We start from the raw sequence: 57671 nt of genomic DNA, 5'->3' as shown, positions 1-57671 counted from the left end.
GGTTATAGCACAACTCTTGTCTAACGGACAAGCAGGACTCTTCGACCTCGACCTCAGCCAGAAGCTGAAGGTACAGGAGGTTAGCGCAGGTATCGCAGATATGGACGAATATTCGGTATTCTATGTCTATGGACAGCCAAAGAGTGGACAGACTTTGCAGGAGGTACGCAGCCTTGCTTTGTCTGAAATTGAGAAACTCAAGAAGGGTAACTTCTCTGATGATCTCTTGCCATCTATCGTTAACAACTACAAGCGTTACTATTATACGCAGTTAGATAACAACCAGTTCCGTGCAAAGCAGTATGTGGATGCCTTCATCAACCACAAAGACTGGAAGCAGGAGGTGGATAAACTCAATCGTATTTCAAAGTTAACAAAGGCTGAGATAGTAAAGTTTGCTAATCAATTCTTCCGTAACGACTTCGCTTGTGTCTACAAGGAGCAAGGTAACGACACTACTATTAAGAAGGTTGAGAAGCCTACTATCACTCCAATCCCAACCAACAACGACAAGCAGAGTGACTTCCTCAAGGAGATTGTAAACACCAAGACAACTCCTATCCAGCCACAGTTTGTTGACTACAAGCGCGACCTTACCAAGGCAACAACACAGAAGGGTCTTCCTGTTCTCTATAAGCAGGACAAAACAAACGACCTCTTTACACTTTGCTTCGTAGTTCCTTACGGTGACGAACATAACCCAATGCTCAGCTATGCAGCTGGTTATCTTGATTACTTAGGTACTAATAAGCTCAGCAACGAGCAGATTAAGCAGCAGTTCTACAAGTTAGCTTGTGACTACAACTTCTCAGAAAGAAACGAAGTTTCATACATTACGTTAAGTGGTCTCAACTCTAACCTGCCTCAGGCACTTGCTCTGTTGAACAATTTACTCAGCAATGCAAAGGTTGACAAGGAGGCTTACGACCTCTATGTAGAGCAGATTCTAAAGTCACGCAGCGACAACAAGGCTAACCAGAACGCTAACTTCGCTGCCCTCAGAGACTATGCTACCTACGGAGAGTACAACCCTACTCGCAACGTTCCAAGCGAACAGGTGTTGAAGTCAATGAACCCACAGGAACTGCTTAACCTTTTGAAGAACTTGAAGAACTATAAGTTGACAGTGCTTTACTACGGTCCTTCAAGCCTGAAAGAGGTTGACCAGCTTGTCAGCAAGACTATCCAGACACCAAAGAAGTTCGCTGCAGTACCTGCTATCAAGCGTTATACAGAGCAGACAACACCTAAGAACGAGGTTCTCATTGCACCTTACGATGCAAAGAATATCTACATGGTTCAGCTCCACAATCAGAACCAGAAGTGGTCTGCCGACCGTGCCCCTATCATCGCCCTCTTCAATGAATACTTCGGAGGTGGTATGAATGCCATCGTCTTCCAAGAGTTACGTGAGGCACGTGGTTTGGCTTATTCAGCTTCAGCTGTCTATGCATCTCCTTATCGTTTAGGAGGTAATGAGAACTTCTACACCTACATCATCACACAGAACGATAAGATGATGGACTGTGTAACAGAGTTCAATAAGCTTCTCAACAATGTACCTGTACGCCAGAGTGGCTTTGATCTTGCAAAGCAAAGTCTCATGAAGAGCCTTGCTTCTGCTCGTACAACTAAGTACTCTATCCTCACCTCTTATCTTGCAGCACAGCGTTTAGGTCTCGACACTTCATTGAGTGAGAAGATTTACAATGCCCTTCCAAGTCTGCAACTACAGGATGTTATCAACTTCGAGAAAGAGTATATTGCCAACAAGACCTTCAAGTATATCATCCTCGGCAACGAGAAAGAGCTTGATATCAAGGCTTTGGAGAAGATTGCACCTATAAAGAGAGTGACAACAGAAGAAATCTTCGGCTATTAATAAACAGTAAGAAAAGAATACAAAAACATATTATAAACAAATAGAAAAAGCCCTGTCTGCCCTACCGATAAAGGGCAGACAGGTAAACAAAACATTATGGCAGAATTCAAGTATGCACCAATGTTCCAATTGGGCAAAGATGACACCGAGTATCGTCTGGTATCAAAGGAAGGTATCAGCGTTGGTGAGTTTGAAGGTAAAGAGATTCTGAAGGTAAGCAAAGAAGCACTTACTTTATTAGCACAGGAGGCTTTCCACGATTGTGAGTTCATGCTCCGTCGTGCACACAATGAGCAAGTTGCAAAGATTCTGACCGACCCAGAGGCATCAGAAAACGACAAGTACGTGGCACTCCAGTTCCTCCGCAATGCTGAGACAGCTGTGAAGGGTGTACTGCCTTTCTGCCAGGACACGGGTACTGCTATCATTCACGGTGAGAAGGGTCAGCAAGTATGGACTGGTTTTGAGGACGAGGAGGCACTCTCTCGTGGTGTCTTCAACACCTTTACAGAGGAGAATCTCCGCTACTCACAGAACGCTCCGCTCAATATGTACGATGAGGTGAATACCAAGTGTAACCTCCCTGCACAGATTGACATCGAGGCTGTTGAGGGCGCTGAATATCGTTTCGTAATGGTAGCAAAGGGTGGTGGCTCTGCTAATAAGACCTACTTCTACCCAATGACCAAAGCTACTATACAGAATGAGGGTACGCTCATTCCTTTCCTCGTTGAGAAAATGAAGAGCCTCGGTACTGCTGCTTGTCCTCCTTATCACATCTGTTTCGTGATTGGTGGTACTTCTGCAGAAAAGAACCTCCTCACCGTTAAGCTCGGAAGTATCAAGTATTACGACAATCTCCCTACTACTGGCGACGAGACAGGACGTGCTTTCCGCGACATCGACCTCGAGAAGAAGATTCTCAAAGAGGCTTACAAGATTGGTCTTGGTGCACAGTTTGGTGGTAAGTATCTTGCTCACGACATCCGTATCATCCGTCTGCCACGTCACGGTGCAAGCTGCCCTATCGGTATGGGAGTTAGCTGTTCTGCTGACCGTAACATCAAAGCGAAGATTAATAAGGACGGTATTTGGTTGGAGAAGATGGACACCAACCCAAGCGAGTTGATTCCAGAGGAATATCGCAAGCCGGGAGAAGGTGCGAAGGGCATAGAAATCGACCTCGACAAGGGTATGGATGCCGTTCGTGCTGAGCTGACAAAGTATCCTGTTTCAACACGTGTCAACCTCAAGGGTACCATAATCGTTGCTCGTGACATTGCTCACGCTAAGCTCAAGGCACGTTTGGATGCTGGCGAGGAATTGCCTGATTACATCAAGAATTACCCTGTTCTCTATGCAGGACCAGCCAAGACACCAGAGGGCTATCCATGTGGTTCAATGGGACCTACCACTGCCAACCGTATGGACCCATACGTTGACGAGTTCCAGGAGCATGGTGGTTCACTCGTGATGATTGCTAAGGGTAACCGTACACAGGCTGTGACAGATGCCTGCCAGAAGCATGGTGGTTTCTACCTCGGTACTATCGGTGGTGTGGCTGCCGTTCTCTCACAGAGCAGCATCAAGAGTATTGAGTGCGTAGAATATCCAGAACTCGGTATGGAAGCTGTTTGGAAGATTACCGTTGAGGACTTCCCAGCCTTCATCCTTGTTGACGATAAGGGTCATGACTTCTTCAAAGAGCTAAAGCCTTGGACGGGCTGCAGCTGCGAGAAGTAATCTCCACAGCACATAAATCAGCTATACCAACGATGTTATCAAGTGTAAATCGCAGGAAAGAATATCCCTTTTCCTAATGAAACTATAGGTATAGCCTCATCTTACAAAGCGGTATAAGACGAACTTTTATGACGTCTTTATACCGCTTTTTCTTTTGCTTTTTTCTTAAAAGGTGGCTCTTCAGGATTTTGGAGTGATAAGGTTTGCCACTTATGCTTAGAGTTTGAAGTAATGTCACACGGAGGCACGGAGAGGACGGAGGATTATTAAACCCAAGCAATGAAAGTCACGGAGGCACCGTCGGTGCATAGAGCGACGGAGCTTGTTTGCCATTTCTATTAGTAATTTATATACAAAGCGTTTAACCCAAAATCGTTATCAAGAATCTGTACGCTACACCTCCGTCGCTCTTTGTGCCGTCGGCACCTCCGTGACATTGCGTTTACCTCCGTCCCCTCCGTGACTCCGTGTGCCTATTATATAAGACTTTTAGTTGAGCACTCCAGATTTCGGAAGAACTAAAAAAGTATCGTTAACTGCGAAAAATATTGACACAAAAACCTTAGAAAACTCCCTAAAAAAGACCCAAAAAGCCTCTTTTCGACAACTTTGTAACCCTCATAGAATCAAATACTTACAAAACACAAAAGTAAAAGGTGCTTAATTGGACTCCAAAAGGGCGTTAGTAAGGGTCTTAAAGGGCGCCTTTTGAAAGCCAAAAGGGCATCTTTTAGAAGCCAAAAGAGCATCAATAAAAAAGCACGTTGTGAATTTATTTTACATTAACCACAAAAGCTATAAACACAACTACTATCCTCCTCACATAATACGCAGCAAATTATTGAGCCAAATAGTTGCGCCGTATTGAATATTTCTATATATTTGCGATATCTTATTGAATTTGTGAAGAACATCTTAGTAGGCATAATGGTAATTACAGGAATCCATCAAGTGGGAAGAAAATCAATAGAGATTAAATCAACTATTGTCAAATTCTTCATTTTTAATGATGAGCCTTTACCATAAATAGTATAACGTATATAGAAAAATCGAATATGAATAAAACATATAGGGATTTAATTTATAGATTTCAGAACCAGGGTATTGAAGAATCCCAATCCACTGGTGCAATCCTTATAGGAAAAGCGCCCCATATAGCCCCCGAGGCTTGGCTAAACACCCTGTATCCTCCGCTAAGTAAGAACGATGTCCAAGCATTGGAGAAAGAATTGGGCATGGAAATTCCCATCGATTATAAAAAATTCTTGTTAGATGTAAGCAATGGGTTAGACATATTGGTTGGAACCTTTTGTTTAGACGGGTTAAGAAGAAACTATAAAAGAAGCACTGATGAAAGCCGCCAACCGTTTTCGATTATTACGGCAAACATTCGGGAAAGACCTCGAAATGCCGCAGACAACCATTTCTTTATAGGCGGTTATGACTGGGACGGTTCTTATCTTTATATAGATAAAAGAACAAGCACCGTGCACTATTGTGATAGAGACGATGCAACCTCCCTATTCCAATGGGAAACGTTCGAGCAAATGCTTATATCAGAGTTAAAGAGGATATACTCACTGTTTGATGAGAGGGGAAGAAAAATAGATGAAGACCTTTATACCACCCCAATTAAAAGGTAATATAAAGCCTCGTGATATTAGTCATATAAGGGTATCAGTGAACACCCATACAAGGGTATTGACGAACACCCATATAAGGGTATTAACAACGGGTATACGATAAATCCGAATCGGAAATGTTATTAGAGTATATAACATAAAAAACAATAAATAATAATTTTTTAAGTACATATAAGTAAAATATTTGATTATGAAAAGATATATAACGATAATCCTCTTATCACACATGTGGTTCTTTTCTATGTATGCGCAGCACTCAGCTAAGGATTGTTTATATGATCTTTATAAAGTTCTTAGTACATGTCATAATAAAGATTACATTGAGATAGGAGACTGTAATTATTCTATTAGCTCCCTTTACCAAGGAAAGAATGAGCGAATAATTTTTGATGCGATAACAAATGCGTGTATATTTAGCTATGGCAACCCCCTTGACTCTGTTGTAGAAGTTAATTTAGGGAATAAAGTACTATATTTTATGGTGAATACAGAATCACCTCGTAGCTTTAAATATTCTGATATTAATTCTATATATGATGGAAATGGGCTCAGTCTTGTAGATAGAGATGATTATATGAAATTTCCAGCGATTATTAATGACTCTGACGGCTTTACTTACGTTAGAGAGGGGCCTTCTAAAAAGTATAGGGTTAAAGGTAAAATATTGAAAAATGATATTTTTTTGTATACGCCTGTTTTAGACGGAGATTGGTATAGGGCCTACTCTAAAAATGGTAGTGCATACCTTGGATATGTATATCGCAAACGGATTCTACCTTATGATAAATGTCCTATTAATATAAAAAAGAAAATGGAGAAAATTATGTTTGACTAAGTATCCCATATTTTTGATGTTTGTAATTAATTAACGAAACCTATAAAGGGAAAAGACTAATGCATAGAGGGCTTTCCGTATACAAGTCAATCAAAAATTAATGATTATGAAATTATACTCTTTCTGTATCACATTCATGTTGTCACTGCTTAGTTGCTTTGGACAAGAGACACATATCATTGAACCGAGCATTCTCGAAATCAGTTATCACACAAAGTATCTTAACAGTTATGATGACTATGCACTTAGGATAGGGAAAAATGTAAGTGAATACTTTAGCTATCATACTTTGCGCTTCGATTCCTTAGGAAGCAACCCTGAGACAGCTTTGGCGATAATTAATGAAAAGATAAAAGCTGCTCGCAATAATAATAAGACTATTCCGACAGTAGAAAGTCCTAATTGGCGTGATTATCTTTACAGAAATCTTGAAGACGGAAAAATGACAACTTACACACAGGTCTGGGACTCTTATTATAAGATAACAGAAGACATACCCACACCGGAATGGGTTATTCACGAAGACAGTACACGAAATGTCATAGGCTTTAATTGCACGATGGCGACCACACATTTCCGTGGACGAGACTGGAAGGTGTGGTTCAGTGAGGAGATTCCTTTACCGCTCGGTCCGTGGAAATTAGGTGGACTACCCGGTTTAATCTTAGCCGCACATTGCGATGGCTTTATAGACATAACTGCAAGTAACATTAAAAGAGAACAGTTGTCACCTGTCAAGTTTTATAATTTCTGGGAGAAAAAGTATAAGGATATAGACCGGCTCTCTTATTTAAAAAAGGCTTCAGACCCTACGATCTACCCAAAGAATACAACCATGATTCCCAAAATGGAGTTAGAATAAAGATATTACGGATGAAGAAATATATTATCTTATGTTTACTTATCCTACTTGTACAGTCAATAAGTGCACAGAGGATAGTGGAAGGTGTCGTTACTGACGTTGGAGGACACCCTGTGTCTGCAGCTATTATCAAGACTGTAGATGCAACCACAAAAAAGACATTACATTTCTGTCAGACAGATACTAAGGGGAAGTTTACCATTACAGCACAAGAAGGTAATATTCTATCTATTTCAGCAATAAGCTATAAAAAGCAGGAACTAAAGGTTACAATGGATATGCCAACACAGCATATTACATTAGAGGAAGATACGAAAACGTTATCAGAGATAACGGTGAAAGCAAAACCAATTAAGATAAAAGGCGATACGATTCAATATCTACTCACTACCTATAAAAAAGAAGGAGACCGAACATTGGCTGACGTTCTTGCACGTGTCCCTGGCTTTGATGTGAATAAAGAGAATGGCGAGATACAATACGAAGGTAAGTCTATCAGCAACTTCTATATAGAAGGTATGAATTTGATGGGAGGGAAATACGGCTTGGCAACAAAGTCACTGCCCCAAGAGGATGTAGCAACAGTAGAAGTAATGAAGCATCATCAACCTATCCGTGTGTTAGATGATTTTACTTATTCTGACGATAACGCTATCAATATCAGGATGAAACAAGGAGCTAAGGCACGCTGGATGACATCTTATAGCGGTGGCATAGGACTAAAGAGTCATGGAGGATTATGGAATTTTGAAACCTTTGCCATGCGCCTGAAGCCTTCTTTTCAGACAATTCTTACTTATAAGACAAATAATATAGGGAAGAATATAAGGAGAGAGACGGACAAACTTTTAAGTTTTGATGAGCTACAAAGTCCTTTATCAGCTATGCTCTCACTTCCTTCTCCGTCGCCTTTATTACTCAAGGGGCGTTCGCTTTTCAACCGCTCACATGCTGTTAGTTTGAATGCACTACAGCGTATAGATGAAAACTCTCAGGTAAGCGTACAGGTTACATTTGCCAATGACCGCAATGAGGCTACCTCTTTGCGCCATTCAGACTTTTATACGAATAGCGGTATAAAGACAATAGAAAACAGAAAACAGTATTTGGAGAAAAGCAATGACCTCTTTGCAAAGATAAAATACGAGAATAACGCTAAAAATCATTATCTTAAAAATGAGCTTTCTGGTGACTTTTCTTGGAACAAACAATGGCTGAATGAACAGGGGACTCATCCTCATAAGATGATGGGTAATCTTCCAATTTATACATTAAAAGATAATTTCAGTATAATGAAGAAATATGGGAAACGCCTTGTTACTCTGCAATCAAAGAATATAATGGATGTACGTCCGCAACAACTATATGTCGATTCGCTGGTGCAGTCTATTAATCAACATTACTATGAAACGAATACGGACGTAAGAGGAAGTTTTAGAATAGGTAAATTTATTCTATCAGGACAAATAGGAGTAAATGCAGGAGAACACCGCTTCACTTCTGATTTAGTGGGAGTTCCAGATAGCGTAGGGCTGCTTATGGGTAAAAGTAGTTTTACCTTTGCGAGTTTCTATGCCAATCCGAGCATTGAATATATGGTGAAGGACTTTGATTTCACATTATCTGGCGATATGTCGTACAACCATTATAAGTATAGTTTAGATAATGGTCAGTCTAAAGTTTTATTCTCCCCTAACTTCCATATCAGATGGAACGCTACAGCAACATGGACTTTCTCGGCTGATGCATCCATTAATACAATGCAGATTAATGCTGCCCAATTTTATCCAACTTTGGTACTGCAAGATTATCAATATATGAATAAAGGTCTGGCAGGCTATAATCTAAACAAAGAGAAAAGCTTAGGAATAGGAGTTGTTTATAGCGATGCTCTGAAAGGCACTTCTATACGATTACGCATAACAAAGTCGTTTGGAAACTCTCCTTATACATCAACTCAAGATTTTGTGGGCAACTATATCGTAGAATCATTGACTCCAGAAGAAACAAAATACAATAGCTGGAGTATGTTCCTAATGGGTTCACAAGGCATAGGCTTCTTAAAAGGAAAGCTAAATGTAAAGGCGTTATATAATGCCATGAATAGTTATTTGGTTCAGAATAGCCAACGAATGCCTTACGACACAAAGAACTTAAATATAACCTCTAACCTTGATATTGGTTTAATAAAGGGTGTCGATTTAAATTATAAACTTACTTATGGCTTTCATCAGATGAAGATGCCTGCTTTCGGAAAAACGTCTAATCTAAATAGTTGGAAGCATGAGGGAAGCCTTAGACTACCTCTTTGTAAGGTTTTAAGTTTGGAAACTTTGACGGAATACTATCATAACGAGGTACCACAAAAGAAGTTTAAGGATATGTTCTTTCAAGACTTCACTTTGATATTTAAAGCCAAACACTTCGACCTGAGTTTTGCTTGGAACAATGTCTTTAATAATAAAAGCTATAGCTATGGAATTAATAATACGCTTTCAAGTAGCTTTAGTAATCAAGACATTAGAGGAAGAGAACTGATGCTTAGTTTCTATTATAAACCTTGATAACTAAGTTGATTGATATTGCATAAATAAAATTAAGATAAGTTGAGATATGATAGACACCATTATAATACTACTGATGAGCTTACCGCTGATTGTTCTCGGAAGTACTATTGGACCAGATTCTGCTATCAATTTTGGGTCAAGAATACCGAAAGCAAAACTTAAAAGTGAGGAAGGACTTAAACGATTGAGAAGAATAAAGATAGCACTAATATTAGCAGGTAGCTTCACCCTTGTAAGCGTTTAAACGCTGCAAAGCCTCTAAACGACGAAAGCCCTTGAATGTGGCTCTACCCGTCTTGACAGAGAGATAGAGTCCTTTAAATGGATAAACTACATGGTTACTTGATACATACCTATACGGAATAGAATTAGATTCCCTCCATCTTGCAAGTGATGCCTTAGATATTCCAAGCAGGTGCAGAACATCTGCCGAACTCAACTCAATCTTTTCCTCCAAAACGGAATAATCACGCTTTAGCTCCCTGATAAAGCATGCTATCTGTCTGAATTCTTCACGAAGTGCTTGAAGTTCATTTATTAAGGAGAGTGTTTCGTGGTGTTCCATCTTCTTTAAGTAGGATTTGGCAAAGATTAATGATAGCAGACAAAAATGGTTTCATTAGATGTTCTTTATCGTGACTTGTTAGGTGTTTCTTGAAATCCTCCATGAAGTTTAAAATTTTTATTCCGTCACTCGGCATAACCGCCATCAGCACCTTAATCAATTTATCTTGCTCTATCGTTTCATAAAAACGAAGTCGTCTTGACTTTTGTATCTTTCTTAGTCCTCTTGAGCAGAATTAGAATGCGATATTGCTCCCAGCCTTCCAACTAGACTATGTTGAATGGATGTATCGGATGCGCTCTTGATACAGCCGTTTCTGCTATCTGTTCGTTCGTCTAGAACTTAATCATAATCCCTACCGTGGGGAGAATTGTTCCACTGTAGTACACCAGTGTACGAAGCAACTGTTTGGTATCGGGGGAAGTGGGGTCATCCATTACACGTCCCTCGGTATCACGATTGGTATATATCGGTTTGGAAGGCATATTGCTGATGTAGGCATTCTGCACATCGAGATATAGATTGAGCATCCAATGCTTGAAATAGAACTCCTTATCCAAGCGCACATCCAGCTGATGAGCATCAGCAAGACGTAGTGTATTGAATCGCTCGTAGTCGGTATAGGCCTGATTGGTAATAGACCAAGCGGCCTTGTTTGTAGAACGCTCCACATCAATAGGTGAATAAGGAGCACCGCCTATGTAACGCCAGCGAGCCGAGATGTACCAGCCTTTGGGTAACTTGTAGCTTGTTGTAAGATTTAGGATATGCCTCGTGTCCCACGAAGAGGGTCGATAGATACCATTTTTGTCTGTAAACTCACTCCTAAAAAGTGTGTATGTAGCAGTCAGGTCTATATCGTGCCACCCCATAAGCTTAGCCACAACTTCCACACCATAGGCCCTACCATCACCCGTAGACATAACGGCCTCATCGCCAACTTGCCCATAGTCTACTCCCTTACTGGCCAAACTAATTCCGTCGGTAAGGGAAATAGGATAGTTGCTATACTGCTTATAGAAGCCCTCAAGAGAGAAACGCAGGAAGTTGCCCGGATGATATTCCATGCCCAGAATAGCTTGATTTGAGGTAATATACTTGAGCCCATTGCTGCGATTGACATAGTTTCCCTCGCTATTGCGATAACCCATCGTTGTGTAAGAAGGGGGCATCGCATAACGACCAATATTGGCATTAAGGTCAAAGTCCTTCGAAAATGAATACGATAGCGATAGTCTAGGTGACAACTGTTTGAGCGGATTACTCATGCTAGCAGTATAAGTATTGCCCACTAAATTTACCCCAAGTGAAATCTTGAACCGATTATTTAGATACTGATTCGAAGCTTGCAGGAAGACTTGATAAGAAAGCAGGTCAATACTACTGCGGTATTGAAAGGGGACAACATTTCCCGAGATAAACTGCAAACGATAGACATCATTGACATAGTTACTGTACTTGATGCCAGCTCCAAAGTTGAGTTTGATAGGCAGAGTCGTATATTTGCGTTCGTAGCGTAATTTTATCTCGGCTTCATCCGATTGGTAGTCTGATATTTTGGATGCAGACTTATCGTTATCTCTATACTTTACACCTCCGTTACGCATCATGTTTCGGCTTAGAATCCAACTATCGACAAAGCGTTTGCCATAGTGTTTGTAGCTCAAACCAAAGGTATAATTCCACTGAGAGTATTCGGGCAGGTAACTTAGTAAGTATTTCTGCGCCTCGGTACCAGTCTGTTCAAGGTTTCTATTAAGGCGCATATTGTCAATAGCACCTATACCAATCATAGTAATCTCATGATAAGGATTAATGCGCCATTTATATTTTAGTTGAAAGTCATTGTAGGTAGGTAAAAAAGGTAAGTCAATCACTTTAAATAACCATTGTAAATAAGATTGACGAGTAGAGATGATAAACGAAGCATCCTTGCCCAAAGGACCATCTAAAGTTATCCCAGCATCCGATGCTCCTACCGCAACCTTTGTGTGCAGTCTGTCTCTGCTACCATCTTTTTGCTTGATCTCCATAACTGAACTAAGGGTATTAGGTCTGTTAGCAGGAAAAGCTCCTGTATAAAAACTGATCTCGCGCACAAAGTCAGGATTGATGATACCAACAACACCGCCCGATGCCCCTTGTGTGGCAAAATGATTGATCACAGGGATCTCTACACCATCTAGGTAAAAGACATTCTCTGTGGGTCCTCCGCCACGTATGATGAGGTCATTCCGGTTAGGAGCTGTGGCACCAACTCCTGGGAGAATCTGCACCAATTTGGAAACATCACGATTGGCCCCAGCACTCTTCTCAATCTGATGCACTCCCAAAGTGAGTACTGAGACAGGACTCTCGGTAGGGCGAAGCAATAAATTGGGACTAACAAAAACTTCTCGTAGTGTTGTAGAGGCTTCGCTTACCATAATATCGATAAAAGTCGTTTGATTACCCAGTACTTGTAGTTCTTCGGAGATTTTAGTCTCGAAGCCTACCATACTAACTACGATTTTGTGGAAACCAGGCTGTATGCCTTTGATTGTAAATGCTCCTTCTATAGAGGTTTTCGCGCCAAGCGAAGTCCCTTGTATTTGTACAGTTGCAAACTCTAGTGGTTCGTTGTTCTTGTCATTAATGACACGCCCTTGGATGATTCCTGTTTGCGCAAAACTGTTATAAACAAACAGGAAAACCAAACATAATATACTGTATATACGCATTATTATTAAAAAAAATGAAATTGTCTTAACTTTTAATCATTCTATAAATTGAGAGGAGTTTATCTCGCTGTGCTGTAAAACCAAGATAAACACCCCTCTCATGTACGAAGTACTGGACAAAGATACAATAAAATTTGAGATCATGCCACATTTATCGGTGACAAAACGCGGTTATGTTACAAAAGAGAGAGCTGCCAGGGGGTCATTCAGTGCATTCTCTACAAGTTGAAAACGGGCAGTCAGTGGCACATGCTTCCCGTTTCAGCCATCTTCACGGGGAGGGTTTTGAGCTACAAGAGCGTGTATGCCCATTTCCGCAAGTGGTCGAGGAACGGCGAATGGAAAAAGGTTTGGGGCATGATATTAAGCCGTCACAGGTCTTTCTTGGACATGTCCGGTGTGGATTTGGACGGCAGCCACACCACCACGCTTCGCGGTGGGGAGTGCTGTGGATACCAAGGACGCAAGAAAAGAACGACCACCAATGCCATCTATGTCACAGACCGGCAAGGCATACCGCTTGCCATGTCCACGCCTGTTTCGGGTTCCCACAACGACCTTCACTGCATCTCCGAGGTACTTCAGGGCTTGTTCGAAGGTATTGAGGACTCAGGCTTGTCCATATCGGGGCTCTTTCTCAATGCAGACGCCGGTTTTGACTCTGCACAATTCAGGCGGGATTACCTTCGGCAGGAGGTGTTCCCAAATGTCGCCTTCAATAAGCGGAGAGGAATGCGCAGAGATGACGAGTTACTTGATGAACTGCTTTATAAGGAGAGATACAGCATTGAAAGGACCAATGCGTGGATGGACTCGTACAGGAGCGTGCTCAACAGGTTCGATACCACACAAACCAGTTGGGAGGGATGGAACTATATCGCATTTATACTGATTTTTCTGAAAAAGATAAGAAAGAGGGAAAAGTCTAGATGACTTCAACCATTCAGATGAGTCTTGGGCTCAATCTTGACTCTATGTTTCCCAAAGGAAGATGGATAACCAGAACTTTCTTCCCCAAGCCTGCAGCACACTTTCGATATGTGCTAAATCTTATATCCTTTTCCATCTTGCAAGCCTTAAGGAAATTTGAATACTCGATACCACTTATATGAGCTGCTTCTTTTGCATTATCACATAAAAGAGCTAAACCCTCAAGTGTAGGACTACTAATATAAAAAAGATGCCCTTTGGGTTTTAATTTGTTTTTATTAGCCATAATATATATAATTGTAATTATTATGGCTGCAAAGTTCCTAATGAAACAGGCTTTAGATAGAATATTAAAATACCATTTTCTGGTAGTATAATACCATTTTGCACTTGCTGGTTGACTCTACGCTCTGCGAAAATTCTATCAACAAAAGAATTTTTGATAATAAAACAATGAAATATCAGAGTAAATAACTATATTTGCAATTGTGCACTTTTGTTTGACAACGTACAGAGCAAATAAATACGACATATAGCAGGAGGATAAATCAATTCAAAAGCTGGAAAGAAAAGAATAAAAAAGCAGTGGAAGAGCAAAGAAAAGAAAGAAAAATTACACACTTTTAAGAACGCTACCAAAGGAGTGATACCAACAATCCCCAAAATAGACTATATTACTTGTAGGTAGACTATTTTTGAACCAAACTAAAAACTTTTTGTAAGTTGTTGTTTTCCAAATCAAACGCATAAATCCACCTTTTAATTAATAGTTTTTAATGTTTTTTTTATTCCAAACTCACGTAGTTCTAATAAAATTTCATATCTTTGCTTATGTAAAAGTAATATTCAGGTGAGTCCACAAACGAGCCTAGAAATTGAACGGTATACAACAAACAATAAATAAATATAGTAGAGTATGTCCAATACTAGCGAGAGATACAAGCTATACCGATACTGCTCGTTCAAAACAAGCAAGACAATCACCAAGAGTACAGCACCTCGTTCTATGCGGCTACAGATATGTTCCCCGCGGATATGCGTGATGCGATTCACAGCATCTATGGCTTCGTCCGTATTGCCGATGAGATCGTTGACTCGTTTCATGAACACGATCGGGAGAAGCTCCTAAGAGACTTTGAGCGAGACTATGACGAGGCCTACCGAATGGGCATCAGCACCAATCCGATCCTATACTCCTTCCAGTGGACGGTCAAACAGTACAACATCCCAGACGAATACATACGCTCCTTCTTGGCGAGTATGAGGTGTGACCTCGAGAAAAAGTCCTACGAGACAGAGGAGGAGATCGCCAGCTATATCTACGGCTCTGCCGATGTCGTGGGTCTGATGTGTCTGAAGGTGTTCTGTCGAGCAGACGAGTCCCTATTCGAGCGACTCAAACAGCCTGCCATGCGGCTTGGATCGGCATTCCAAAAGGTTAATTTCTTGAGGGACCTCCGAGAGGACTATGTGCTACTCGGCAGGCTATACTTCCCTGGGATTGCCCTGGAGGGCTTCGATGAAGAGGCCAAGAATAGCCTTATCCGAGAGATCCACCAAGACTTCTGCGAGGCCTACGAGGGGATCCAACAGCTTCCTCGAGAATCTCGCCTTCCGGTCTACGTAGCCTATCGCTACTATCGGCAGTTGCTACACATTATCCAAGAGACACCCGCCCCCAGTTTGATTTCGAAACGGGTACGAGTAGGAGATGTCCAAAAGATGCTCATCTTGCTGACGGCAGTACTCAAAAACAAATTTAATCGACTATAGCCTATGCACCCCAAAGATAACATCGTCCTGCTGGTCGATGCAGACAATAACCCCATTGGAGAGATGGAGAAGCTTGAGGCGCACCGCAGAGGGATTATGCACCGAGCTGTATCGGTACTCGTCTTCGACCCCAAGAGGCGGTGGCTTCTGCACCGAAGGGCTCTAGGCAAATATCACGCAGGGGGGCTCTGGACCAATGCCTGTTGCACCCACCCTTTCGTAAACGAAGAGCCTCGAGAGGCTGCACGCCGACGGCTGTTTGAAGAGATGGGTATGGACATTACCCACGATGGACTAAGACATCTCTTCGATTTCACCTACAGAGCCGAGTTAGACAACGGGCTTATCGAGCACGAGTACGATAGCGTATTCGTCTACACTACTCCCATAAAACCGGTTCCCAACCCAGAGGAGGTCATGGACTGGAGGTATATCGATATGAGGGTACTAGAGGAAGACCTTGCAGCACAGCCCGAGAGCTACACCCCATGGTTTAGAATAATTTTCGAACAAGCAAAACAGCATCTTTGCAAATATGAAGGAGTATCGGTTTAAATGGATAGACTGGGTAGTTGTTGTCCTAGTGATGGCCTTCTACACCTATGGGGCATTCGGCCTTACCCGAGGGGAGACCAGAGAACTCTACACCTCTCTAACGCCTCTGGTACTTTTATCTTCTCTATTCATCCTCTGCATCTACGACCGTAGCCCCAAGCACATCAAGGCTCTGATATACATTCTCTCGGTGGTCATTGTAAGCTTTAGTGTCGAGTTCCTCGGGGTCGCCACTGGGGTCATCTTCGGAGAATACGGCTATGGTACAAGTTTAGGACCGAAAATCGCTGGAACACCCCTGCTCATCGGCATCAACTGGATATTCCTAGTCTATGCAACAGCAGCGATACAGGCTCCCCTAGGTCGAGGTGTAATCACGACGATTGTCATACCTACATTGCTAATGCTGGGATATGATGCCATCATGGAGCAGGTTGCCCCGATGATGCAAATGTGGTCGTGGGAGGGGGGAAGTGTTCCCTTGCAAAACTATCTTGTTTGGGGGGCTCTCGCAGGCCTATTCCATACAGTGAAGTATTGGTTACGAATCGATTTCCGCAATAGGATAGCCCCTTTCATCTTCTTTATACAGATTTTATTTTTCTCAATCATACTTGCTCTATAGCCCCATGCTCACTGCCAATCACCATAGATTCATCTATCCATTTTTCCAATACTATACGGAGTACCAGCTCAAAAGGCGGTTTCACTCAGTACAGATCATTGGTGACTTTGAGAATCGAGGTCTGCCTGTCCTTCTGATAGCCAACCATATCGGCTGGTGGGATGGCTTTTGGGCAATGCATCTTATGCTGAAGGTATTGCATCGGAAGTTCTACTTCATGATGCAGGAGGACCAACTCCTCAAGTACCGCTTCTTCAACCAAACAGGGGCTTTTTCTGTGCGGAAGAGTAGTCGAGAAGCCCTGCAAAGCCTCTCCTATGCCTCGAGCCTGCTGGAGGAGTCATCAAATATGGTCTTGATATACCCCCAAGGGAAACTCCATTCGCTCTACAACTCAGACTTTCACTTCCAGAGAGGTCTTGGGCGACTCATTGAGGGCAGAGAGGGAAAGCTACACCTCATACTCTCTGCAAATATGATTGACTACGGTGAGTTTCCTCGCCCTAGTCTAAGTACCTACATCGAGGAATATCAAGGCGCTATGAAGCTAGAGGTTTTAGAGGAGGGCTACAACGTCTTCTATCGGTCCTGCCTTTCCAAACAGATAAATAGGATGCAGATATGATGATGACTACTCTGGCATACATTGTGGTAGGCTTCGGGGTCTTGAGACTTGTGATAGCCACTCTAAATCTCCTTTTACAGGAAAAACTACCTCACCCCAAGAGCGGAGAATCCTTGCCTAGCCTCTCTGTCCTAATCCCAGCTCGCAATGAGGCGCACAATATCGAGTCTCTACTCTCTGACCTGACTCACGTTGAGAGCGAATCGCTCCTAGAGATTATCGTTTGTGACGATGCCTCTGAAGACTCCACCGTCGAGCGAGTCGATACTTGGATGCAACGTGATAGCCGTATCCGTCTCATCTACTCCTCTGGACCACCCTCGGGTTGGTTGGGCAAGAACCACGCCTGCCACCTACTCTCTAGAGAAGCACGGGGAGAGTACCTGCTTTTCCTTGATGCCGATGTTAGACTTAGTCCTGCATTCATAGAGCGCGCACTCAGCTATGCTACGACCCATCGGTTGGGCCTCCTCTCTCTCTTCCCGAGACAGAGGATGCAAACTTGGGCAGAGCGGGTCTCTGTACCCAATATGCACCTGATCCTACTCTCGCTCCTCCTACTCCCCTTGGTCAGGCGGGTTGGTTTCTCCTCTCTCTCGGCAGCCAATGGTCAATGTATGCTCTTCGATGGAGCTATCTATCGACTCCTCCAGCCTCACGAACGGTTTAGGCACAGCAGGGCAGAGGATATAGCAATCGCCAGAGAACTCAAGGGGCAGGGGTATAGTATCTCTTGCATGAGCTCGACCAAGCTGATCGAATGCAGGATGTACGACAGCCTAAGCGCAGCCATCGAAGGTTTCGCCAAAAACATAACCTTGATGCTTGGAGGGTCCTATATCCTAGCCTTACTCTACTGGAACCTGACCTCTATGGGGTGGTTAGTTGTTTGGCTCGGCAGAGCAGAGTTACTGCTACTCTACCTCCTGACGGAGCTTGCGATCAGGGTCTTCGTCTCGTTCTGCTCTAACCAGAGCATCGTCTACAACATTGTACTCGCCCCAGCACAGCAACTCCTCCTCGGGCTATTCATCATCAAGTCTTGGGTAAATAGCCAGCGCAGGCAGGGCTTAACTTGGAAGGGGCGATCAATTTAAAAACAATGATATGATTAAAATCAAACAAAAAATCCTTTTAGTAAGCCTCACCTTGCTCCTAACGAGCTTGTCGTCTTGGGGCATGACTTCCAAGCAAATTATTTATAAGGCCTATATCAGTGCAGACATGCAACTTTGGCGTACAGTCATAGACAGGCTACATGCCAAGGCGAATAAGACTCTAGAACAAGAGCTTGAGCTCCTCAACTACGAGTATGGCTACATCGGCTGGTGTCTTAGCCAGAAGAAGAAACAGGTCGTAGGAACGTATCTCAAGCGATACGATGCTCGACTCTCGAGGCTCACAAGCGACCAAGTCCGAGGCCTACGCTCAGCATACCAATCTGCCTACTATGGCTTTGAAATCGGACTCAACAAGGTTAAAGCTCCATTTCTTGGTCCCAAGAGCATTAGAGAGGCAAAACAATCTGTCAAACTGGATCCAAAAGGTTGGTTGGGCTATGTACAACTGGGCAATATTGACTTCTACAAGCCCTCTCTATTTGGAGGCTCAAAAGAAGATGCCCTCAAGTACTACCTCAAAGCTGAGCAAATCTTGCTCAAAGAAGGGATAGACCAAGATTGGAATCTCTTATCTCTCTGGGCGCAGATAGGACTAACTTATGAAGCACTCAATAACCCACAAAAGGCAGAGTCCTATTATCGAAAGGCCTTGAATGCCGAACCACAGTTCAAATGGGTAAGAGACGAACTATATATGAACCTCAAGAAAAAGAAGCTACGATGAAAAAGAAAGTTACGATCATCGGTACAGGCCTCGGAGGCCTAGCCAGTGGACTACTCCTCATCAAGAAGGGGTATGAAGTCGAGTTTATCGAAAAAAATGCTCGACCAGGAGGAAGGCTCAATCAGATCAAAAAAGATGGCTTTACCTTCGATACTGGGCCCAGCTTTTTCAGTATGTCCTATGTCTTCGAGGAATTTATGCAACGCTGTGGCATCGAGCTACCATTCGAATTCGTTCCCCTCGATCCCCTCTACTCCGTAAACTTCAAAGGTAGCACCAAGACTTACCACCTGTATAAGGATCTCGGGCTTCTCGCCGAGCAATTTCAGGACTTAGAGCCTGACTTTGAACACAAGATGAGGGTGTATCTGACAAAGTCCAAAAGACTCTTCGAGGATACCTTCGACATTGTGATTAGAAACAATTTCGACAATATCTTCGACTATCTATCTGCGCTTATTCGGGTCAATCCTAGGCATCTACCCGTCCTCTTCAAAAGCTTTTGGGAGCATGTGCATGGTTACTTCTCTTCCTCCGAAGTGCGACAGATTATCTCTCTGGTGGCCTTCTTCCTCGGCCGCACACCCTTCGATACGATGGCTGTGTATAGCCTGCTCTCGTACACAGAGTTCCAACACGATGGTTACTACAATGTAGCAGGAGGTATGTACACCATCGTCGAGAGTATAGTGGAGGAGCTTGTGCGATGCGGAGCAAAATTTCACTACAATGCCGAGATCGTAGATGTAGTACGAGAGGGACAAAAAGTCTCGGCAGTAATTGACCAGCAAGGACGGAAATATGCAGGGGAGACCTTCCTCTCAAATACCGATGCAGCACTATTTAGAGGACGCGTCCTACGAAGGAAGAAGTACGATGAGGAGCATCTCGACCGCATGGAGTGGACTATGGGTTACCTCACCTGCTACATCGGGGTCGGCGAGAAGCTCCCTCAGCTGAACCTGCACAACTACTACCTAGGCACAAACTACGAGGAGTATGCCCTCAATGTGCTCAAGAGTCCCGACATGCTACAGAAGCCATACTACTACGTCAATGCCCTCTCTAAATGTAACCCCAATTGTGCCCCCGAGGGATGCGAGAGTCTATTCTTCGTATGCCCCGTCCCAAACCGACAGTACAAAACCGACTGGAGTGATAGGGACGAGATTGTCGATAGTATCCTAGCCGACTTCTCTGAGCGTATTGGGGTAGATATACGCTCCAAGATACTCTCCCGAACCATATATACACCACAGGAGTGGGAGGCACAGTTTAACCTCTACAAGGGTAGTGGACTGGGGCTATCACATAAGATGATGCAGATTGGAGGATTCAGACCAGCAAACTTCGACGAAGAATTCGAAAATCTCTTCTACGTTGGAGCTTCTACTATCCCAGGCGCAGGGCTTCCTATGGCGATTATCAGTGCAGAGCTAGCCGTAGAGCGCATTCTGAAGTCGTTCAAGGCCTAAACCGATACTCATCATAGCTCGAAGGCAAACCTAACCCCAGAGGTAGTTCCCGATTATCTTGTGCCGATGCGGGTCAATGATTTCTTATCAGGGAAGGACCCCAACTATCTTATGCACTGGAACTGACAGAGAAATATTCACAGCACTTTGCTCGATGACGAACTAAATCGGGCTTTTGATATTTATTCCGATAAAAGGATAGATAGAATAACGAAAGTGCAGAAATTAGCATACAGAATAATAGCAAAAGCCAGGCAAACCGACAATTTGCGTGGCTTCTTTTTTTCGCTTTGCTCAACAACTTGTATTTCTCTTTGAGCGAGCAGGCAACCAAAGTAAAGAAACGTGAGTTCGATATAAGCCCTATGTTGGTGCGTTCTTGTCATTTTTGTGAGGGGGGCGAAGATGAAGAATATCGAAAGGAGTGTAGAAGTTTAATAAGAAATTACACATCGTATATTTGCGATAACTTAGGTAAAATCGTAAGATAGAATGCTGTAAGTAATGCAGAATATCATATAAAGATAACTTTAAACCAGAATAAAATATGATAGACACCATTATAACACTACTGATGAGCTTACCGCTGATTGTTCTCGGAAGCACTATCGGACCAGATTCTGCTATCAATTTTGGGTCAAGAATACCGAAAGCGAAACTTAAAAGTGAGGAAGGACTTAAACGATTGAGGAGAATAAAGATAGCACTAATATTGGCAGGTAGCTTCATCCTTGTCGGTGGTTTCGCTTGCCTTGCCTTTCATTGGGAAGATTATCAACTTGTCGTTATACTCGTCCCCGAAATAGTAGCTATCGTTTATATGCTGTTACAGCTGTACAAGATAGAGAAGAAGGGGAAGGGCATACTCGTACTCATGCTCTCTATCATTGTGATATTAGGTGTGCTTCTTCTCATAGGGACCCTCCCAATCACAGCCACCGATAACAATACGACGATTCGAAATGACACGTTGTTTATTGAAGGGTCATACGCTAAGGAAATACCGATAGCAAGTATTACACAAGTAGACGACAACGCAACGGTGCCAGACATAGAGATGAGAACAAACGGAACGTCAGTTGGCGAGAATAATGTGGGGCATTTCCAGACAAAAGAAGGGAAGGATGTGCTGTTATACTTACATTCAGACGATACGAATGTGACGCATATCAAGACAAAAAACGACGAAGACATCTACATTAACTTCAAAGATTCAGCCCTGTCGGTTGACTTCCCTAATCAGCTGAAAGCCGCATTTCGTCGACCAGCCAAAGGCAAGTAATGCCGTTACCTAAAATTCTCTGATGAGAAAGTATTCAGCGATTTAGAGCCTCTAACAGTAGGGGTTCTATCAGCTTTCACAGCCATATTGGTTTGTGAAAGTTGTCCTTGTACAATCATAATAAAGTGTAAATGCGTTAAACCTCTTATTTCCTGCATCTATTACAGTGTTTTTTAGTATCTTTGCAGAATAAATCCTTGCCAAGAGGCAATGGACAGAAGTATCAATTGACAATAATAAATCATACAGAGACAATCATGTTAATAGACTACAAGAAGGTAAACATATATCAAGATGAACGCTTAATTCTGAAAGATGTTGACTTTCAGGCAGAAACAGGAGAGTTTATCTATCTCATCGGCCGTGTTGGTTCGGGCAAGAGTTCGCTATTGAAAACCATCTATGGCGAATTAGATATTGACAGTGAAGATACTGAGAAAGCTGTTGTTCTCGACGAGAGTATGCCTAACATTAAGCGTAGTCGTATCCCTGCACTCCGCAAGCAGATGGGTATTATCTTCCAAGATTTCCAACTCTTGCATGACCGCTCTGTAGCAAAGAACCTCAAATTTGTCTTGCAGGCAACAGGTTGGACCAGCAAACAGAAGATTGAACGACGTATTGAAGAAGTGTTGGCACAGGTAGGTATGACCGACAAGAAGAATAAGATGCCAAGTGAACTCTCTGGTGGTGAACAGCAGCGTATTGCCATTGCACGCGCCTTGCTGAACACTCCTAAGATTATTATTGCCGATGAGCCTACGGGTAATCTTGACCCAGAGACGGCTGCGAACATCGTTAGCATTCTCAAAGACTCATGCCAAGCAGGCACAACGGTTATCATGTCTACCCATAACATCAACCTCATTGACCAGTTCCCTGGTAAGGTTTATCGCTGTCATGAGGGCGAACTTCACCAACTCACCGACAAGAAAGAAGTTTGCGAATTAGCAGAAGAGACGGCTCCAGTAGAGACGATTGACGAGCCAGAACAAAACGATTAAGCGCATAGAACTCAGCATAAATCCACATTTAGAAAGATTGAAGATGATGAAAGTAATGAAATTTGGAGGTACATCCGTTGGTTCACCAGAACGTATGAAGGGTGTAGCGTCCTTGATAACAAAGTCAGGAGAACCTACATTTATCGTGCTCTCCGCAATGAGTGGAACGACAAACACACTGATAGAAATATCTGATTACCTCTATCGCAAGAATCCAGAGGGAGCAAACGAACTTATCAACAACCTCGAACAGAAATATCTTGGGCACGTTGAGGAACTTTACTCTACAGAGGAATACAAGCAGAAGACACGCCAGTTCTTGACAGAAGAGTTCAACTACCTGCGCACCTTCACAAAGGATTTGTTCACTTCGTTTGAGGAAAAGAGTATCGTTGCACAGGGTGAGGTACTCTCAACCAACATGGTTGTAAACTATCTGCAGGAGCAGGGAATCAAAGCAACATTACTTTCTGCACTCGACTTCATGCGCACCGACAAGAATGCAGAGCCTGACGGACAGTATATCAAAGAGCATCTGACAGCGATTATGGATGAGAATCAGGGCTATCAAATCTATATCACACAGGGCTTCATCTGCCGTAATGCCTATGGTGAGGTAGACAACTTGCAGCGTGGTGGTTCTGACTATACCGCTTCACTTGTGGGTGCAGCTATCAACGCAGAGGAGATTCAGATATGGACTGATATCGACGGAATGCACAACAATGACCCACGTGTCGTTGAGAAGACAGAGGCTGTACGCCAGCTGAACTTCGAAGAAGCATCGGAGTTGGCTTACTTCGGTGCTAAGATTCTCCACCCTACTTGCGTTCAACCAGCTAAGTATGCCGGTATTCCTGTTCGTCTAAAGAACACGATGGACCCAGATGCAGAGGGTACTATCATCGATAACACATTGGTAAGAAGAAAGATTAAGGCTGTTGCAGCTAAAGACAATATCACTGCTATCAAGATTAAGTCAAGTCGTATGTTAGGTGCATCCGGCTTCTTACGTAAGGTATTTGAAATCTTCGAGAGCTATCAGACTTCTATCGACATGATTACTACCAGTGAGGTGGGTGTGTCAATGACCATCGAGAACAATAGCCATTTGGCTGAGATTGTTGATGAGTTGAAGAAGTATGGCACCGTAACCGTTGACACAGAGATGTGTATTGTCTGCGTTGTTGGCGACCTTGATTGGAGTAATGTTGGCTTTGAGACATTGGCAACTGACGCTATGAAGGACATCCCTGTACGTATGATTAGCTATGGCGGAAGCAACTTTAACATTTCTTTCTTGATTCGCGAGGGGGATAAGAAGCGTGCCTTACAGTCATTGTCAACCGTTCTCTTTAACTAAAGAAAGAACTGATAAATTAACAATAAGTATTTATCGTATGCACAAACGCCCTCGCCTGGTCATCACTGGGAGCAGACAATTGGACATGCGAGGACGTAGATTTCCTCTACAACTCAGATAAACACCACTTCAGGAGACAAAACACATGGTACAGAAATTCCCTATAGATAAGTTCAAGAAGATTGAAACTCCGTTTTATTATTATGACTGTGACCTCTTGAGAGAGACACTACAGGCGATTAATAAAGAGTTGAAAAAGTATGAAAACTTCATCGTCCACTATGCTATTAAAGCCAATGCGAACGCTAAGGTGCTGAAGGTTATACAGCAGACAGGTATGGGAGCTGACTGTGTGAGTGGTGGTGAGATACAGCGTTGCTTAGACTGTGGCTTCCCAGCAGACAAGATTGTCTATGCAGGTGTGGGTAAGTCAGACTGGGAAATCAACCTCGGATTAGACCATGACATCTTCTGCTTCAACGTAGAGAGTGTGGCTGAGTTAGAGGTTATCAATGAGTTGGCAGCGAAAAAGGGTAAGACGGCAAACGTATGTTTCCGTATCAACCCAGACGTGGGAGCACAGACACACGAGAAGATTACCACCGGATTAGCTGAGAATAAGTTTGGTATTGCCATGCAAGACATGCTACCTACCATCCTTGAAGCAAGCAGGATGCCGAACATTCACTTTATCGGTTTGCACTTCCACATCGGTTCACAGCTGCTCGAAATGACTGATTTCCGTCATCTCTGCAGCCGTATCAACGAAATACAAGACGGTTTAGAGCAGGAGAATATAAAGATTAAGAATATCAATGTTGGTGGTGGATTGGGTATCGATTACGACAATCCTGACAACCATCCAATCCCTGATTTCAAGTCTTATTTCTATACCTTCGCACGCTATCTGAAACTAAGAGAAGGACAGAAACTCCACTTTGAATTGGGTCGTGCAGTAGTAGGACAGATGGGAAGTCTCATCACTCGTACCCTTTATGTGAAGCAAGGAACAGCAAAACAGTTTGCGATTGTCGATGCAGGAATGACCGACTTGATTCGTCCTGCTCTCTATCAGGCAAGCCATAAGATAGAAAATCTATCAAGCGATGGCGCTTTACACGCTTATGATGTGGTAGGACCGATTTGCGAATCGAGTGATGTCTTTGCAAAAGGAATCGAACTTAACACCGTTCATCGAGGCGACTTGATTGCGATGCGTTCTGCTGGAGCATACGGAGAAATCATGGCTTCGCAATATAACTGTAGGAAACTGCCTGTAGGCTATACCTCAGACGAACTATAATCCATAACGAAACGAATAAATGTTCACTTTTGATAATACGACCATCATCATCTCAGTAGTGTTGCTTTTAGTAGCATTGCTGACTTCTTTTCTCAATCCTTTCTTCCGAAAAGTAAGCATTGCAGAGTATGGTCTGCCAACTTCCACAGCCGAAAGTGAAGAAATAAGTAAGGAAGAAGAGAGTGTAGAGGAGGAGAAGGAAGCAATAACGGAGCCAGCTATCACTGAAGAGCAACTCCCAACTTTACCTCCTATCTCGATTATCTTCACGCCCCATGACAATGCACAGGAGCTTGCAAAGAATCTCCCACTCTATCTGAATCAGGACTATCCAGCAGACTTTCAGGTGATTGTTGTGGCACCACAGAATGATCATGAGACGAGTGATGTATTGAAACGCTTTGCATCTAACTCACATCTATACACCACCTTCATCCCTGAATCATCACGTTATATGAGCAAGAAGAAGCTTGCCATTACGCTTGGAGTGAAGGCAGCAAAGTATGATTGGGTGATAATGGCAGACATCTGTTGCTATCCAAGGGGTGATAACTGGCTGCAAGCTATTGCCAGAAACTGCCAAGAAGACAAGGAACTCGTGGTAGGCTACACTCGTTATGAGGACGAAACGCCTGCTTATCGACACTTCGAAAGACATTATTTGGCACGCTATTTTATGCGTGAATATCAGCATAATAAGTCCTATGCGTGTCCGTTTAATGCTTTAGCTTTCCGCAAAAGTCGTTTCTTAAGTGAGGAAGGATTCCGCGGAAACCTCAAATATATACGTGGAGAATACGACTTCATGGTAAACAAATATGCAAGTGGTAACAACCTTGTGTTTGAAAATTCGTTTGAGGGAACACTCATAGAAGAGGCACCAACAGAGAAGGTTTGGCTCGGCACACACCTTTTCTATATGGAGAATCGCCAACACTTGAAACGTACATCACAGCATCGTTTCCTCCCGTATGTCGACCAAACGGCACTACATGGTAATTACTTCTTGCAGTGTATTGCACTTGCAGTCTCTCTCCTATTGGGTATGTGGACCATTTCTGTTGCTGCAGGATTATCCCTAATCATCTCTATCATTCTACGCTTAGTTATTGGAAAGAAAGCACTGAGACGTTTCGATATAGAGATTCCAGCATGGAAGATTATCCCATACGAGATTGCTATCGCATGGAAGCACCTTGGTTATAAGTTGAAATACCATCGTGCAGACAAGTATGACTTCATATCTCACAAACTATAAATGCGCATCATCCATTACATAGACAGTATAAAGGCAGGCAATCTGCTTTCTGATTACCTTCTACGACTCACCACAGCACAGAAAGAATATGCTGATGTCAAGACGGTTACACAACAAGGAGATTTCAAAAAGCTCCTTGCTGACTTCCAACCTGACATCGTTCATATTCATGCCTGTTGGGAATATCAAGCTGCCACACATGCTAATTGGGCTGCTAAGAAGCAGTGTGCAGTAGTGTTCTCACCGCATTGGGAACTCAATGAGAGAGCAAGAACGACAGAGCAGAAGTCTACTAAGAAGGTGAAGACACTGCTCTATCAAGCGAAGATGGTGAGAGGAGTGGATGCGCTCCTTGTGAGTAATGAGCAAGAAAGGCAAGACATTCTAAAGTTAGGATGGACCAAACGCATTGATATCGTACAAGACAGCGTTCTTAATAGTTCGCTGAGCGATGACGACATGGCGCAGCAAACGATTTCTTTCTATCGTAAAGTACTTGACACACGCTATCAATTCGCCATGACAGCAATGGAGAAAGACGCTGTTCCAAGTCTGCTTCACGTTGGTTTGGCACAAGAGACAACCCACAACCTCTTGCCCAGCGACCAACTTCTTAACCTACGAAGTCTGAATCCAGAACAATGGCGAAGAATCTTCCTCTATACTGATGACGAGGGAATAAGAGAGATTGTAGACAACAGTATCAGCCGTCTACAACTCAATGCACCCACGATTGACACTGCTGCCATACAGCGATTCCCACTCTTGTCACCAAAGGAAACAACCTCGGTTGACACAGATAAGCTGATAGGAAACCAGCCTATGACGCGACAGCGACTCAGTGACTACTCCAATGAGGAAGATGCTATCATCAAGAAGATAGCAACCATCATTGCAAACACTCGACAGATAGAGCGAAAGAAGAAACTTTCCTTACGCCTGTTGGCTGATTTATACACCGTTATAAAGTATAATGATTACGACGAAGATCGACTTGCAGACGTGCTCCGCCACCTCCGCCTCTACCGTTATTCACGTCGTATGATACAGCTCCTTGCTGAGAAAGTGCTACTTAAAGAGGGATTCATGCCTATCCCACCACGAGATGATAGGAAAACAAAGGGCATCAAAAAAAATAATTTCGTACAAAGACATTAACACATGACACAGAAGAAATACGATTTAAAAAAAGATGAACGCTATTTACAACTATTAGCAACATCGTTCCCAAATATTGCTGACGCTGCAACTGAGATTATAAACCTTGAGGCTATCGCACACCTCCCAAAGGGTACAGAACACTTCCTTGCCGACATTCATGGCGAGTATCAAGCGTTCCAACACGTGCTTAAAAATGCCTCTGGTAACATTAAGAGAAAGGTTAATGAGCTCTTTGGTGAAAGACTAAGAAACATAGAAAAGCAAGAACTTTGTACTCTGATTTATTATCCAGAACAGAAACTTGAACTCGTTAAGAAAGAGGAAAAGGATATCAAAGACTGGTATCATATCACCATACACCGCTTGATAGAGGTTTGTCGTGATGTATCCAGCAAATATACACGCTCAAAGGTTCGGAAGTCTTTGCCTGATGATTTCTCTTATATCATCCAAGAGTTACTGCACGAACATGCAGACGACAAAGACAAGACCGACTATGTGAGTGCTATCATCAAGACGATTATCTCTACTGGACGAGCTGATGACTTCATCATTGCTATCTGTGAGGTTATCCAACGATTAGTCATCGACCAGCTGCATATCTTAGGTGATGTGTACGATCGTGGACCGGGTGCTCACATCGTTATGGACACCTTAAAGAACTATCACAACTGGGATATCACATGGGGAAACCATGATATTTTGTGGATGGGTGCGTGTGCTGGTAACGATGCTTGTATCTGTAATGTTATTCGCATAGCCCTGCGTTATGCGAACATGGCTACCATTGAGGATGGATATGGTATCAACCTTATTCAGTTGGCTACCTTTGCAATGGACGTATATGGTGATGATCCATGCGAGGAGTTCATGCCAAAGATATCGAAAGACAATCCACTCGACGAACGTAGCAAGACGCTGACAGCACAGATGCACAAGGCTATCAGTATCCTTCAGTTTAAGATTGAATCACAGATGATCAGTCGTCATCCGCTTTGGAAGATGGCCGACCGTCGTTTGCTCAAAGCTATCGACTATAAGAAGGGTACGATTATCCTTGATGGTAAGGAATATAAGATGTGTTCATGCAACTTCCCAACTATCGACCCAAAGAATCCAGAACAGCTTACTGAGGCAGAACAGGCACTCATCGATCGTCTTCATCAGTCGTTTACAGGCAGTGAGAAGTTGCGCAGTCATATTCGTTCTCTGCTCCGCCATGGCTGTATGTATAACGTCTTCAACCACAATCTCCTTTATCATGCCTCTATCCCACTCACGAAAGAGGGCAAACTAAAAGAGGTTGAGATTGGTCCAGGTGTGAAGTTGAAGGGTAAGGAATTGCTTTATCAGACTGGTATGAAGATTCGCTCTGCCTTCCAGACAAACAATGAAATGCAGACAGAAGAAGAACGTCAAGATGCTATCGACTTTTTCCTCTTCCTATGGTGTGGACCTGATAGTCCGCTCTTCGACAAGGCAAAGATGGCTACTTTCGAACGCTACTTCATTGAAGAAAAGGAAACTCATCATGAGGAGAAGGGCTACTACTTTGGTATGCGCGACAATGAGGAGATTGCCGATATGATTTTAGATGAGTTTGATGTGCCACAGCCTAACCGTCACATCATCAATGGTCACGTCCCTGTTCATGTTGTCAAGGGTGAGAATCCTATCAAGGCAAACGGCAAACTGATGGTGATTGATGGTGGTTTCTCACAAGCCTACCACAAGGAAACAGGTATTGCTGGTTACACCCTCGTCTATCACTCACGTGGTTTCCAGCTCGTACAACACGAGCCTTTCACATCAACAGAAGATGCCATCAAGCGAGGAACAGACATTGTTTCAACCATTCAGATTGTTGAAATGAACCAACAGCGCCTACGCGTTGAGGACACCGACAAGGGTACAGAACTCCGTCTGCAGATTGAAGCCCTCAAAGAACTCCTCTATGCTTACCGCTGTGGCTTCCTCACCGAGCATGAACGTAAGACTCCACCAAAGGTATAAACACTGACCTTTGAACATTGAGGTTTGAACTTTGAATATTATGATTTGAACTTCGAACAACTACGAATAGCACTAATGACACGAATGCTTATTGCCTACTTATTCGTGCAATTTGCGTAATTCGTAGTCCCTTTGAATTTGAGGTTTGGACATTGAACTTGATAATTAGAACTACGAACATTGAACGACTACGAATGGCACTAATGACACAAATGCTTATTGCTAAGTGATTCGTGCAATTCGCGTAATTCGTAGTCCCTTTGGAGTTGAGGTTTGGACATTGAACTTGATAATTAGAACTACGAACATTGAACGACTACGAATGGCACTAATGACACGAATGCTTATTGCTAAGTGATTCGTGCAATTTGCGTAATTCGTAGTCCCTTTGGATTTGAGGTTTGGACATTGAATTTGATGATTAGAGTTTATAGCTTTGAACTTTCCCACATCGGTTATCAGAATTATCAATTAAGAATTATGAATTGAATTAAACCTCACACAGAGTACACTCCTCTGTGTGAGGTTTTTTATGTTAACCATTGATGTCTGAACTTTAAATCTTAATGTTTGCTATCTTGAAATATAATTCTGTGTTTTGATAAAAGTACTAAGGTATGTTAATCTCAATATAGCTCCATTGTAAAAATCTGAAAATCAATTATATTTGTCACAAATATGAGACCTATGTTATTGAAAGACTTCTTCCAGATGTTCCCCGATGAGGATAGCTGCGAGAACTACCTTAGAGCTGTTCGAGAGGAGATAGGTGTTGTGTGTCCTAAGTGTGGAGCTACAAAGTATAAATGGCTGCCTAGAAGGAAATCCTTTCAATGTGAGAACTGTGGCAACAGAATCCCGTTGACAAAGGGTACCGTTATGGAACATAGCAAACTACCGCTGTATGATTGGTTCTTTACTGCGCACATGATGACGTCCATCAAGCAGGTACTGTCGGCTAAGGAGATCCAGCATCAGCTTGAACTCGAATATTACTCTCCCGCATGGTTGATGATGATGAAATTGCGAGATATTATGGGGCAGAGGGACAGTATCTATACACTCTCTGACCAGATAGAGCTCGACTTGTCATATTTCTCAACTTCCTTCATTTCAGAGGAGGGCGGAGAAAAGGTCCTTAAGAGTAAGAAAACTCCTGTGTTGGTAATTGCACAGAGTAAAGATGCAGGTTCAATCCTAAACGAATACCTATCAGACAATACTGACACAGAACGATTTAACAAAGCCTCTAAACTTATGAAGCAAGCTAACAGAAGCAAAGTGAAGAAAGCTGTCCGTTATATCAAAATGTATGCATTGCCTGATAGTAAATACAAGACATTGGCGCCTTATGCTGAGAAGTCTGTGAATCAGGATTCAAAGATACATTCTGACGGAGGACATAATCTCATGGGGTTGAAGAAGACTCTGACAGGTCTTGTTCAGCATATTGAGACTGAGAGCACCCCTCACGAGGTTGTTACCAAAGTCTTGCCATGGGTTCACATCGTTACAGGAGAATGCCGTAGTAGTATTGATGCGATTCACAAAGAAATCGATGAGCGTTTTCTCCAATTATACTTGAATGAGTATTGTTGGAAATTTAATTGTCGTTGGTTTAGGGATAGTAAAAAGCCAGAATATGACTTGTTCAGACATCTGATGAAAATAGCAGTACAATATAAATCCAGCATAAAATGGCATGACTATGAGGCATACTTTGAAAGTGTTTAAGGTTTGTTAGTACTTTTATCAAAACACAGAAAAATATAATTACAAAATAGATAAATAAAAGTCAGGTAAAGAGCCAGAAAGCCTGTGATTTTTATACCTTCATAAGTTATTTGATATCAGCGTGTTACTGAGATGCTTTTCAAAAGGTGCTTAATTAGCCGTCAAAAGGGCGTTAGTAAGGGGCTTAAAGGGCATCTTTTGCAAGTCAATTAGGCGTCTTTTCGAAGCCAATTAAGTATTAATAGATTTTTAGGTGTTAGAAAAATATTTACAGCACATTACGCATAGACAAGTTCTTTATTGTTCATTCTTTGCTTTCACTATGTATTAAAACAACCTACTCAGAAAAGAATATTAGGCAGAGAGAGATTGATTACAAAATGTTAAAGCCATTATATTTTATGTCTCTCTGTTGTGTATCTGAAATTATCTTCCTACATTTGACATCCTGAAGCAAAAAATAACATCATTCATTTCTATCTAAGAGTAAAACAACATTCCATTTACAAATTACAATATAAAAAGTAATGGTACACTATCAGATAAGTTAAGGATGAAACCAAAAGACTTACTTCAATGAATGGAGAGACAAGGATGCATAGATTTAAGAACGGGAAAGGGAGAGCAGATTGATTTCTCAAATCCACCATTCCATATTAGTTTCACACATAATAAAGGTAGTTATGTGAAATGGTATGTCTGCCGTGTGACAATTTATGGTCCAGAGTATTTTGTTATAGATGCAGAAACGAAAGAACTTATCAATCATGGAAAGACGTTAAATCTACAATAATGTTTTTATATATACAAGATAAATATTAAATAAGATACAGAATGAAACTATATACTTTGTGTTTATTGCTCTTAATAGCTTCACAGTCATGTATTGCACAAAAGAACAAGAAAACAACAACAATGAAGACAACAGAAAGATTCGATGTACAATATTATAAAAGCAAAATCAAGGAAGTAAATGGTAAAGATGGAGACGATAGCTTTGCCATTTATGTGGAGAGAGATAGTACACAGGTTAAGGTGTATTTTGATAAGGATTATGATGCTTTGGTAACAATCCCTCCTTTTACTTACTACAAGGAGGTAAGAATATTCCATAAAAACGGAGTTCTCAAGAAGTCGGGGAAACGCCTATTCTGTTCATCTGTCGATATTGGTATTTGGCGCGAGTATGACAATCAGGGTAACCTTATAAAAGAAACCGATGAAGATAAGAAGTTTGAGAAGCTGCGCCTGAAACCTATAAACATCCTGCGCTGGCTCGAGCATGAGGGGTATATAGACAGGAAAACGGGAAAAGGTCAGGAGAAGTTCGTAAAAGAGGACGATGAGCCTAATATTGACATCTACTTCTGGCTGTCGACTCGTGCTGACGGATCAAAGACTATCCCTGCGGGTTGGTCTATCGATATTACAGAACATGGAATGCGCACTACACATAGTTTCAATGCGGAAACGGGTGAATACTTGGGAAAGACAACACAGGTCTTATATGAATAAGGCATAGTCTCGTCAATCTTAGAACTATAAGTAGAAACAGATAATGACAAGAATAAAGGTATGAAACATCTCATTCTAATTTTATTAACTGCGCTGTGTTGTACTTGCTGCAATGTACAAAAAGACAAGGAGGCAACAACAATGAAGACAACTGAAAGATTCGATGTACAATATTATAAAAGTATAATCAAAGAGAAAAATAGCTATGAAGGTGCTACATCTGCTCAATATGTAGAGAGGAATGGTACTGAGACCTATGTGTCATTTAACGAAGATGGCTTTGTCTTACAAGAAATCAAGCCATTTACTTATGAGATGATAGTTAAAAACTATTATAAGAATTGTATTCTCAAATCCAAAGGGAAATTGCTTTGTCATTCAAGTGTCAAAATTGGCATTTGGCGCGAGTATGACAGTCAGGGCAACCTTATAAAAGAAACCGATGAGGACAAGAAGTTTGAGAAGCTGCGCCTGAAACCTATAAATATCCTGCGCTGGCTCGAGCATGAGGGGTATATAGATAGGAAAACTGGAAAGGGTCAGGAGAGGTTCGTGAAAAAGGGGGATGCGCCAGGTATTAGCATAAGTTTTGGCAAGATAAGTGCGCCCAATGCTAAATTTGAAAAAGATTCTGTTCTTTGGACGATTACCATAACCGATAAAGGCGGTGATTTAACTTATACATGGAATGCCAAGAATGGAGAACTACTCAGCAAAGAGATATTGCAAGCCATAGAATAAAAAGGTTGAATGAACTAAACAGAGTTTATGTCTAAAATTATAACTCACGGAGCAACAATGTATTGTTCCCTTGGCACAGAGAAACCCAACCTAACTGTGACGAGTCAAACATTCCGTAGGATAGCTGATGCTCTTGTTGGTACAGAAGGTGATAATAACGGGATGGTAATATCCCTAGTTTTGGAGTTTGCAAATGTAGTTCCCCGAATCTTCCTTGTACTCCCCAGCCATAAACAAGGCTGGCAGCAAACAACACTGAAAGACAATATCAATGAACTGCTAATAAAATTATAAAAATGATAAGACGAATAATTACATTATTTACATTACTTGTGGTAATAAGTAGCTGTAAGGCACAAGGTAATAATAATATCAAACAGAACAAAACTTCGGAAAGGACAACCGAGAAATTTGATTCATGGACATATTACACACAAAGACAAGGAAGTGAGTATGTTTTTGAAGATTACTTACGAGGTAAAGTGAGGCAGTTTGGGGGCAACAATGGCTCTAATTATATAGAATATTCTAAAAAAAAGAAAGATTTGTTTGGTACTTATAAGGAGTATTACAATAGAACAGCAACTCTTAGATTAGTAGGAAAATATTATTATAATGATTTTGATTGTGGTATTTGGAAAGAGTATGATGAGAATGGTTATTTAATAGATGAATACGACCAAGATGCCCCTTATAAGAACTACCCATGGGAGAAAGTAGAGAAGTTTGTAAAGGAAGAGTTAAAGCTGGATTTATTCGATAAGAATGTTTCTATAAGGCGATATGTAAGTGATAAAACCAATATACCATTATGGATTATTCATTACAAGGTAGGATCAAATATAGTTTCTATTAAAATAAATGCCAATACAGGAGAAATTATAAAGAAAGGTACAAATCCTATAATAAAGTAGAATGGTGAAAATTGTAACTGATGGGTGCTATTATGTGTTGTACTTTAGGAACTGGGCAAGCCACGTTGACGGTTCTTAGTCAAAGTTTCCGAAGTATTTCGGGAGCATTGGTAGCGACTGAGGAAGATAAAATTAGTTTAAATAATATCCCAAGTTTTGGAATTTGCAAATGTAGTTCTCCGAATCCTCCTTGCATTCCCCAGCCACAAGGATGGCAACAAACAACACAGAAAGACAGTATCAATGAACTGCTAATAAAATTATAAAAATGATAAGACGAATAATTACATTACTTACATTACTTGTGGTAATAAGTAGCTGTAAGGCACAAGGTAATAATAATATCAAACAGAACAAAACTTTGGAAAGGACAACCGAGAAATTTGATTCATGGACATATTACACACAAAGACAAGGAAGTGAGTATGTTTTTGAAGATTACTTACGAGGGAAAGTACGTCAGTTTGGAGGAGATAATGGCTCTGAGTTTGTTGAATATGCAAGGAAAGATAACGAATTATACGGTTCTTACAAAGAATTCTATAATAAAACTAAGACACTCAAAAAAATCGGACGATACTATTATAATAAATTTAGTATTGGTATTTGGAAGCTATACAATGAAGATGGCTATTTAATAGAAACGATAGACAAAGATATTCCTTATAAAAACTATCCATGGGAGAAAGTTGAAAGATTTATAACGGAAGAATTAAAGTTGAATTTGTTTGATAAAGATGTTGAAGTGAATCGTTATATTGATGAAGAAGTTAATCTTCCAATTTGGTATATTACATGGAGATCTGATAGTACAGAAGTATTTTCTATAAAAATAAATGCTCTTACTGGTAAAGTTATATCAAAGGAAATAAATGAGGTGAGAGAATAATAAATTCAAATAATGATAAAATTAACAGAAGATTAGAAGAAGGATACAAAACCTATAATAAAGTAGAATGGTAAAAATCATAACTGGTGGCGCTATTATGTGTTGTACTTTAGGAACTGGGCAAGCTAAGTTGACAGTTCTTAGTCAAAGTTTCCGAAGTATTTCAGGAGCATTGGTAGCGACTGAGGAAGATAAAATTGGTTTAAATAATATCCCAAGTTTTGGAGTTTGCAAATGTAGTTCTCCGAATCCTCCTTGTCTTCCCCAGCCACAAGGCTGGCAGCAAACAACAAAGAAAGACAGTATCAATGGGATGAAGAAGCTGACGGAGCAGTCATTCTGTATGTATGCTAAAGGGGGAAGAATATCATTCGCTGATACAGGAAGTAATTCTTTTGTTGAAAGCGAATAACACGTTCACAATATATTAGGAACAAAGATGAAAAAACTAATATTTTTATTAATTGCTGTAATTGCATTAAGCAATTGCTCAGCTCAAACAACTAATAATAAGTTGAATATTAAAAAAAGAGAAAAGATTACGAATAATAGAAAATTTGATATTGAGGAATATCGAAAAGTAATAAAGAAGAATCCATTTGCAGATCGAATGCTTCGTACTGATAAAAATGGTATGGTAATAGAAATGAATACCGAATATGACAAAAGCGAAATAATAGGTTATCGCGAAGACTACTCATATCCTCATTCTCCATATACTTATAGCTATGAATATAACACTGAGGGTTATTTGATAAAATCATGGGCAACATTTTATGGTAATATGCGGGTTAGTAAAATGATAGAATACGATGCGAATGGATTTAAAATAAAGGAAACAGACTTTGATGCTCCTTATAAGTTTAGTGTTACCGACCTTGTAAACAAAATGCAAAAAGATTACCATATAGACTTGATGGATAAACAAAATGTCTTTAGTATAAATCGATTTGACCATAAGGATTTACGAACAGCTTACTATGAAGTAATAGTTTACGGCAACAGCTGTGCACAGAAGATCTTCTACTACTTGGATGGTACTACGGGTGATTTGCTGTTTAAAACAAGTCGTATCTTTGGAGATGAGGGTATGAAAGGACAGGAACTTCCTTTTGATGAATATCTCCGTAAAAAAGAGGGGAAATAAGTATGTACGACTATAAAATTGAGCTATCAAAATAACTATCTATGGCAAAATTGGTTGTGAATAATTCACAGATGCAATGTTCACAAGGGACAGATATATCAGCAATAAATATAAGTAGTCAGAATATTGTTGCTATAGTTGGAGAGTTTTTGGCTACAGAGGAAGACAAGATAGGCGTAGGTAATATCCCAAGTTTTGGAGTTTGCAAATGTAGTTCCCCGAATCCTCCTTGTCTTCCCCAGTCACAAGATTGGCAGCAAACAACATAGAAAGACAGTATCAATGGGATGAAGAAGCTGACGGAGCAGTCATTCTGTATGTGTGCTAAAGGAGGAAGAATATCATTCGTTGATACAGGAAGTAATACTAGTTTTTAAACTTAACCATTGATGTCTGAACTTTAAATCTTAATGTTTGCTGTCTTGAAATATAATTACAAAATAGATAAATAAAAGTCAGGTAAAGAGCCAGGAAACCTACGATTTTTACACCTTCATAAGTTATTTGATATCAGCGTGTTACTGAGATACTTTTCAAAAGGTGCTTAATTAGCCGTCAAAAGGGCGTTAGTAAGGGGCTTAAAGGGCATCTTTTGCAAGTCCAAAGGGCGTCTTTTCGAAGGCTATTAAGCATAAATGAAAATATAGAAAGTGGAAAATTGTTTACAGTTCTATGAGGATGAACAAGTGGATAAGTAGACAGACTGATGAGTTGACAAGTTTATTCTTATAATGACGAGGTGTTCTTCCTACTCTCGAAGTAAGGTAAGCATTTAGCTTTTAAATGTTAAACTTATGTTATTTTACATCTTTAATTTGTTTTTATAAAATTATATTTTTACTTTTGAAACTATAAAAACAACAGATTGCAAATCTTCCTCTTCTTTCCAAGAGCAAGACTGTTTAACAGCCGTACAGAGGGGACTTCAAGAAGTTGTTGAGGTTTTCTCTTTTTTGTTTTCTGGTTAAGGAGATGATAAGGGTGCCTCGTTTATCATTTTTTTTCTAACAACTTAAAAAATTATCAATTATGAGTTCATTTAGAGCAACTTTGGAATTGGGTGGTAAGGAGTATGACGTACTCTATTCTAACTACGAGTTTAGCCGCACAACTGACAAGAAGGGTCAGCCTGCATCAAGCATCTCTGGCGGTCGAATCAGTGTAACCATCGAGTCTACTGATGACACTTCTACTATCGAGGCTATGCTTAACAGCCAGTTCAAGCCTGTTGAGGGTAAGATCGTTTACAAGAAGAGTGAAGAGGATGCTAAGATGAAGGAGATTTCTTTCAAGAATGCTTACATCGTTCACTACAAGGAGACACTCGACGTTAACAACGAGGCACCGATGACCATCGCTATGACTTTCTCTGCTGAGAATATCACCGTGGGCAATGCTGAGCTCGACAACCGTTGGCCTCGCACATAAGCTTAGGAAACTTAAAGGACTATGCAGAGCTTCCTTGCTCTGCATAGTCCTTTTCGCTTTCAATACTCAAAGGGGACTTAAATCAGTTTTATATTGCAATTATATTCCGTTTCCTAAGACTGGGAATATTATACCCCGACACGCCTATTAGCTTAATTTTATCTCAAAACAAACAACCCATGTCAATTCCTTTCAACCCCATTACTATCAGCGTAGGAAAGAAGTCTCTTTCTTCTTTTATTTCTCTACAAATCGAACAAAACATAGGTCAACACCACCAATTCCAAATGTCTGTTGAATTGGAAACGGGTAGTAATAGATATGTACATAATATCAATAGCAGCAAGGAATGGCTCGGTGAAAGCATCGTTGTGAAGGCTGCAAATACTCCTATCTTCGTTGGTGTGGTGACAAATGTACAATTACACAGAGAAGGAAGTGACTTTGGATGTATCATCGTTTCTGGCTACTCTGCTACTTACAGAATGGAAACGGCACACAGCTGCTTCTCATGGAATGATAGAACCATTGGGGATGTAGTGAAAAAGCTGTGTGAACAAGCTAAGGTGCAATTAGAGTTGAATCCTGCATTCAAGGAAACCAAAGACTTTATCTGCCAGTATGAAGAGTCGGATTTCGACTTTATCCGTCGTCTTGCTCATCAGTATCAAGAGTGGATGTATTTCGATGGAACTAAACTAATCTTTGGTAAACCAAGGAAATTGGCTGACCCTATAAGATTAGAATATGGAACAACACTGTCTTCACTTGACATTGGTTTGCAGACCCTCGCACGCTCTGAGCAGGTGTTCTCTTATCACTCTGGTGCTGACCGTGAAATGCAACGTATGACGCCAGACTTGGCATATGGTCATGACAAACTTGCGGGTGAGGCTTTCCGTGCATCATTAGGTATGTTCTCAAAACCTGCAAGACAGCATGCGCTGCCACGTATCAGCAATGAGACGGAACTCGTTAACTACATGGGGCGTAAGCAGGCGGCAGAGACGGCAGAGACACATTATATCACAGCTGAGAGTCAGGTACCAACCCTGCGTGTAGGTTCCGTCATAAGTCTCTACAGCTCATTCTTGGAACGTGTAGGGAACCTATCAGAAGAGAGCTTGGGTAACTTTATCATTATCGAGATAACACATGAGGTGAGCCAAGGCAGCTACTACAAAAACCGCTTTAAGGCTATCCCTGCAACGATAAAGGCACTGCCAAGTCCAAAGGTGCGTATGCCATTGGCTGAGACACAGATGGCAACTGTGCTTAGTAATGCTGACCCACAGGGTAAGGGCCGTGTGCGTGTGCGTATGAACTGGCAGACGGATGGTATGCAGACAGGCTGGGTACGTGTGATGACACCAGATGGTGGTAGCAGTAGTGACGTAAAGAGCAACCGTGGCTTTGTATTTATCCCAGAGGTAGGCGACCAAGTCCTCCTCGGCTTCCGTCATGGTGACCCTGCAAGACCATACGTTATGGGTAGTCTGTTTAACGGAGTTACTGGTGGTGGCGGTGGTCAAGGCAACAACTGCAAGGGTCTCACCACACGAAGCGGTTGCTCCTTGAAACTTGATGACTCAAAAGGTAGCGTAACCCTACACGATAAAGGCGGTGTAAGCATGAATTTTGATGGTGCTGGTAATGCAAAAACAAAAACAGACTCAAACTTTACCGTTGAAGCAGGAAGGGCACATACAGTAAATGCTGGCAGTAAGTCTACTATTAATGTTGGAGGTGATGCCAGTTGTCTAAAAATGGATAAGGATGGTCTTATAGACTTAACAAGTAGTGGTACTATTACCCTTAAAGTTGGAAGTAGCACGATTACAATATCTGATGGAGAAATTAAACTAGAAAGTACCCAAATTGATATAAATGGGACAACAAATAACATATCTGGTACATCCAATAATATTACTGGTACAAATCATCTTGAAGGAACAACAACAATTGACAAAGGAATAATAAATCTAAATTAAATCTATAAAAAAAATATCTTTATGTTAAGCTTAAAAACTCAAGGGCTTTTTTTCCCTCTAGCTTATAAGATATTTCAGAAGACTTCTTTTTCCGTTAATGGAAGCGTGATTAATGAAACTGAGACAGAGATAGAATGGGATATCGAAGATATTAGTAGCTCTGATGATGAAACCATTATTCATATAAAAACGGGGGTACATAATATTATTAAATATAACCCTCAATATCGTCAACTAATAGAGTTTATGTGTATGTTTAATATTCCCATTTCAGATCTTGTGTTAGTTCTCAATAAGACAGGAATACCTGTTAAGGTTAAGAATCAGGAAGAGATTTATAATCGTTGGAAATCTTTACGTCTTGAATGTTTTTCACAATTAGAGAATGACGAGACAGTTAGACCAATACTTGACGCTGCTGAAAATGACTTCAATAATACAATAAGTTTGATAAAAAAGACACCATTATATGTTTTGTTCTTTTCAGATGTATATGGACAAGAAGTAATCAATAATTCTTCTTTATTTACACTACCGTCACAAGTTTTTACAGGGAAAGATGTAACTTTCAAATCTTCAAGACAAATAAAGGACAATAAGGATGGTCATTTGAAACTTTCTATTGATGCAGAAGGTGTACCAAATGAGGACTTTAGAAAATTATATAATGATAAATTTAAGCACCTTTTCCAAGACACGTCTTATCTGTATAAAAATAAACTGAGAGCAAGCTATTCGTACGACAGCAAACAAGGAATAATTGAGTCTTGTCAGGCAGAGTTAGTAGAGAATCTTGCCAACAATAAAATGTGTTCAAAGCAGGAATTTGAGTTTAAATTCATAAAAGAAGAAATAAAGGTATGGCGCAACTATTAGTCCCAGAAGGAGTTTATTTGGTCTGCACAGATGGTATGACTACTAATCAACTTCAAGTGACAAGTCAGTCATCAGTCTTGATGTATGGAGGGCATCCTGTTGCTACAAGGCATGATAGGATGACCGCAAACTTTAATTGTGCAAAGATGGTTTTGGCAGGTGCCATAATCGGAGCCATAATTGGTGCCATTGCTGCTGCTGCTATTGTTTTATCTGGTGGAACAGCTCTTGTTGCAGCTGCAACAGCGGCAGCTGCAACAGTTGGATATGCAGGAACTGGTCTTCTTGCTGGTATGATACCTTGTATCTGTGCCATGCTTACATCAGACTGGACACCTTTTCACCCTATGATAATTATAAATAAAGTACACATGCCCATTTTAGAGACATCTAAGATGACTTGCTGTCTAGGAGGTACTGTGGAAATCTGCTATTCTAAAGAGAAAGCAGAAGCTTTGCAGGATTATAAACGTTGGAGTACAGGGTTGTCTGTAGCAGCATTAGCAGCTGCCTCTGCAGCTGTAGGCTCTGCTATTGGAGGACTATTGTCTTCAGTAGGTTCTTTAGCAGCTACATTTACAGAGTTTGGAGTACAGGCTTTGGGCAAACAACTCTTAGGTATGGTAAGTGGATTTGCTATGAATAGTGCATTGGGGTTTGGTTATCGGAAAGTAAAAGAAAATACAAGTTTTAATGTTATTATTGATGGAACAGTTTTTGGGGATGATGTTTCTCAGTCAGATTTTAATAAGTATTCAGATATTGCTCAAAATCCATTAGGTAGCGGAACGGGAAGTGAGACGGTATCTCAAATACCGGATGCCTCTACAACAGCAAATACACAAACAGGTGTCTATAGCAATGTTGGATCGATTGATTGTACGAACTATAGGGTTGTTTATGTAGCCTCTCCCGATGGAACTATAACTCCTACTCCAACAGTAGATATACATAATACTACCGTTTTACGAAACACTGTAGGGAATGGAAATGTGAGTAGAACCCAACATCAGACAACTCATACATCTACTAATAGCTATCGCGATAGGAATGGGAATTATCATGTGGTTGTAGAAGGAGAAGTTAATGGGGTTATGAGAAACTGGAATTTAGGGAAAACTCTGTTGGCAAATGCCAAAGAAGCGGGCAAAGGAATCGTAATGAACCTTCTGACAGATGTTCTACGTGCTTCTGGAAACTATTTATTAGCAAGTAAAATTGAAGCAAAAAACGCTGCAGAGAAGAATGAAGAGGAGGAAAAAGCCAAAATCAATGTGTATGAAAACAAGATATAAGATACTAATAGTTTTTCTACAATTATTTGCATTCTTTAGTTATATAGGCTGCTTTGTTTATCTAACCTATAAGGCTGATAAAGAGTTGATTTTTGTTGATATTCCTGTAAAATACACAAAGGGGGACATTACAGGAAAAGAATATGGGATTACAATCACGAAAGATAGAGGAAGCCACACAATTCACTTAGAATCAAACAAGTTTCCTGATAAGCACTTTAAGGCTCACTATTATATGTCCTTTCCTTATCCACAGCGTTCTTTTGATAGTATAATAGAATCCCACCCAAAAACCTTGCAATGCTATTTGGAGCCTGATTTTAGAGAGAAGCAGGGAAAATACACTCCTTTTGTTTATTCTGGGCAGCGAGAGAAAAGCTCAGTTTATTACTTGAACTTAGTATCTTATGTGAAGTATGAGTATGGTTTTTTATGGATTTTCCTATCAATTTTTATTCTTTTGATGTGTCTTTTCACCGAAAAAATAAAATCAAAAATATTACTTGTAGTAATGCTTTTAAGTACGATATTTTTTATCCTTATATAAATTAAAGTAATAACTTATGAAAAAGAAAAAACTATTAGTTGTATTATCCCTACTGATTATAGGTGGGCTATTTGCTTACTTTGCCTATGTTGGTGGTGCATTTCTTCGATTGACTCCTGTTACTGGAAAGCAGTTTGAACAGGCGGCTCTTACCTTAGGATTTACAAAGGCAGCGGTCGATAAGAGTGCAATATCTGACAAGACAGGAATAGCCAATATTACCATTATGATGAAAAGTGTCAAAGACGACCTACATAATGTAATGATCGATATCCCTCTGGAGTTCTATGAGTTGAACAATGAAACTGATGCTACTAAATACTATACCTATATTGTTGAGATGCTGCAAAGAAATATTAAGGATGGTATAGGCGTAGTCAAAGTTGATAGGGTTTTTGGAAATGCTGATGTATATAAAAACTATAACTATAACAACCCAAGTTTTGTCGTAGTACGGGCAGGATCAACAATACTAATTACCAAATTCTATTGTAATACCGATTCTGAAAAGCAAGTAGAGCAACTTCTTGACAAAATAAAATATAATTTTAATTATTCTAGATAGAATCGAACGAGAACAATTATTAAATTCGCGAACTCGTAGATAATGCTATTGAAAAGTCGTTACATAGTTTCGAATAAAACATCTACAAATAAAGGCAAAAATACGTATATAAAGTAAGTTTGCAATCGTTAGAAAATAATTAGTTAAAAAGTCGTACAAGAAAAGATGATTAATAGGACTTCTAAAGAGCATCAGTAACAAGCCCCAAAGGGCATCTATTGTAGTCAATTCGGTGACTTTTAGAAGGCATAAGAGCATGTGATGGTTTTGAGTTGCGTGAAAAGAGTTTGCAAAGATCAATAGATATAGGAATAAGTTGTTTGTATAAGACGGAAAGATATGGTAATGGATAGACATAGTGTTATTCTATTTTCAATCTATGTATTTTTCTGGCTTTGCACCTTGACGTAGCCCACTACGCCTGCGTTGCAAAGCCAAACAATCTGCTTGATAATAAAACAAAAATATGTATAGATTCTAATAACTGATTCGGCTTTAATTTATCTCAAAACAAACAACCAATGTCAATTCCTTTCAACCCCATCACTATCAGCGTAGGAAAGAAGTCTCTTTCTTCTTTTATTTCTCTACAAATCGAACAAAATATAGGTAAACACCACCGATTTCAAATGTCTGTTGAACTTGAATCTGGTGGCAATAGATATGTACATAACATCAGCGAGAACAGTAAAAAGTGGCTGGGTGAAAGCATCGTTGTAAAGGCTGCAAATACTCCTATCTTCGTAGGTGTGGTGACAAATGTACAATTACACAGAGAAGGAAGTGACTTTGGATGTATCATCGTTTCTGGCTACTCCGCTACTTACAGAATGGAAACGGCACATAGCTGCTTCTCATGGAATGATAGAACCATTGGGGATGTAGTGAAAAAGCTGTGTGAACAAGCTAAGGTGCAATTAGAGTTGAATCCTGAATTCAAGGAAACCAAAGACTTTATCTGCCAGTATGAAGAGTCTGACTTCGACTTTATCCGTCGTCTTGCTCATCAGTATCAGGAGTGGATGTATTTCGATGGAACTAAACTCATCTTTGGTAAACCAAGGAAATTGGCTGATCCTATAAGATTAGAATATGGAACAACACTATCTTCACTTGACATTGGTTTACAGACCCTCGCACGCTCTGAGCAGGTGTTCTCTTATCACTCTGGTGCTGACCGTGAAATGCAACGTATGACGCCAAACTTGGCATATGGTCATGACAAACTTGCGGGTGATGCTTTCCGTGCATCATTAGGTATGTTCTCAAAACCTGCACGCCAACATGCGCTGCCACGTATAAGCAATGAGACGGAACTTATTAATTACATGGGGCGTAAGCAGGCGGCTGAGACGGCTGAGACACATTATATCACAGCTGAGAGTCAGGTGCCGACCCTGCGTGTCGGTTCCGTTATAAGTCTCTACAGCTCATTCCTGGAACGTGTAGGAGACCTATCAGAAGAGAGCTTGGGTAACTTTATCATTATCGAGATAACCCATGAGGTAAGCCAAGGCAGCTACTACAAAAACCGCTTCAAAGCTATCCCTGCAACAATAAAGGCACTGCCAAGTCCAAAGGTGCGAATGCCATTAGCAGAGACACAGATGGCAACGGTGCTTAGCAATGCTGACCCAGAGGGTAAGGGCCGTGTGCGTGTACGTATGAACTGGCAAACAGAGGGTATGCAGACAGGCTGGGTGCGTGTGATGACACCGGATGGCGGTAGCAGTAGTGACGTAAGGAGGAACCGTGGTTTTGTGTTTATCCCAGAAGTAGGCGACCAAGTCCTCCTCGGTTTCCGCCATGGCGACCCTGCACGTCCTTATGTTATGGGTAGCCTGTTTAACGGAACAACTGGTAACGGTGGAGGGTCAAATAATAGTATTAAAAGTCTTAAGACACGTAGTGGTATTTCTGTTATCCTGAATGATGATAATAAGTCACTTGAAATAAAAGATGCAGGCGGTAGTTCCATTCATTTGGATGGAAATAGAAACATCTTGATTAATGCCCCTAAGAACATACAGCTCCATGCTGGCAATGATATGTCCTTTATGGTAGGTCACGACCTACAAGTTAATGTTGGGAACTCACAAACAACGAACATTGGTAATATGTTGCTGACCAATGTGATGCAGAAGATATTGGTAAACACACCGTTCATGCAGCAGCTTGTTGCAGACTTCTTCCACACACAGGCAGGAAAGGCATTGCTCAACTCTCAGAAGCAAATAAAGATTGAGGCTCCAGAGACAAATGTAGTTGGTGAGCAAAGATTATTCATACATAGTGCAGAGAAAGCTATTTTCAACTCGCAGGGTATAATAGAGATGAGGGGTGAGCAGGGCGCGAACGAGTTCAATCAGGCGTTCTCTTATCAGAAAGCTGTAGAGGAAAAAGCCAAACGATGTGTTGTGTATTTCAAGCGTTCCGAAAACTATAATGGCGAGTACGGCTTTGACTGGTTCCATCTGGGTAAGGAAGAGGATATGTCGAAAGGAGACTATAAGTTTGTCGATACCATAGGACACCACTATGAAACAGACAAAGACGGAAATAAAGTCACATGCACAGACGGCAATGCAGCATACATGTCTCCTTTTGAGGTGTTACCTACGCAGGTCGACAAAAAGAGGAACAGTTTCGAGTATTTCAACATAGGCTTCAAGTTAGCAAAGGCAAGAATCGGAGTGACACCCCTCGAGGATTTCACCTACTATATTCCTCATATGACAATGATGCCTGACACGGAAGTTCATCTCGTTGTCGAGATTGAACTTGACGGAGAGGAAAACAAACCAAAGGATATCAAACTCCAATTTGACAAGGCGGATGGTCTGAAGCTAAGCCATACGACTCTCCCCGTACGTGCTGGAAAGGTTACTCTCACAATATCTTGTACAGGTGAGTTGAAAGAAAAGCGAACGCTCACTGCAGTTACTGATGATGGAGATATCGTGGGTAAGTTGTTTATTCTGCCCAATAGCAAAAAACACCAAAGAGATATAAATGTAGTATTTGTAAAGGTGAAAACAAAGTTGGACGGACAAAAAGAAAAAACAGGCATAGTAATTCCTGAATCCATAACTTTGTTCCTCAATGTCCTACACCAAGCCCTTGTAAATGTAGATGGAAGTATCAAGGAGGTGGATATTAATTGTACAGAAGACTCCTTTAAGGAAAGATTCTGCACAGACAAAATAATTTATAAAGACAATATCCCACAAAAGCATATCGTAATAAAAGATGACGACATTACAGCAGGGAAGATGAAGGAGGAGATGCTGAAAGTTTTAAAAAGAGAAAACGGTAATCAATTTGATGGATACTATACCGTATTCTTTTTCGGGGATAAGAGCGAAAGTACTAATGGATATGCCTACCCAAACTCCACGTATGGAGTATTCTTTGATGAGTATAACTCCGCCACAGTACCCCACGAGATGCTACACGCAATGGGTTTGCCTCATTCGTTTGACTATCATGGTGTACCATTCGCCTACAAATATCACACAACCGATAATATTATGGATTACAGCCATCTTACCCCGAATCCAATTAAACGTATGAGTTTGTTCTATTGGCAATGGGGAATGTTAAACAACAAAATCGTATAAAAGGTATGAAACTTCTCATTCTAATATTATTAACTGCGCTGTGTTGTACTTGCTGCAATGCGCAAAAAGACAAGGAGACAACAACAATGGAGATTACAGAAAAATTCGATGTACAATATTATAAAAATATAATCAAAGAGAAAAATAGCTATGAAGGTGCTACATCTGCTCAATATGTAGAGAGGAATGGTACTGAGACCTATGTGTCATTTAACGATGATGGATTTGTCTTACAAGAAATCAAGCCATTTACTTATGAGATGATAGTTAGGAACTATTATAAGAATTGTATTATTAAATCCAAAGGGAAATTCCTTTGCCATTCAAGTGTCAAAATTGGTATTTGGCGCGAGTATGACAATCAGGGTAACCTTATAAAAGAAACCGATGAGGACAAGAAGTTTGAGAAGCTGCGCCTGAAACCTATAAATATCCTGCGCTGGCTCGAGCATGAGGGGTATATAGACAGAAAAACAGGAAAGGGGCAGGAGAAATTCTTGAAAGAGGGCGATGAGCCTAATATTGACATCTACTTTTGGCTGTCGACTCGTGCTGAAGGGTCAAAGACTATCCCTGCGGGTTGGTCTATCGATATTACAGAACATGGAATGCGCACTACACATAGTTTCAATGCGGAAACGGGTGAATACTTGGGAAAGACAACACAGGTATTATATGAATAAGGCATAGTCTCGTCATTCTTAGAACTATAAGTAGAAACAGATAATGACAAGAATAAAAGTATGAAACATCTCATTCTAATATTACTAACTGCGTTGTACTGTACTTGCAGCAATGCGCAAAAAGACAAGGAGACTACAACAATGAAGACAACAGAAAGATTCGATGTACAATATTATAAAAGCAAAATCAAGGAAGTAAATGGTAAAGATGGAGACAATAGCTTTGCCATTTATGTGGATAGAGATAGTACACAGGTTAAGGTGTATTTTGATAAGGATTATGATGCTTTGGTAACAATCCCTCCTTTTACTTACTACAAGGAAGTAAGAATATTCCATAAAAACGGAGTTCTCAAGAAGTCGGGAAAACGCCTTTTCTGTTCATCTATCGATATTGGCATTTGGCGCGAGTATGACAGTCAGGGCAACCTTATAAAAGAAACCGATGAGGACAAGAAGTTTGAGAAGCTGCGCCTGAAACCTATAAATATCCTGCGCTGGCTTGAGCATGAGGGGTATATAGACAGGAAAACTGGAAAGGGTCAGGAGAAGTTCGTGAAACAAGGGGATGCGCCAGGTATTAGCATAAGTTTTAGCAAGATAAGTGCGCCCAATGCTAAATTTGAAAAAGATTCTGTTCTTTGGACGATTACCATAACCGATAAAGGCAGTGATATAACTTATACATGGAATGCCAAGAATGGAGAACTACTCAGCAAAGAGATATTGCAAGCCATAGAATAAAAAGATTGAATGAACTAAACAGAGTTTATGTCCAAAATTATAACTCACGGAGCAACAATGTATTGTTCCCTTGGCACAGAGAAACCCAACCTAACTGTGACGAGTCAAACATTCCGTAGGATAGCTGATACTCTTGTTGGTACAGAAGGTGATAATAAAGGGATGGTAAATATCCCTAGTTTTGGAGTTTGCAAATGTAGTTCCCCGAATCCTCCGTGTACTCCCCAGCCACAAGGCTGGCAGCAAACAACAAAGAAAGACAGTATCAATGGGATGAAAAAGCTGACGGAGCAGTCATTCTGTATGTGTGCTAAAGGAGGAAGAATATCATTCGTTGATACAGGAAGTAATTCTTTTGTTGAAAGTGAATAACACGTTCACAAGATATTATTTGTCTGTATGTAGTTTCTTTCACTTTCCAAAAGTCCTTTTACTTGTCCAAAACAAAAAAGCGAGGAGCCCAATAAGGTTCCTCGCTTTATATGAATAGAATTTTGAATTATCCAAAGTTATCGTACATGATTGCATCCTGATCAACACCGATGCTGTCAAGATAGTCTGTAACAGTCTTGATGAGCATTGGAGGTCCACAGAGGTAGTACTCACAATCCTCTGGTGCCTCGTGCTGCTGAAGATACTCATCACGGATGCAGTTTACTGCAAAACCAGTGTAATACTTCACGCCAGCCTCATCAGCCTTAGGGTCTGGACGGTCAAGAGAGAGGTGGAAATGGAAGTTAGGATATTCCTTCTCAAGCTCCCAGAAGTCCTCAAGGAAGAATGCCTCACTGAGTGAACGCGCACCATAGAAGAAGTGCATCTCACGATCGCGAGTGTGGAGGGTCTTTGTCATGTGCATAATCTGCGCACGCAAAGGAGCCATACCAGCACCACCACCAATCCAAATCATCTCCTTACCAGAAGTGAAGTTAGGATGGAAGTCGCCGTAAGGACCGCTCATCATTACCTTATCACCCTCCTTAAGAGAGAAGATATAAGTAGAACCAATACCAGTTGGTACGTTCTGGAAACCAACCTGCGGACGTGGCAGGAATGGAGGTGTTGCAATACGAACAGTCAATGTGATGATATCACCCTCAGCTGGATAGTTCGCCATAGAGTAAGCACGAACAGTTGGCTCAGGGTTCTTTCCCTTCAAAGAAAGGAGGTTAAACTGCTTCCAAGGACCGAGGTATTCCTCACCGATATCGTTCTTATCGAAGTCCTTATCATAGTCGATGCAGTCGTAAGCTGGAATAGAAATCTGTGCATAAGAACCAGGAACGAAGTCCATATGCTCACCAGGAGGCAAGGCAACCTTGAACTCTTTGATAAAGCTGGATACGTTCTTGTTAGAGATAACAGTACACTCCCACTCCTTAACGCCCATGACAGACTCAGGAACCTTGAGTGACATATCACCCTTCACCTTACATTGACATCCGAGACGCCAATGATCTTTAACATCCTTACGGCTAAAGTGAGGACGCTCTGAATCGAGAATCTCACCGCCACCTTCTACTACCTGCAACTTACACTGGCCACAGCTACCCTTACCACCACAAGCAGAAGGGAGGAACACACCGTTCTCATTCAGCGTAGACAGAACTGAGCTACCCTGATCAACGGTCATCTCCTTATCACCGTTAATTGTTATCTTTACCTTTCCGCTTGGGCTGAGATACTTCTTAGACACAAGCAGGAGAATCACCAACACAAGGATGGTGATAAGGAATACCACAATACTTATTGTTATGAATTGTCCCATTGTTTACTTAGATTTTAAGACCTGAGAAGCACATCATTGCCATTGCCATCAGTCCTACTGTAATAAATGTGATACCAAGACCCTGCAAAGGCTTTGGTACATCAGAATATTCCATCTTCTCACGAATAGCGCCCATTGCCACGATAGCCAATGTCCAGCCAAGACCAGAACCTGTACCATAGACAAGTGCGTCCCATACAGTACCGATATACTGTGTGCTTGCTGGGTCAAGACCGATACGCTGCTGCATAAAGAGTGAAGCACCCATGATAGCACAGTTAACGGCAATCAGCGGAAGGAAGATACCCAACGCACCGTAAAGTGAAGGTGAGAACTTCTCAACAGCCATCTCCACAATCTGTACGATACCAGCAATGACAGCGATAAAGAGAATGAAACTAAGATAAGTAAGGTCAACACCCTCTGCAAGACAGTCTGGTCCGAGAACCTTAGTCAGCAAAAGATAGTTGATTGGTGTGGTAACGAGCAACACGAATGTTACGGCTACACCAAGACCCAATGAAGTCTTTACGCTCTTAGATACCGCAAGGTATGAACACATACCAAGGAAGAACGCAAATATCATATTGTCCACAAAGATGGACCGGAAGAATAAACTAATAAGATGTTCCATAATTACTTCTTGTCTTCTTTATAGAAATATGCACGATGAACCCAAATAACACAACCGAGAAGGATGAGTGCCATCGCTGGCATTGACATCATTCCGTTGTCCATATAACCTGCATCATAGAGACTTTGTGGGAGAATCTTGAAACCGAGCAATGAGCCACGACCAAAGAACTCACGAACAGCACCTACAACAACAAGTATCATAGCATAACCCAAACCATTGCCGACACCATCAAGGAAACTTGGCCAAGGCTTGTTGGTCATAGCAAAAGCCTCAAGACGTCCCATAAGGATACAGTTGGTAATGATAAGTCCTACGTAGACAGAAAGCTCTACACTCACGTCGTAAGCTACAGCCTTGAGAATCTGACTAACAACTGTTACCAGAGCAGCAACAACCACCAACTGTACGATAATACGAATACGGTTAGGGATTGTGTTACGGATAAGTGAAATAATAACATTAGAGAATGCCGTGATAATGGTAACGGCAAGTCCCATAACAATCGCCGGCTTCAGCTGTGAAGTTACGGCAAGGGCAGAACAGATACCGAGCACCTGGACCATAATTGGGTTGTCCAGATTCAGCGGATTGCTGAACACCTCTCTATTTTGTTTTGAGAATAAATCCATATTCTTATTGTTCTAAAGATTAGAATATTATTTGCTGTTCAGGAATTTAACGTAAGGCTGAAGTCCACCCTTGTCTGCATGGAACATCTCTGTTACACCATTACTGGTAAGTGTTGCACCTGTTACGGCATCTACCTGCGTAGATGGGTCTTCGATCTTCTTTTCAACAGCAAGTGCTATCTTCTGAGTATCGTTTCCACTAAAGAGATGCTTACCCTTGAACAAATCCTGCCATGCCTTATTGTCTTTGATTTCAGCACCAAGACCAGCAGTCTCACTCTCGTGGTTAAAGTAAGCACCAAAGACGGTTCTCTTATCACCATTGATAGCGATGAAACCATTGATAGGACCCCAAAGACCGTTACCATAAACAGGGATAACATACTTATCCTGACCATCTACCTTGCAACGGAACAATGCGAGTTTGCCTTCCTTGGCATCCTTACTATTCAACTTAAAGCCGGCATCAACGCCACCCTGCTTTCCAGCCTCAACGACCTTACCATCTGCATTGATGATGTCATCTGCCACAATAATCTGCTTCCAAAGCTTAACAGCCTCCTCATTGCTCATATCACGATTCTGATTGAGTGCAAAGAGAATCTGCTTCTGCTGATCAAGCTGTACATTAGCATCCTGCATTGGCTTCAATGCTTGGAACACGAAAGCAAGCAAAAAGGCTACAATCAGCACGAGGATGGCAGAATAGATAATTGTATAAGAATTACTATTTGTTTTCATTTCTTCGTCCTCCTTATTTATTTAGCACGCTTTGCGCGCTTGCTGATGTTTGACTGAACTACACAGTAGTCGATGAGTGGGGCGAACATATTACCAAAGAGGATGGCAAGCATCATACCCTCTGGATAACCTGGGTTCAATACACGGATGATGATAGCCATCGCACCAATAAAGAAACCATATACCCACTTACCTGTCTCTGTACGTGCTGAGGTTACTGGGTCGGTTGCCATGAAGACTGCACCGAAGCAGAAACCACCTAAAACAAGGTGTTCATACCACTGAATTGGTGTTGCACCAGTTGAATGGAAGATAAGTCCCATCACGGTTCCACCAAGGAATACGCTCAACATTGTCTTCCAGCTGGCGATGTTTGTCCAAAGAAGGATTACAGCACCGATAGCGATAGCGATAACAGATGTCTCACCCACAGAACCTGGGATAAGACCTAATACCATATCACATACAGATGCGTTCACACTTGTTCCCTGTGCAATCTCACCCAATGGGGTTGCCATTGTGAAACCGTCTGGCAAGGTATAGCCGAAACCTAAGATAGAATCCTTTGCTACCCAGATGCTATCACCCGTCATCTTACTTGGATAAGAGAAGAAGAGGAAGGCACGTGCAGCCAAGGCAACGTTAAAGATATTCATACCTGTTCCACCGAAGATTTCCTTCGTGAAGATGACAGCAAAGGCCACTGCAAGCACAAGAATCCAAAGTGGTGTGGTCACAGGAATAATCAATGGAATTAGAATACCTGATACAAGATAACCTTCCTGAATCTCCTCACCCTTCCACTGTGCCCAAGCAAACTCAATACCTAAGCCGACAATGTAAGACACAAGAATCTTTGGCAACAGAGCAAGCATACCATAGAGGAACATTCCCCAGCAGGTAGCATCAGCCAACTTACCAGCTGCTAAAGCGTTCTGATAGCCGATATTGTACATACCGAAGAGCATCGCTGGTACCAATGAAAGTACCACCAAACTCATAATTCGCTTCGAGTCAATAGCGTCATGGATAGAAGTTCCGCTCTTTGATGTCTCGTTAGGAACATAAAGGAACGTCTCGAAACCATCGTAGACACTCTTGAAAGCGTGAAGCTTTCCGCCCTCCTCAAAGTTTGGGCGTATCTTATCGAGATAATTTCTTAAACTCATAATACTTTTATTATAGGGTTCTTAAAGTCCAAAGTTTCTGTTTCTTGAATTGTTACCAAACGTTTGTAATGTTTGTACAAGCCGTTTGTAATCGTCTTACTAAGCTCTGCCAACATCATTCTCTGACAACGAGAACTTTCCGTTACGTCAATGACTGCTGGCTGACTGCTGACGGATAACATTCTGAGAAAACTGAACTGAAACTGAAGTTAAAGTCATTGTGGGCTCATAAGACCCTACGCATTCTCTTTTCTAAGAATATCCAAGCCCTCACGAACTATCTTCTGCAAAGGTAACTTAGAACTATCAACGAACTCAGCGAGTGCAAAGTCTTCTGGACTTACCTCATAGATGCCCAACTGCTCTTGGCTATCAATATTGCCAGAGATAATTGACTTGATGAGGTACTCACTGTAGATATCCATTGGTAACACTCTGTCGTACTCGCCACTCATAATCATGTGACGCTCTCCACCCTTGACACGTGCATCGAGATTGTACGCCTTCTTGCCCTGCAACCAAGTGAAGTAGCTGTGAGAAGTAGAGAAGTCATTGAAACGAGGGAGCATCCAACCGAAGATTTCGTGTACGTCATCACCCTCTGGAATCAATGTTACCTCTGAAGTATGTGCACCAAGCACAGACTCTTCATTAGCGATAACACCAGTGAGAGGATTACCATTGAGGATGCGAACGTTGCAACCGTCAGCGATGTTGTCTGCAAGAATCTGCTTCAATGGAGTACCAACGAGGGCATCTACATAACCAGTCTGCTTTACCATACTACCTGCAATGGCTACACGACGAGTGAGGTTTACCTTACCGGTGTTAAACAAGCGACCAAAGAAGATAACGGCTGTTGGCTCAACAGTCCATACCACTTCGCCCTTATTAACTGGGTCGATGTGATTTACCTGTACACCAACATTACCTGCTGGGCAAGGACCATCGAAAACAGTTACCTCAACATCCTTTGCTCCAGTCAACGCTGAAGCCGACTGCTTAGCACCAATACCCAAATAAACCTTTGCAATCTTAGCGAGAGCTGTCAAACCTGTCTGGAAGTCTTTCTCCTGACCATTCAACTCAAACTCGAAGTCATTCTGCAAAGGTTTATCACGAAGTGCAGACACGAAAATTGCCTTTGGTTCTGTGTCTGGACATGTAGCAACAGCATAAGGCAGCTGGTTGATATAACCAAACAATCCCGCCTGCAGCAATGAAGCCTTGACATCATCAGCGGATAAGCCCGCCACGTCCTTCACGCCGAAGTCAGCATATTCCTGCTGCGCATCGGCAGCAATCTTCACACGCAACACCTTACGTCTTTCTCCGCGCTCAACAGCTGTGACGGTACCGCTCACAGGAGAAGCGAAGCTAACTTCAGTGCACCCTTTGTCAACAAACAATGGGTCACCAGCTCGGACATGATCACCTTCACGAACGGTTACCTTAGGTGTCAATCCTGGGAAGTCATCTGGAACCAAAGCGTATTCCGTAGATGATTTCACAGGCAACATCTGTTCCTGCGCGCGTCCTGTAAGGTTAATGTCTAAGCCCTTTCGTAACTTAATTACATTTGCCATAACAATGATAAAGCGATTTTTATATTATTTCATCTTAATATTTTCCACCCTAAATAAGCTTCACAAAACATAAGGTAAACAACCCTTTGCTTGCCGAGCGTAGCTTATTTTCTGCCAAAAATAATGCAAGCGAGAGCAAAGAAAGGTGACTTTCCATTTGCCGAGCGTAACTTATTTTCTGCCAAAAATAATGCAAGCGAAAGCAAAGAAAGGTGACTTTCCATTTGCCGAGCGTAGCTTATTTTCTGCTAAAATAATGCAAGCGAGAGCAAAGAAAGGAGACTTTCTATTTGCCGAGCGTAGCTTATTTTCTGCAAATGTAGCAAATTTTAAGCAGATTTGGCACATTTAGATATAATAATTTCAGTATAAAATGGTTTTTTTGTAGTTTTGTAGACGCATTGAAGAAACTTAGAACAATTATACGATGGGTTATATGGACCATAGCGGGTCTTTATATAACCACAATCGTACTGCTGCACATACCAGCAGTACAGGGTTTCCTTGCCCAAAAAGTAGGCGACGTAGCGGGCAACAAATTGGGTACAGAAGTGCACGTAGGACGTATTGATTTAGGCTTTATCAATCGCTTCGTATTAGACGATATTCTCATCTATGACCAAAGTCACAAGAAGATGTTATCGGCATCACGAGTAGGAGCAAGGGTCGACATCTGGCATCTCTTACGTACAGGTGAGATTAATATTTCCTCTGCACAGCTTTTTGGTTTGCGGGCAGAACTATACAAAACCAGCAAGGATGCCAAGCCTAACTTCCAATTTGTGTTGGATTCATTGGCATCAAAAGATACCACAAGTCACACCCCTTTACACTTGTCTATTAATAGTCTTGTGATTCGACATGGCAGCATTAAATACGATTGTTTAGATGCACCTACCACGCCTAACAGACTGAATCTGAACCATATCAACGTAAGTGACATTTCGTCTTATCTCATTCTTAACAAGTTGGATGACACGAGTGTGTGGGCTGACCTTAGGGCATTGGCTTTCAAAGAAGCCTCAGGTTTAGAGGTGAAGCAGTTGGCTTTTGAATTAAAAGCTAATCAGCAGCAAGCCACATTACGTGACTTTATCTTCGATGGGACTAACAGTAAGATTGCGCTAAAGGAGTTATTTACGACCTACAAGTTCAATAACAAGAATTTGGATTTCAACACTTTACGCTACACCATCAAGGACTTTAAAGCTGCAATAAAGCCTTCCGACTTTGCCCCTATCCTACCCGATTTAAAGCCATTGACAACTAACTATACCTCTACAGTTGATGTAGAAGGTACAAGTCAGTCTGTATTGGTAAAACATCTTAACGTCTCTGACCAGACTCTTTCGACTCAAATTAAGGCAAAAGGATGGGTAAGAAACATCCAAAAGAGTCCTATTTGGAACTTCACTTTCAGCCCACTGAAGGTTAGCAAGAACACCCTTCAATCCATCACAAAAGTTACGCATAAGCCCCTCCCTAAACCATTGAGTAACATTGGAAGTATCTACTATCGTGGTACTTTCGCCCATAACATGGGGAAATATACAGCAAAGGGACTGCTAAACACAGATGCTGGTAACGTTCAGTTGGCTACTGTTATTCACGGAAAGAACATCCAAGGAACAGTTAGTACTGCCGAATTGAATCTTGCGAAAGTACTTGACAACAACGACTTTGGTAAGTTAAGCACGAATATCAAGGTGGAAGGCAACACCGACCTATCTTATATTGCCGCAAAGGGTGACGTTTCCTCCTTCTATTATAAGGGCTATACCTATAAGAATATTCACCTTGACGGAATCTATAAGAACGATATTTTCACAGGTAAGGCAGCGATAAACGACCCTAATGGAAAGCTGAATATTGACGGAAAAGCTGCCAACATAATGGCTTTCATGCAACACAAAGGAAAACTGTCTACCGACATTTCAATCATTGCTGATGCCGTCAACTTACACAAACTTCAGCTAACAGAGGCGTTGGGCAATAGAACAATCTCCTTTACTTCTAAGATTAAAGGACAGGGTGCAAGCCTGAATGATATCATAGGAAATCTCGATGTCAGCAACTTTGCTATGATTGGAGAAGGTCAGAACATTATCCTTAACCAGGTAAGTATCAAGACAAACAACGGACTCTTAGGTAAGTCGCTTGACGCAGAGACTGACTTTGGTGAGCTACACCTCGCTGGACAGTACGATTATAACCAACTCCCACAAAGCATAAGACGTATCTTAGGGCATTATATCCCAAGCCTTTTCCCACCAACTCCACGCTTTAACATGGGCATTGGCAAGGCAAACTACGCTTTCACTTTGCGCCTAAATGACACAAAGTTTATCAATAGTTTGTTGAATACTAATATTGTTTCTTCACATGCTATAAGGCTCGCAGGACTTGTAAGGGAACGCCAGAAC

Annotated in this window: 50 protein-coding genes and 2 pseudogenes (2 of these 52 only partly in view); 44 read left to right on the top strand and 8 right to left on the bottom strand. The window is 41.4% G+C overall.

From position 1 onward, the window contains the following. The 6 genes from FIU21_RS04685 to FIU21_RS04660 form a co-directional block, all read left to right on the top strand. A protein-coding gene (locus tag FIU21_RS04685; protein ID WP_004360341.1) for a M16 family metallopeptidase crosses the window boundary here: on the top strand, positions 1-1882 show its 3' portion. It extends 1049 nt beyond the left edge of the window; only the last 1882 of its 2931 coding nucleotides appear in the window; its start codon lies beyond the left edge, outside the window; it ends in the stop codon at positions 1880-1882. Positions 1883-1978: 96 nt separating this feature from the next. Continuing rightward, positions 1979-3625, top strand: coding sequence for a fumarate hydratase (locus FIU21_RS04680; RefSeq protein ID WP_004360342.1), 1647 nt, complete (start codon positions 1979-1981; stop codon positions 3623-3625). A gap of 1055 nt (positions 3626-4680) precedes the next feature. Beyond that, a complete protein-coding gene (locus tag FIU21_RS04675) occupies positions 4681-5268 on the top strand; it encodes an SMI1/KNR4 family protein (protein WP_004360343.1) in 588 nt (195 codons plus the stop codon). Positions 5269-5458: 190 nt separating this feature from the next. After that, positions 5459-6103, top strand: a complete 645-nt coding sequence (locus FIU21_RS04670; RefSeq protein WP_004360344.1) for an SH3 domain-containing protein — start codon at positions 5459-5461, stop codon at positions 6101-6103. Positions 6104-6203: 100 nt separating this feature from the next. Then, entirely contained in the window at positions 6204-6965 is a 762-nt protein-coding gene (locus FIU21_RS04665) for a GLPGLI family protein (protein ID WP_004360345.1), read from the top strand. An 11-nt stretch (positions 6966-6976) separates the two neighbouring features. Further along, positions 6977-9529, top strand: coding sequence for a carboxypeptidase-like regulatory domain-containing protein (locus FIU21_RS04660; protein WP_004360346.1), 2553 nt, complete (start codon positions 6977-6979; stop codon positions 9527-9529). Between the two features lie 214 nt (positions 9530-9743). Here the strand turns inward: FIU21_RS04660 and FIU21_RS04655 are convergent, their stop codons facing one another. Next, entirely contained in the window at positions 9744-10097 is a 354-nt protein-coding gene (locus tag FIU21_RS04655; protein ID WP_050759750.1) for a hypothetical protein, read from the bottom strand. A gap of 335 nt (positions 10098-10432) precedes the next feature. After that, the gene (locus tag FIU21_RS04650; protein ID WP_004360349.1) at positions 10433-12817 is read right to left on the bottom strand and encodes a TonB-dependent receptor; all 2385 of its coding nucleotides are present in this window, start codon (positions 12815-12817) and stop codon (positions 10433-10435) included. 100 nt (positions 12818-12917) lie between these two features. On the opposite strand from FIU21_RS04650, the pseudogene FIU21_RS04645 reads away from it, so the two are divergent. From FIU21_RS04645 to FIU21_RS04470, 36 genes and pseudogenes are all read left to right on the top strand, one after another. Then, a pseudogene (locus tag FIU21_RS04645) lies at positions 12918-13750 on the top strand (IS5 family transposase). A 1032-nt stretch (positions 13751-14782) separates the two neighbouring features. Continuing rightward, entirely contained in the window at positions 14783-15520 is a 738-nt protein-coding gene (locus FIU21_RS04640; protein ID WP_254361428.1) for a phytoene/squalene synthase family protein, read from the top strand. Positions 15521-15523: 3 nt separating this feature from the next. Further along, positions 15524-16075 carry an isopentenyl-diphosphate Delta-isomerase gene (gene idi / locus FIU21_RS04635; RefSeq protein WP_004360352.1) on the top strand — a complete coding sequence of 184 codons (552 nt, stop codon included), beginning with the start codon at positions 15524-15526 and terminating at the stop codon, positions 16073-16075. Beyond that, entirely contained in the window at positions 16056-16700 is a 645-nt protein-coding gene (locus FIU21_RS04630; protein ID WP_004360353.1) for a carotenoid biosynthesis protein, read from the top strand. The genes idi and FIU21_RS04630 overlap by 20 nt, the downstream gene beginning before the upstream one ends. A gap of 4 nt (positions 16701-16704) precedes the next feature. Next, complete coding sequence (locus FIU21_RS04625) at positions 16705-17325, top strand: lysophospholipid acyltransferase family protein (protein WP_004360354.1); 621 nt, start codon at positions 16705-16707, stop codon at positions 17323-17325. Continuing rightward, the gene (locus FIU21_RS04620) at positions 17322-18422 is read left to right on the top strand and encodes a glycosyltransferase family 2 protein (RefSeq protein ID WP_004360355.1); all 1101 of its coding nucleotides are present in this window, start codon (positions 17322-17324) and stop codon (positions 18420-18422) included. The genes FIU21_RS04625 and FIU21_RS04620 overlap by 4 nt, the downstream gene beginning before the upstream one ends. Before the next feature lie 82 nt (positions 18423-18504). After that, positions 18505-19170, top strand: a complete 666-nt coding sequence (locus tag FIU21_RS04615; protein WP_172891308.1) for a tetratricopeptide repeat protein — start codon at positions 18505-18507, stop codon at positions 19168-19170. Continuing rightward, a complete protein-coding gene (locus tag FIU21_RS04610) occupies positions 19167-20645 on the top strand; it encodes a phytoene desaturase family protein (RefSeq protein WP_036886285.1) in 1479 nt (492 codons plus the stop codon). Before FIU21_RS04615 ends, FIU21_RS04610 begins: the two co-directional genes overlap by 4 nt. A 547-nt stretch (positions 20646-21192) precedes the next feature. Next, positions 21193-21927: a PH domain-containing protein gene (locus FIU21_RS04605; protein ID WP_004360358.1), complete on the top strand. Its 735-nt coding sequence runs from the start codon at positions 21193-21195 to the stop codon at positions 21925-21927. A gap of 257 nt (positions 21928-22184) precedes the next feature. Beyond that, the gene (locus FIU21_RS04600; RefSeq protein WP_004360360.1) at positions 22185-22931 is read left to right on the top strand and encodes a cell division ATP-binding protein FtsE; all 747 of its coding nucleotides are present in this window, start codon (positions 22185-22187) and stop codon (positions 22929-22931) included. A gap of 46 nt (positions 22932-22977) precedes the next feature. Continuing rightward, complete coding sequence (locus FIU21_RS04595; protein WP_004360361.1) at positions 22978-24294, top strand: aspartate kinase; 1317 nt, start codon at positions 22978-22980, stop codon at positions 24292-24294. Positions 24295-24439: 145 nt separating this feature from the next. Next, a complete protein-coding gene (lysA, locus tag FIU21_RS04590) occupies positions 24440-25597 on the top strand; it encodes a diaminopimelate decarboxylase (protein ID WP_004360362.1) in 1158 nt (385 codons plus the stop codon). A 19-nt stretch (positions 25598-25616) separates the two neighbouring features. Next, positions 25617-26855, top strand: coding sequence for a glycosyltransferase family 2 protein (locus FIU21_RS04585; protein WP_036886286.1), 1239 nt, complete (start codon positions 25617-25619; stop codon positions 26853-26855). Further along, entirely contained in the window at positions 26856-28013 is a 1158-nt protein-coding gene (locus tag FIU21_RS04580; protein ID WP_172891307.1) for a glycosyltransferase, read from the top strand. Positions 28014-28016: 3 nt separating this feature from the next. Further along, a complete protein-coding gene (locus FIU21_RS04575; RefSeq protein ID WP_004360365.1) occupies positions 28017-30029 on the top strand; it encodes a fructose-bisphosphatase class III in 2013 nt (670 codons plus the stop codon). Between the two features lie 687 nt (positions 30030-30716). Then, positions 30717-31763, top strand: coding sequence for an IS1595 family transposase (locus FIU21_RS04570; RefSeq protein WP_004360366.1), 1047 nt, complete (start codon positions 30717-30719; stop codon positions 31761-31763). A 580-nt stretch (positions 31764-32343) separates the two neighbouring features. After that, positions 32344-32556 (top strand): hypothetical protein, encoded by a 213-nt coding sequence (locus tag FIU21_RS04565; protein ID WP_004360367.1) that lies wholly within the window; start codon positions 32344-32346, stop codon positions 32554-32556. A 122-nt stretch (positions 32557-32678) separates the two neighbouring features. Continuing rightward, positions 32679-33278, top strand: a complete 600-nt coding sequence (locus tag FIU21_RS04560; RefSeq protein WP_231291337.1) for a hypothetical protein — start codon at positions 32679-32681, stop codon at positions 33276-33278. Positions 33279-33338: 60 nt separating this feature from the next. Continuing rightward, positions 33339-34019: a hypothetical protein gene (locus FIU21_RS04555; protein ID WP_004360369.1), complete on the top strand. Its 681-nt coding sequence runs from the start codon at positions 33339-33341 to the stop codon at positions 34017-34019. A 27-nt stretch (positions 34020-34046) separates the two neighbouring features. After that, positions 34047-34313 (top strand): hypothetical protein, encoded by a 267-nt coding sequence (locus FIU21_RS04550; RefSeq protein ID WP_004360370.1) that lies wholly within the window; start codon positions 34047-34049, stop codon positions 34311-34313. A gap of 2 nt (positions 34314-34315) precedes the next feature. Then, positions 34316-34933 (top strand): hypothetical protein, encoded by a 618-nt coding sequence (locus FIU21_RS04545; protein WP_004360371.1) that lies wholly within the window; start codon positions 34316-34318, stop codon positions 34931-34933. A gap of 20 nt (positions 34934-34953) precedes the next feature. After that, a complete protein-coding gene (locus FIU21_RS04540) occupies positions 34954-35199 on the top strand; it encodes a PAAR-like protein (protein ID WP_367302984.1) in 246 nt (81 codons plus the stop codon). 2 nt (positions 35200-35201) lie between these two features. After that, positions 35202-35822: a hypothetical protein gene (locus tag FIU21_RS04535; RefSeq protein WP_004360372.1), complete on the top strand. Its 621-nt coding sequence runs from the start codon at positions 35202-35204 to the stop codon at positions 35820-35822. 67 nt (positions 35823-35889) lie between these two features. Further along, positions 35890-36234, top strand: coding sequence for a DUF4280 domain-containing protein (locus tag FIU21_RS04530; RefSeq protein WP_004360373.1), 345 nt, complete (start codon positions 35890-35892; stop codon positions 36232-36234). 27 nt (positions 36235-36261) lie between these two features. Further along, entirely contained in the window at positions 36262-36969 is a 708-nt protein-coding gene (locus FIU21_RS04525) for a hypothetical protein (RefSeq protein WP_004360374.1), read from the top strand. Positions 36970-37010: 41 nt separating this feature from the next. Then, on the top strand, positions 37011-37238 hold the full coding sequence (locus FIU21_RS13280) for a PAAR-like protein (protein ID WP_367302983.1): 228 nt from the start codon (positions 37011-37013) through the stop codon (positions 37236-37238). Between the two features lie 760 nt (positions 37239-37998). Then, positions 37999-38397: a type VI secretion system tube protein TssD gene (gene tssD / locus FIU21_RS04515; RefSeq protein ID WP_004383461.1), complete on the top strand. Its 399-nt coding sequence runs from the start codon at positions 37999-38001 to the stop codon at positions 38395-38397. Positions 38398-38576: 179 nt separating this feature from the next. Beyond that, positions 38577-40388 (top strand): type VI secretion system Vgr family protein, encoded by a 1812-nt coding sequence (locus tag FIU21_RS04510; RefSeq protein ID WP_172891306.1) that lies wholly within the window; start codon positions 38577-38579, stop codon positions 40386-40388. A 21-nt stretch (positions 40389-40409) separates the two neighbouring features. Then, entirely contained in the window at positions 40410-41264 is an 855-nt protein-coding gene (locus FIU21_RS04505) for a hypothetical protein (RefSeq protein WP_004360376.1), read from the top strand. Beyond that, positions 41249-42559 carry a PAAR-like protein gene (locus FIU21_RS04500; protein WP_004360377.1) on the top strand — a complete coding sequence of 437 codons (1311 nt, stop codon included), beginning with the start codon at positions 41249-41251 and terminating at the stop codon, positions 42557-42559. Before FIU21_RS04505 ends, FIU21_RS04500 begins: the two co-directional genes overlap by 16 nt. Continuing rightward, the gene (locus FIU21_RS04495) at positions 42543-43106 is read left to right on the top strand and encodes a hypothetical protein (RefSeq protein ID WP_036886293.1); all 564 of its coding nucleotides are present in this window, start codon (positions 42543-42545) and stop codon (positions 43104-43106) included. Before FIU21_RS04500 ends, FIU21_RS04495 begins: the two co-directional genes overlap by 17 nt. Before the next feature lie 16 nt (positions 43107-43122). Continuing rightward, positions 43123-43671: a hypothetical protein gene (locus FIU21_RS04490; RefSeq protein ID WP_004360379.1), complete on the top strand. Its 549-nt coding sequence runs from the start codon at positions 43123-43125 to the stop codon at positions 43669-43671. 521 nt (positions 43672-44192) lie between these two features. Beyond that, positions 44193-45737, top strand: a pseudogene (locus FIU21_RS04485) (type VI secretion system Vgr family protein); the annotation flags it as partial. 1640 nt (positions 45738-47377) lie between these two features. Next, a complete protein-coding gene (locus FIU21_RS04480; protein ID WP_231291340.1) occupies positions 47378-47974 on the top strand; it encodes a hypothetical protein in 597 nt (198 codons plus the stop codon). A 60-nt stretch (positions 47975-48034) separates the two neighbouring features. Further along, the gene (locus FIU21_RS04475) at positions 48035-48718 is read left to right on the top strand and encodes a hypothetical protein (protein WP_004360382.1); all 684 of its coding nucleotides are present in this window, start codon (positions 48035-48037) and stop codon (positions 48716-48718) included. Between the two features lie 27 nt (positions 48719-48745). Beyond that, positions 48746-49090: a DUF4280 domain-containing protein gene (locus FIU21_RS04470; RefSeq protein ID WP_004360383.1), complete on the top strand. Its 345-nt coding sequence runs from the start codon at positions 48746-48748 to the stop codon at positions 49088-49090. Positions 49091-49217: 127 nt separating this feature from the next. On the opposite strand, the gene nqrF is transcribed toward FIU21_RS04470, so the two are convergent. The 6 genes from nqrF to FIU21_RS04440 form a co-directional block, all read right to left on the bottom strand. After that, positions 49218-50486, bottom strand: a complete 1269-nt coding sequence (gene nqrF, locus FIU21_RS04465; protein WP_004360384.1) for an NADH:ubiquinone reductase (Na(+)-transporting) subunit F — start codon at positions 50484-50486, stop codon at positions 49218-49220. 7 nt (positions 50487-50493) lie between these two features. After that, entirely contained in the window at positions 50494-51120 is a 627-nt protein-coding gene (gene nqrE / locus FIU21_RS04460) for an NADH:ubiquinone reductase (Na(+)-transporting) subunit E (RefSeq protein ID WP_004360385.1), read from the bottom strand. Positions 51121-51122: 2 nt separating this feature from the next. Beyond that, positions 51123-51752: an NADH:ubiquinone reductase (Na(+)-transporting) subunit D gene (locus tag FIU21_RS04455; RefSeq protein WP_004360386.1), complete on the bottom strand. Its 630-nt coding sequence runs from the start codon at positions 51750-51752 to the stop codon at positions 51123-51125. A gap of 27 nt (positions 51753-51779) precedes the next feature. Next, the gene (nqrC, locus tag FIU21_RS04450) at positions 51780-52493 is read right to left on the bottom strand and encodes an NADH:ubiquinone reductase (Na(+)-transporting) subunit C (RefSeq protein WP_004360387.1); all 714 of its coding nucleotides are present in this window, start codon (positions 52491-52493) and stop codon (positions 51780-51782) included. A 17-nt stretch (positions 52494-52510) separates the two neighbouring features. Then, positions 52511-53662, bottom strand: a complete 1152-nt coding sequence (locus tag FIU21_RS04445) for an NADH:ubiquinone reductase (Na(+)-transporting) subunit B (protein ID WP_004360388.1) — start codon at positions 53660-53662, stop codon at positions 52511-52513. A 236-nt stretch (positions 53663-53898) separates the two neighbouring features. After that, positions 53899-55248, bottom strand: a complete 1350-nt coding sequence (locus tag FIU21_RS04440) for a Na(+)-translocating NADH-quinone reductase subunit A (RefSeq protein ID WP_004360390.1) — start codon at positions 55246-55248, stop codon at positions 53899-53901. A 190-nt stretch (positions 55249-55438) separates the two neighbouring features. On the opposite strand from FIU21_RS04440, the gene FIU21_RS04435 reads away from it, so the two are divergent. Beyond that, positions 55439-55600, top strand: coding sequence for a hypothetical protein (locus tag FIU21_RS04435; RefSeq protein WP_172891305.1), 162 nt, complete (start codon positions 55439-55441; stop codon positions 55598-55600). Between the two features lie 49 nt (positions 55601-55649). Then, positions 55650-57671, top strand: partial view of a translocation/assembly module TamB domain-containing protein gene (locus FIU21_RS04430; protein WP_004360391.1) — the 5' end (the start) only. 2451 nt of this gene lie beyond the right edge of the window; only the first 2022 of its 4473 coding nucleotides appear in the window; it begins with the start codon at positions 55650-55652; its stop codon lies beyond the right edge, outside the window.

The sequence above is a fragment of the Prevotella melaninogenica genome, assembly GCF_013267595.1.
Lineage (GTDB): Bacteria > Bacteroidota > Bacteroidia > Bacteroidales > Bacteroidaceae > Prevotella > Prevotella melaninogenica_D.
Note: the sequence above shows the minus strand (reverse complement) of the source record. Positions and strands in the feature narration are given on the sequence as shown.

Excerpts from the sequence above, each read along its gene's own strand:
- FIU21_RS04680 (WP_004360342.1), top strand. The coding sequence starts at position 1,979 with ATGGCAGAATTCAAGTATGCACCAATGTTCCAATTGGGCAAAGATGAC.
- FIU21_RS04675 (WP_004360343.1), top strand. The coding sequence starts at position 4,681 with ATGAATAAAACATATAGGGATTTAATTTATAGATTTCAGAACCAGGGT.
- FIU21_RS04670 (WP_004360344.1), top strand. The coding sequence starts at position 5,459 with ATGAAAAGATATATAACGATAATCCTCTTATCACACATGTGGTTCTTT.
- FIU21_RS04665 (WP_004360345.1), top strand. The coding sequence starts at position 6,204 with ATGATTATGAAATTATACTCTTTCTGTATCACATTCATGTTGTCACTG.
- FIU21_RS04660 (WP_004360346.1), top strand. The coding sequence starts at position 6,977 with ATGAAGAAATATATTATCTTATGTTTACTTATCCTACTTGTACAGTCA.
- FIU21_RS04655 (WP_050759750.1), bottom strand. The coding sequence starts at position 10,097 with ATGGAACACCACGAAACACTCTCCTTAATAAATGAACTTCAAGCACTT.
- FIU21_RS04650 (WP_004360349.1), bottom strand. The coding sequence starts at position 12,817 with ATGCGTATATACAGTATATTATGTTTGGTTTTCCTGTTTGTTTATAAC.
- FIU21_RS04640 (WP_254361428.1), top strand. The coding sequence starts at position 14,783 with ATGCGTGATGCGATTCACAGCATCTATGGCTTCGTCCGTATTGCCGAT.
- idi (WP_004360352.1), top strand. The coding sequence starts at position 15,524 with ATGCACCCCAAAGATAACATCGTCCTGCTGGTCGATGCAGACAATAAC.
- FIU21_RS04630 (WP_004360353.1), top strand. The coding sequence starts at position 16,056 with ATGAAGGAGTATCGGTTTAAATGGATAGACTGGGTAGTTGTTGTCCTA.
- FIU21_RS04625 (WP_004360354.1), top strand. The coding sequence starts at position 16,705 with ATGCTCACTGCCAATCACCATAGATTCATCTATCCATTTTTCCAATAC.
- FIU21_RS04620 (WP_004360355.1), top strand. The coding sequence starts at position 17,322 with ATGATGATGACTACTCTGGCATACATTGTGGTAGGCTTCGGGGTCTTG.
- FIU21_RS04615 (WP_172891308.1), top strand. The coding sequence starts at position 18,505 with ATGACTTCCAAGCAAATTATTTATAAGGCCTATATCAGTGCAGACATG.
- FIU21_RS04610 (WP_036886285.1), top strand. The coding sequence starts at position 19,167 with ATGAAAAAGAAAGTTACGATCATCGGTACAGGCCTCGGAGGCCTAGCC.
- FIU21_RS04605 (WP_004360358.1), top strand. The coding sequence starts at position 21,193 with ATGATAGACACCATTATAACACTACTGATGAGCTTACCGCTGATTGTT.
- FIU21_RS04600 (WP_004360360.1), top strand. The coding sequence starts at position 22,185 with ATGTTAATAGACTACAAGAAGGTAAACATATATCAAGATGAACGCTTA.
- FIU21_RS04595 (WP_004360361.1), top strand. The coding sequence starts at position 22,978 with ATGAAAGTAATGAAATTTGGAGGTACATCCGTTGGTTCACCAGAACGT.
- lysA (WP_004360362.1), top strand. The coding sequence starts at position 24,440 with ATGGTACAGAAATTCCCTATAGATAAGTTCAAGAAGATTGAAACTCCG.
- FIU21_RS04585 (WP_036886286.1), top strand. The coding sequence starts at position 25,617 with ATGTTCACTTTTGATAATACGACCATCATCATCTCAGTAGTGTTGCTT.
- FIU21_RS04580 (WP_172891307.1), top strand. The coding sequence starts at position 26,856 with ATGCGCATCATCCATTACATAGACAGTATAAAGGCAGGCAATCTGCTT.
- FIU21_RS04575 (WP_004360365.1), top strand. The coding sequence starts at position 28,017 with ATGACACAGAAGAAATACGATTTAAAAAAAGATGAACGCTATTTACAA.
- FIU21_RS04570 (WP_004360366.1), top strand. The coding sequence starts at position 30,717 with ATGTTATTGAAAGACTTCTTCCAGATGTTCCCCGATGAGGATAGCTGC.
- FIU21_RS04565 (WP_004360367.1), top strand. The coding sequence starts at position 32,344 with ATGGAGAGACAAGGATGCATAGATTTAAGAACGGGAAAGGGAGAGCAG.
- FIU21_RS04560 (WP_231291337.1), top strand. The coding sequence starts at position 32,679 with ATGAAGACAACAGAAAGATTCGATGTACAATATTATAAAAGCAAAATC.
- FIU21_RS04555 (WP_004360369.1), top strand. The coding sequence starts at position 33,339 with ATGAAACATCTCATTCTAATTTTATTAACTGCGCTGTGTTGTACTTGC.
- FIU21_RS04550 (WP_004360370.1), top strand. The coding sequence starts at position 34,047 with ATGTCTAAAATTATAACTCACGGAGCAACAATGTATTGTTCCCTTGGC.
- FIU21_RS04545 (WP_004360371.1), top strand. The coding sequence starts at position 34,316 with ATGATAAGACGAATAATTACATTATTTACATTACTTGTGGTAATAAGT.
- FIU21_RS04540 (WP_367302984.1), top strand. The coding sequence starts at position 34,954 with ATGGGTGCTATTATGTGTTGTACTTTAGGAACTGGGCAAGCCACGTTG.
- FIU21_RS04535 (WP_004360372.1), top strand. The coding sequence starts at position 35,202 with ATGATAAGACGAATAATTACATTACTTACATTACTTGTGGTAATAAGT.
- FIU21_RS04530 (WP_004360373.1), top strand. The coding sequence starts at position 35,890 with ATGGTAAAAATCATAACTGGTGGCGCTATTATGTGTTGTACTTTAGGA.
- FIU21_RS04525 (WP_004360374.1), top strand. The coding sequence starts at position 36,262 with ATGAAAAAACTAATATTTTTATTAATTGCTGTAATTGCATTAAGCAAT.
- FIU21_RS13280 (WP_367302983.1), top strand. The coding sequence starts at position 37,011 with ATGGCAAAATTGGTTGTGAATAATTCACAGATGCAATGTTCACAAGGG.
- tssD (WP_004383461.1), top strand. The coding sequence starts at position 37,999 with ATGAGTTCATTTAGAGCAACTTTGGAATTGGGTGGTAAGGAGTATGAC.
- FIU21_RS04510 (WP_172891306.1), top strand. The coding sequence starts at position 38,577 with ATGTCAATTCCTTTCAACCCCATTACTATCAGCGTAGGAAAGAAGTCT.
- FIU21_RS04505 (WP_004360376.1), top strand. The coding sequence starts at position 40,410 with ATGTTAAGCTTAAAAACTCAAGGGCTTTTTTTCCCTCTAGCTTATAAG.
- FIU21_RS04500 (WP_004360377.1), top strand. The coding sequence starts at position 41,249 with ATGGCGCAACTATTAGTCCCAGAAGGAGTTTATTTGGTCTGCACAGAT.
- FIU21_RS04495 (WP_036886293.1), top strand. The coding sequence starts at position 42,543 with ATGAAAACAAGATATAAGATACTAATAGTTTTTCTACAATTATTTGCA.
- FIU21_RS04490 (WP_004360379.1), top strand. The coding sequence starts at position 43,123 with ATGAAAAAGAAAAAACTATTAGTTGTATTATCCCTACTGATTATAGGT.
- FIU21_RS04480 (WP_231291340.1), top strand. The coding sequence starts at position 47,378 with ATGGAGATTACAGAAAAATTCGATGTACAATATTATAAAAATATAATC.
- FIU21_RS04475 (WP_004360382.1), top strand. The coding sequence starts at position 48,035 with ATGAAACATCTCATTCTAATATTACTAACTGCGTTGTACTGTACTTGC.
- FIU21_RS04470 (WP_004360383.1), top strand. The coding sequence starts at position 48,746 with ATGTCCAAAATTATAACTCACGGAGCAACAATGTATTGTTCCCTTGGC.
- nqrF (WP_004360384.1), bottom strand. The coding sequence starts at position 50,486 with ATGGGACAATTCATAACAATAAGTATTGTGGTATTCCTTATCACCATC.
- nqrE (WP_004360385.1), bottom strand. The coding sequence starts at position 51,120 with ATGGAACATCTTATTAGTTTATTCTTCCGGTCCATCTTTGTGGACAAT.
- FIU21_RS04455 (WP_004360386.1), bottom strand. The coding sequence starts at position 51,752 with ATGGATTTATTCTCAAAACAAAATAGAGAGGTGTTCAGCAATCCGCTG.
- nqrC (WP_004360387.1), bottom strand. The coding sequence starts at position 52,493 with ATGAAAACAAATAGTAATTCTTATACAATTATCTATTCTGCCATCCTC.
- FIU21_RS04445 (WP_004360388.1), bottom strand. The coding sequence starts at position 53,662 with ATGAGTTTAAGAAATTATCTCGATAAGATACGCCCAAACTTTGAGGAG.
- FIU21_RS04440 (WP_004360390.1), bottom strand. The coding sequence starts at position 55,248 with ATGGCAAATGTAATTAAGTTACGAAAGGGCTTAGACATTAACCTTACA.
- FIU21_RS04435 (WP_172891305.1), top strand. The coding sequence starts at position 55,439 with ATGCAAGCGAAAGCAAAGAAAGGTGACTTTCCATTTGCCGAGCGTAGC.